This window comes from Microbacterium sp. NPDC055910 (genome assembly GCF_042271185.1).
Classification (GTDB): domain Bacteria; phylum Actinomycetota; class Actinomycetes; order Actinomycetales; family Microbacteriaceae; genus Microbacterium.
Window position 1 is genome coordinate 57672 of the sequence record NZ_JBHJZS010000003.1, and the last position, 57671, is coordinate 115342.

Sequence of the window (57671 nt, forward strand, 5' to 3'; positions counted from 1 at the left end):
AGCGCGCCGTCGGCGAAGCCGATGTACCAGTCGGGCTGCGTTCCCGCGGAGACGGGAGACGGATCATACGGTCCGTAGGCCCAGATCGCGTTGATCGAGAACAGCGAGGCGATCAGCACGATGAAGCCGAAGACGACGAAGAAGAATCCGCCCATCTTGGACATGTACACGGGCATCATCGGGTAGCCCACGACGTTGCTGTTCGTGCGGCCGGGGCCGGCGAACTGCGTGTGCTTGTTGATGATCATGAGCATGAGGTGCAACGCGAGGAGCGCGACCAGAATCGCCGGCAGCAGCAGGATGTGCAGCGCGTAGAGGCGTCCGACGATCTCGGTTCCGGGGAACTCGCCGCCGAACAGCAGGAACGACGTCCACGTGCCGATCAGCGGGATGCCCTTGATCATGCCGTCGATGATGCGCAGACCGTTGCCGGAGAGCACGTCGTCGGGGAGCGAGTAGCCCGTGAAGCCCTCACCCATTGCCAGGACGAACAGCACGAAGCCGATGACCCAGTTGAGCTCACGGGGCTTGCGGAACGCGCCCGTGAAGAAGACGCGCAGCATGTGCACGCCGATGCCGGCCACGAAGACCAGCGCCGCCCAGTGGTGCATCTGACGGACGAGCAGACCACCGCGGATGTCGAAGGAGATCTCGAGGGTCGAGGCCATCGCCGCCGACATCTCGAGGCCGCGCATCGGCAGATAGGCGCCGTGGTAGTGGACGGGAGCCATCGACGCATCGAAGAAGAACGTCAGGAAGGTGCCCGAGAGGAGCACGACGACGAAGCTCCACAGCGCGATCTCGCCGAGCATGAACGACCAGTGGTCGGGGAAGACCTTGCGGCCGAGTTCCTTGACGATGCCCGACAGGCTCGTGCGCTCGTCGAGATAGTTCGCCGTGGCGCCGACGAAGCGGCCCCCGAGCGGCTTATCGCGCTCTTGGGTCTTCTCGGTGACGGTTGCGGTGCTCAATGACGCTCCCAGAAGCTCGGGCCGACGGGTTCGGTGAAGTCGCTGCGTGCGACGAGGTAGCCCTCGTCGTCGACCGTGATCGGCAGCTGGGGCAGAGCACGCGCGGCGGGGCCGAAGATGACCTTGGCCTCATCCGTCACGTCGAACTGCGACTGGTGGCAGGGGCACAGCAGGTGGTGCGTCTGCTGCTCGTACAGGGCGACGGGGCAGCCGACGTGCGTGCAGACCTTGGAGTACGCGACGATGCCGTCGTACGACCAGTCCTTGCGCTCCTCGGACTCGATGAGCTGCTCGGGGAGCAGGCGCATGAGCAGCACGATGGCCTTCGCCTTCTCTTCGAGGTAGCCGTCGTGGTGGGAGAGCTCGGCGAGCGGCTCCGGGATGACATGCACGGCCGAGCCGAGCGTCAGGTCGGCGGCGCGGATCGGTTCGCCCGAGGGGTCGTGGGCGAGGCGCATGCCCTCGGCCCACATCGTGTGCTCGAGAAGGTGCACCGGGTCGCCCGCGAACGGGTTGTCGGGCGTGTTGTGCGGTGCCAGCCCGCGGAACAGCACGATGCCGGGAGCCACCGAGGCGACGAGCGCCGCGATGAGCGAGTTGCGGATCATCGTGCGGCGTCCGAAGCCGGACTCCTCGTTCGCGTCGGCGAAGGCCTGGATGGCCGCCTCGCGTGTCGTGTCGCGCCCGCGTGTCGCGTGCCGGGGCTCGATGAACTCCTTGTCCGACATGATCGCCTTCGACCAGTGGATCGCGGCGACGCCGATCGCCAGCAGCGCGAGCGCGATGCCGAGGCCGATGAAGAGGTTGTTGTGGCGGATGTCGATGAACCGGCCACTCTCGATCGGGAAGATCATGTACGCCGCGACTGCCCAGATGCTGGCGGCCACGGACACGTAGAAGAGGGTGTAGACGGTCCTTACCGCGCGCTTCATCGCGGCCGGGTCCTTGTCGGTCACCCGCTCGCGGTGCGGCGGGAGCTCCGGGTTGCGCACCGGATCGGGGACCGCGACAGCGAGCCCGGGGGAGGGCTTCCAAGAGCCCCTCTCCAGCTCGAGCGGATCGTCCTCGTGTGCCATGCTGCTCCTCGTTAGTGCCTGAATGTCGTCGTCTGGTCGATCAGTTGGACTTCGCCGTGATCCACACGGTGATGGCGATCAGACCGCCGATGCCGAAGATCCAGATGAAGAGTCCCTCTGAGACGGGACCGAGTGAACCGAGGGTGAAGCCGCCGACCGACTCGCTCTCCTGCAGATACAGCAGGTACGAGATGATGTCGCGCTTCTCTTCGGCCGTGAGCGTGAGGTCGTTGAAGACCGGCATCGCCTGAGGGCCCGTGACCATGGCCGCGTACATGTTGAGCGGCGAGGTCTCGTGCAGCGCGGGCGCGTACTTGCCCTCGGTGAGGGCGCCGCCGGCGCCGGCGACGTTGTGGCACATCGCGCAGTTGATGCGGAACAGGTCACCGCCCTGGGACAGGTTGCCGCCGCCATCGAGCACGTCGTCGCTGGGGAAGCTCGGCCCGGGCGCGATCGACTGGATGTACGCGCCGATCGCCTCGATCTGCGCGTCGGTGAACTGCACGGGCTTCTGCGGCGCCTGCGGCCCCTGCATCTGCAGCGGCATGCGGCCGGTGCTCATCTGGAAGTGCACGGCGAGCTCGCCGACTCCGTAGAGCGACGGACCTTCCGGCGTGCCCTGCACGTCGAGGCCGTGGCATGTCGCGCAGTTGGCGTCGAACAGCTTCTTGCCGTCGTCGACCGTGAGCACGGTCGTGGTCCGCGTGTCGTCGGTGGCGGCCATCGCAGCGGATGCGCCCGCATACAGGCCACCGGTCAGCAACAGTCCGATTCCGACGACGGCGGCCGCAGCGAAGGGACTGCGACGACCGTTCGAGCGGCGCGTCTTGTCTCGTGCCATGGGGAAATTCAGCTCCGCTCTATTTCAGGAAGTAGATGACGAGGAACAGGGCGATCCAGACGACGTCGACGAAGTGCCAGTAGTACGACACGACGATCGAGGTGGTCATCTCCTTGCGCCCGAAAGTCTTGACGGCGTATGCGCGTCCGATGACGAGGAGGAACGCGATGAGTCCGCCGGTCACGTGCAGGGCGTGGAAGCCCGTCGTGAGGTAGAACGCCGAGGCGTACGCGTCGGAGTAGATCGGCATGCCTTCGTACACGAGCTGCGCGTACTCCCACACCTGACCGGACACGAAGATCGCGCCGAGGATGAAGGTCAGCCAGAACCACTCCACCATGCCCCAGCCGAGCCAGCCGCGCTTCTTGGTGGAGTAGGGCTGGAAGCGCTCGGCCGCGAACACCCCCATCTGACACGTGACCGAAGAGAGCACGAGGATGATCGTGTTCACGGTCGCGTAGGGGATGTTCAGCAGATCGGAGCGTTCGGCCCACAATTCGGGCGAAGTGCTGCGAAGGGTGAAGTAGATCGCGAACAGACCCGCGAAGAACATCACCTCGCTGCCGAGCCACACGATGGTGCCGACGGCGACCGGATCGGGTCGCTTAACGGACCTCATCGCCTGAGAGTACGTAGCTGGGGTGGTCGTCACGCTCCCCATTATTGCCGAAACCGCGCGGAGATTTTCCCACCCGCGGGGTTCTCGTCACCCGAGTGTGAACTTAGGACTACCTAAGAGAACGCCGGGAACGGGCTGTCAAGTGCATGAGGATGCGCGCGGTTACCGCGCGGACATGCGGCTGGCGCGGTGGGTAGGCTGTTTTCCCATGGTGGATCTGTACACGTGGCCCGGCATCCTGACCTCGCTTCTCGAGCGACGTGATCTCAGCGTGTCGGAATCGACCTGGGCGATGCGGCGCATCATGAACGGCGAGGCGACGCCGTCGCAGATCGCCGGATTCCTGCTCGCGCTGCGTGCGAAGGGCGAGACCGTCGACGAGATCGTCGGGTTCCGCGACGCGATCCTCGAGGCGGCGCTGCCGCTTCCCGTCGACCCGGGCGTCCTCGACATCGTCGGCACCGGCGGGGATCGTTTCGGCACCGTGAACGTCTCGACGATGGCAGCCGTCGTCGCCGCGGCATCCGGAATTCCCGTCGTCAAGCACGGCAATCGCGCCGCGAGCTCCTCGTCGGGGTCATCGGATGTGCTGGGCGCGCTCGGGATCGAGCTGACCCTCAGCCCCGACGCCGTCGCGCAGACCCTCGAGCGCGCCGGCATCGCGTTCGTGTACGCCTCGGCGTTTCATCCCGGCTTCGCCCACGCGGGCGCGACGCGGGCCGAGCTCGGCGTGCCGACCGTGTTCAACTTCCTGGGGCCCCTGTGCAACCCCGCTCGCGCCGAGGCCAACGCGGTCGGCGTCGCGCAGCTCGACCGGGTGCCGCTCATCACGGGCGTCTTCCGCACGCGCGGCGCGACGGCGCTCGTCTTCCGCGGCGACGACGGGCTCGACGAACTCACGACGACCGGCCACAGCCGCCTGTGGGAGGTCAGCCGCGGTGACATCCACGAGCACGACGTCGATCCCCGTGACCTCGGCATCCCGCTCGCCGACATCGGCGACCTGCTCGGCGGCGACCCCGCGCACAACGCCGCGGTCGTGCGCCGCGTGATCGGGGGCGAGGCGGGTCCGGTCCGCGACATCGTCCTGCTCAATGCCGCGGCGGGAATCGTCTCGTACCGGCTCTTCCGCGATCCGACCCAGGTGCAGCGCTCGATGCTCGAGCGCCTCGCCGAGGCGCGGGAGGAGGCCGCCGCCGCGATCGACAGCGGCGCTGCGGCGTCGAAGCTCGACCAGTGGGTCGAGGCTACGCGCGCCCTCGTGGGAGGCGCGAGTCCTCTTCCCCCGATCGGCCGACCGACGCTAGCGTGAAGCGGAAGTCCCCGATCTGAGGAGAACGCACATGAGCGATTCGGCAGCAGCCGTCGAACCCCCCGCCCGCAGCCTCGGCGGTGTCAAGGCGGTGGGAGTGCTCGGCATCCTGGGCGGAATCCTCCTCATCGTCGTGGGCCTCGTCGTGTGGATCATGGTGTCCTCGCAGCTGCGCGCCGAGAACATCACGATCCCCGACGATGCGGCCGCCTTCCAGGGGCAGACGGTGCAGGGACCGCTGACGGCCTACGTGCAGGCCGACATCATCCAGCACCACGCCATGGAGGCATCGGGCGGCAAGACGTACGCCGAGCTGCCGCAGGACGACCCCGTGCGCGCCACGATGATGAACGCCTCGTTCCTGCGCGCCTCGCTGTTCACCTCGGTCGTCTCGTTCGGCGTCGCAGCGTTCGCGATGGGGATGGGCGTGCTGTCGATCCTGTTCGGCTGGGCGCTGCGTCGCGTGGCCTCCGCCCCCGTCGTCGTCAAGACCTCGAGGTTCGCCGCCGGAGCGTGAGCGCATGAGGCCGTACGACGCCCTTGCCGAGATCGCGACGCTCCTCGAGCGGGAGCGGTCGTCGCGCTACAAGTCCCGGGCGTTCCGTGCTGCGGCCGACACGATCGCGACGCTCACCGACGACGAGCTGCGGGATGCCGCATCCCTGCGGCGCCGCAAAGGCATCGGCGAATCCACGTTCGCGGTCATCCAGCAGGCCCTCGCCGGCGACGTGCCGGCGTACCTGGCCGAACTGCGGGAGCGTGCCGGCGTCGAGCGCGCGTCGACCCTGCGGCCGCTGCTGCGCGGCGACCTGCACGCGCACAGCGACTGGTCGGACGGACTCACCTCGATCGACCTCGTGGCCGATGCGGCACGGCGCCTCGGCCACGAGTACCTTGCGCTGACCGACCACTCGCCGCGGCTGCGCGTCGCGAACGGGCTGTCGCCCGAGCGCCTGCGTGCCCAGCTCGAGGTCGTGGCGGGACTGAGCGGGGGCGGGTTCACGCTGCTGTCCGGCATCGAGGTCGACATCCTCGACGACGGTGCGCTCGACCAGGAACCCGATCTGCTCGACGAACTCGACGTGGTCGTGGCATCCGTGCATTCGAAGCTGCGGATGGAGCGCGCGCCGATGACGCGGCGCATCGTCGCGGCCGTCTCGGACCCGCACGTCGACGTGCTCGGCCACGTCACGGGCCGGCTCGTCGAGGGGGCGCGCGGCACGCGGCCGCCGTCGGATCTCGACCCGCGTGCCGTCTTCGCCGCGTGCGCCGAGCACTGTGTCGCGGTCGAGATCAACTCGCGACCCGAACGGCAGGACCCACCCGACGACCTGCTCGCGATCGCGCTCGACGAGGGGTGCCTGTTCTCGATCGACTCGGATGCGCACGCGCCCGGCCAGCTCTCGCTGCTGGACCACGGCGCCGAACGGGCCGAGCGCGCCGGCGTCCCCGCCGACCGCATCGTGACGACCTGGCCGCTCGATCGGCTGCGCGAATGGACGCGGCGCCGACGGTGACCGGGGATAGGCTCGCCGGATGAGCTCGTTCCCCGCCGCAGGACGAGCGAGGCGCGGCATCCCCTGGCTGATCGTCGCCGGTGTGCTCGTGGCCGCGCTGAGTCTGCGCGGACCCATCGTCGCGCCGACGCCCGTGCTGCGCCAGATCGAGCACGACTACGGCATCGGATCCGCCGCGGCGGGGCTGCTCACGACGCTGCCCGTGCTCATGTTCGCCGTGCTCACCCCGGTCGCGGCGATCATCATCCGGCGCACGGGCGCCGAGATCGCCCTCTTCACGTCGCTCGCGGGTGTGCTCGTCGGCACATTCGTGCGCGCGATCCCCGGATTCGGGTGGATGCTCGCGGGCATGGTCGTCATCGGGGCATCCATCACGATCGGCAACATCGTGATCCCCGTCATCATCCGCCGCGATGTTCCGCCCGAGCGGGTCGCCACCGTCACGGCGGCCTACGCGGCGGCGACGAACGTCGGATCGCTCGTGACCGCGCTGTTCACCGCGCCGCTGGCCGACGTCGTCGGGTGGTCGTGGGCGCTGCTCATGTGGTCGGCCATCACGCTCGCCGGGTTGGCCCTGTGGACCGTACATGCCCGCCGGCAGCGGCTGACCGGGGGAGTGGACCGGCTCTCGGGCGAACCCGCCGCCCACCGCACACCGCCCCGCTCGGCCGAAGAGCAGCGCACCGCCGAACTGGCCGAGACCATCACGGGACCGCTGCCCGTCGTCGGCAGTCGCCGCGACGAACGCGGCATCCTGCGGCGACCCATCGCGTGGCTGCTCGTGGGCGCGTTCGGCACGCAGTGCCTCATCTACTACGGATTGACGACCTGGCTCCCCGCCCTCACGGCGGACGAGCTCGGCCTCGGTGCGTCAGCGGCGGGGGCGCTCGCGTCGCTGTATCAGGGCGCCGGGATCGCCGGTGCGTTCATCGTGCCGCTGCTGGCCCGCTACGCGCCGCGCTACGTTCCCGCCCTGACGATCTGCGCCTCGTGGCTCGTCCTCACGATCGGCCTCGTTTTCGCTCCCGAGATGCTGTGGCTGTGGCTCGTGATCGGCGCGGTGGGGCACGCGGGCGGCTTCGTCGTCGTCTTCACGGCGCTCATCGGCGTCTCGCGGTCCGATCGCGAGGCGGCCGGCATGTCCGCCCTCGTGCAGGGCGGCGGCTACGCGCTCGGCGCTGCCGGCGGTCCGTTCGTGGGGTGGATGCACGACGTGTCGGGCGGGTGGAACACGCCCCTCGTCGTCTGCATGGCGCTGTCTGTCGTCTACTGCGTGCTGCTCCTGGCGGCGACGGCGCGGTCGGCGCCGCTGCGCTGACGCGGTTCAGACGCCGTCGAGCGCCGTCACGAGGCGGTGCATCGACGTGCCGAGCCCGCGGCGTTCGGCCAGAGCCGCGGCATCCGTCTTCTGCTGCTCGCCGAGCGGACGCAGACGCGCGTCGACATCGGGGAGGGGCAGGTCGCGCACGACGCCGACGACAGCGGGAGCGACGGCGAGGTAGGGCAGGGCCGCCTCGAGCTTGCCGCGGAGACCGGCGGACATGCCCTCGCCCGCGTCGGCCGCGGCGATGACGCCGGCGATGTCGCCGTGGGCCTGCAGCAGCTTCGCGGCCGTCTTGTCGCCGACACCCGCGACACCCGGCAGGCCGTCGGAGGCATCGCCGCGCAGCGTCGCGAAATCGGCGTACTGGTCGGGGCGTACGCCGTACTTCGTCAGGACGACGTCGTCGGTGACGACGTCGAGATTGCTCATGCCGCGCGCCGTGTAGATGACCCGGACGCCGCGCGCATCGTCGACGAGCTGAAACAGATCGCGGTCGCCCGTGACGACGTCGACGGGCATCGCGGCACGCGTCGCGAGGGTGCCGATGACGTCGTCGGCCTCGTGCTCGGCGGCTCCGACGACGACGATGCCGACCGCCGCGAGCGCCTCGCGGATGACCGGCACCTGCGCTTCGAGCGGGTCGGGCACCACTTCGACGTCGGGTGCACCCGCGACCACCTCGGCGACACGGTGCGTCTTGTACGAGGGGATGAGATCGACCCGCCACTGCGGCCGCCAGTCGTCGTCCCAGCACGCGACGACGTGCGTCGGCTCGTATGCCGTCACGAGCTTCGTGATGATGTCCAGGAACCCGCGCACGGCGTTGACGGGCTGTCCGTCGGGCGCGCGGACGGTGTCGGGCACGCCGAAGAACGCACGGAAGTACAACGATGCGGAGTCGAGCAGCATGAGTCGGTCGGACATGCCGTCATCCTGCCACGCACCACCGACGCGGCCGGTCAGCAGCCGGGGCCGGCCGCGCCCTCACGGCACGTGCGGTCGACGAGGGCCGTCGTGGCCTCGACGACGCGCACGCCGTATCCCGCGCTCGTCGCGGTGACGTACCCGGGCACGGGACGCCACGAGCCCGTGCCGAAGTCGACGGATGCCGCATAGCGGACGGTCGCCGTCACGGTGTGGGCGCCGCGCTCGCGGTACACGTGGCTCGTCGCCGTCGGCGCGAACTGCGGTGCACCGTTCGCGGCCCACGCGACACCGCCGGTGGTGGACGTGCGCGATGAGCCGTCTCCGTGGTCGAACTCGAATCCGGCGGGCACGAAGCGCACCGTGACGTCCCAGCCGAGCAGCTCACCCGCGATGCGCTGCTCGGATGCCGCCGCCACGAGGTTCGCCGGCAGACCGACGACGGCGAACCCGAGCGGTTCACCCGTCAGCGAGGGCGGCGCGGGACGGAACGAGGCGAGGTCGTCGATCGTGACGTCGGGGATCATGACGACGGAGTAGTTCGGGCGGCAGCCGAGGGGACCGCAGGTTTCGGGGGCCGAAGGCCTCGTGGGTTCGGGCGCGGGCTGGCTGCCGCCGGGTGTCGAGGGTCCGGGGGAGCTACCCGGCCGAGTGGTGGATGCACCGATCTCGACGGACGTGCCGGAGTTCGAGGCGGAGCAAGAGCCCCAAGCCGACGCCATGCCACAGCCGTCGGGGATGGCGGCGGTGAGGAGTGTGCTTAGGACGGAGATTGTGACGAGGGCTATCCGCATGACGCGTCCTCCTTTGCGACGCTTGAGGAGATCCACAGTCCCGTCGCTGTGGCGTCACTCTGATGAAACGTAACGACGGCAGGCTGAAGGTCTGGGCGAGACCCCGGCACCACCGAGGTCTGCGACTGGTCCAGAAGATCGACGTCCGAAACATCCATGCAGAGCTCTACGATCACGACGCCTTCAGAGGCTGCGAACGAGACCGGATTGAACGCGTCATAGCGACTGATTCCGGAAACAGTCAGGCCGGCAGCGTGCATTTCAGAAAATGATCTGCGTTCGTTCGCATTCGCTTCCCCCGTCGTCCACGCGTACACCGCCTCGAAGGTCGCGGGGTCGCTCAGGTCCACCTGGTTCAACGCGTCGACGTATGCGCGGTAGGTCTCTTCGGCGGCGGCGAACGCTTCGGCTTCGCTCGAGAAGGCGGGCGGAGGTTCTGCGGGATGGGGAGACGTGGCGCAGCCGCCGAGAGCGAGCGCGAGGGCGCACACAGCGATGACGGGGCGAAGGCGGGTGAACACGCGACCACCGTAATTCGCACCGGCAGTGCCCGGGGGTACTTATCCACAGGGGTGATTCATGAGTTCACCCTGGCGCCGAGGTATCCGCACTGCCAGGCTGACGGCATGAGAATCACTCGCATCGCCGCCGCCTGCGTGATCGCCGTCTCGGCTCTCGCATTCACCGCGTGTTCGGGCTCGATCGGAGGAGACGTCATCGCACCCGTCACGAAGGGTGCGGGCGAGCTCGAGGGTACGACCGTCGACCTCGTCGTCGGGCAGGTGCTCAACATCGACACGGGCGATCTCGCCGTCGACAGCTACACCGCGACGATCGGCGACCCCGCCGTCGCCGAGTTCGTCGAAGGGCACGAAGATGCCACGGCGACGTTCAATCCGGGGATCACGGCGCTCGCCGAGGGCGAGACCGAGGTCACGCTGTCGAACTCCGACGGCGGCATCCAGGACGTCATCTTCACGGTGCACGTCACGCAGTAGGTTCAGCGGGCTCACTCAGCGTCTCGTGGATGCGCCGAAGATCCTCCAGCAGTGAGCCGATCAGCATCCAATGGGTGGAGCTCGGCATCCGCACGGTGAGCGGTGCCGTGAGCGCCGGTTCACGGTCGTCGGCGGGCAGGTGCGCCGGGTCTCCCGAGATGAGCTGCACGTCATGGGCGGCGCGCCGCAGCTGCTGCGCGATGTCGTGCACGACGGGTTCCTCGTGCACGGATGCGTCGTGGTGATCGGCGAAGGCGCGCGTCATGCCGATCGTCTGCGTCACGATCGGCGAGAAGCGGTCCAGTTGCCCCTGTGCGTCGGCGAGCTCGTCGCGGTGCCGCGTGCGGCGCGGATTGAGCGTGAGCGATTCGGAGGCGTCGGCGAGCGCGGCGGCCGCCTTGTCGCGCATGGGGCGCAGGAGGCGGGCGGTCAGGAGCACCTCTTCGACCTGCTCCGGCGACTGCGGCTGCTCGAGAGCCGTCGCGAGGCGATCGAGCGATGCGGCGAGCTCGCCGGCGAGCGATTCGACGGCGTCGCGGGCGGGCGTGACGGCGAGCGGAGGCACGAGCGCGAGGTTCACGACGATCCCGATGACCGCTCCGAGCAGTGTCTCGATGATCCGCTCGACGGCATACCCCGGACTTGTCCCACCGAGTGCCAGCACGAGCAGTGCGCTGATCGCCACCTGGTTGGCCGTGCCCGCCGTCATCCGCAGTCCCCACGCCAGAAGCAGCGCGACGACGGTCGCCAGGAGGATCACCCACGTCGAGCCGCCGAGCAGGATTCCCAGAGCCGACGCGACCGTGACGCCCGCGATCACGCCGATCGAGCGCTCCAGCGCCTTGGTGAGCGATTGGTTGACGCTCGGCTGCACGACGAGCAGCGCCGCGATCGCGGCGAAAACGGGCGGCGGGCCATCGACGAGCCAGCCCGCGACGAGCCACGCGGCGATCGTCGCGAGAGCGGACTTGGCCACCTGCAGGGCAGGCGCGCGTCGCGGGGCACGGAACGCTGCGGTCATACGCATGGCCCGAGCGTAGGCCGCGGCACCTCGGCGCGGAACCGGGCGTAGCATCGAGCCCATGCGCGCCACTGTCATCCACGCGGCCCGAGACGTCCGCGTCGAGGAGGTACCCGACCCCGAGCTCTCGACCGGACGCGACGCGATCGTGCGGGTCGTCGCCTCATGCGTGTGCGGCTCGGACCTGTGGCCCTATCGCGGCGTCACGGCGGTCGATGCGCCGCGGCGGATCGGTCACGAATTCGTCGGAGTGGTCGAGGCGGTCGGCGCCGAGGTCGAGCTCGTGCGTCCCGGAGACTTCGTCATCGCGCCCTTCTACGTGTGCGACGGCACGTGCCTCAACTGCCGCAACGGCGTGAGCACGTCGTGCCTGGAGGGTGACTGGTGGGGGCGCGACGACCGCTTCGGCGGGTTCGCCGACGGAGGCCAGGGGGAGCGCGTGCGCGTTCCGCTCGCCGACGGCACGCTCGCCGTCGTGCCCGGCCCCGTCTCGGACGACGAGATCCCGGGCCTCCTCGCCCTCAGCGACGTCATGGGAACGGGCCACCACGCCGCGGTCTCGGCGGGCGTCGCACCCGGCGACACGGTCGCCGTCGTGGGCGACGGCGCCGTGGGCCTGTGCGCCGTCATCGCGGCCAAGCGGCTCGGCGCCACGACGATCATCGCGATGTCGCGGCACCCGCGCCGGCAGGAGCTCGCCCGCGAGTTCGGCGCGACGCACATCGTCGAGGAGCGCGGCGACGAGGGCGTCTCGGCCGTGCGTGCGCTCACCGAGGGCATCGGTGCCGATCGCGTCCTCGAGTGCGTCGGCACGAAGGAGTCGATGGACCAGGCGCTGCGCGCCACGCGGCCCGGCGGCATGGTCGGGTTCGTGGGCGTGCCCAACGGCGGTCCCGAGCTGCCGATCACGCACCTGTTCAGCCGCAACGTCGGCGTCAACGGGGGAGTCGCACCGGTACGCGGGTACATCGAGGAGCTGCTGCCCGACGTGCGCTCGGGCCGCATCCAGCCGGGGCGCGTCTTCGACCTCGTGCTGCCGCTCGCCGATGCTGCCGAGGCCTACGCGGCGATGGACGAACGCCGCGCCGTCAAGGTGCTGCTTCAGCCGTGACGACGGATGCCGCGGGGCAGGTGCAGCAGGCGCTCGAGACGCTGCGCGCCGAGCTCGACGACCGCATCCGCCGTTTCGACGACACGCTCGTCGAGCTGCGCGCCGACCGCGGTGCCGAGACCGCCGACGACGAGCACGATCCCGAGGGTGCGACCCTCTCGGCGGAGTGGTCGCGGCTCGCGGGGCTGCGCGCGGATGCGGCGCGGGAACGGGACGAGGTCGATGCCGCGCTCGCGCGGACCGGAACGGAAGGCTTCGGGATCTGCGCGGACTGCGGCGCCCCGATCCCGCTCGCCCGTCTCGTCGCCCGGCCGACGGCGACGCGCTGCGTGCCGTGCGCGACGCGTGCCGGAGCCTGACCTCGCGGGCGTCGGCGGCATTCTGATACCCTGGAATGTCACTTCTGTGGTTCTACAGCCACGTCCCGGTACGGGGCTGGTGACATCGCACGACAACAATCCGCTTCGCTTCGGCTGCTGTTTCGTTCGCGTCCGCGCGTTCGAGGTGCCGAGCCCGAGACCCCAAACCCACAAGGACAACCCACTACATGACTAGCGCAACGACCGCCCCGGCCACCAAGCAGGTCGCAATCAACGACATCGGCTCTGCTGAGGACTTCCTGGCCGCGGTCGAACTGACCATCAAGTCCTTCAACGACGGCGACCTCATCGAAGGCACCGTCGTGAAGGTCGACCGCGACGAGGTCCTCCTCGACGTCGGCTTCAAGACCGAGGGTGTCATCCCCTCGCGCGAGCTCTCGATCAAGCACGACGTCGACCCCAACGAGGTCGTCAAGGTCGGCGACGAGGTCGAGGCCCTCGTTCTCCAGAAGGAGGACAAGGAAGGCCGCCTCATCCTGTCGAAGAAGCGCGCGCAGTACGAGCGCGCGTGGGGCGACGTCGAGAAGATCAAGGAAGACGACGGCGTGGTCACCGGCTCCGTCATCGAGGTCGTCAAGGGCGGCCTCATCGTCGACATCGGTCTGCGCGGGTTCCTCCCCGCTTCGCTCATCGAGCTGCGCCGCGTCCGCGACCTCACGCCGTACCTCGGTCAGGAGATCGAGGCGAAGATCCTCGAGCTCGACAAGAACCGCAACAACGTCGTGCTCTCGCGCCGCGCTCTGCTCGAGCAGACGCAGTCCGAGTCGCGCTCGAACTTCCTCAACAACCTCCACAAGGGTCAGGTCCGCAAGGGCACGGTCTCGTCGATCGTCAACTTCGGTGCGTTCGTCGACCTCGGTGGCGTCGACGGTCTCGTCCACGTCTCGGAGCTGTCGTGGAAGCACATCGAGCACGCGTCCGAGGTCGTCGAGGTCGGCCAGGAGGTCACCGTCGAGATCCTCGAGGTCGACCTGGACCGCGAGCGCGTGTCGCTCTCGCTCAAGGCGACGCAGGAAGACCCGTGGCAGGTCTTCGCCCGCACGCACGCGATCGGTCAGGTCGCTCCGGGCAAGGTCACCAAGCTCGTTCCGTTCGGTGCGTTCGTCCGCGTCGCCGACGGCATCGAGGGCCTCGTGCACATCTCGGAGCTCTCCGGCAAGCACGTCGAACTCGCCGAGCAGGTCGTGTCGGTCGGCGAAGAGGTCTTCGTCAAGATCATCGACATCGACCTCGAGCGTCGTCGCATCTCGCTCTCGCTCAAGCAGGCGAACGAGTCGGTCGACCCCTTCGGCACCGAGTTCGACCCGGCCCTCTACGGCATGGTCACCGAGTACGACGAGAACGGGGAGTACAAGTACCCCGAGGGCTTCGACTCCGAGACCAACCAGTGGAAGGAAGGCTTCGACGAGCAGCGCGAGAAGTGGGAGCAGGAGTACGCCGCTGCCCACGCCCGCTGGGAGGCGCACAAGGCCGCCGTCACGAAGGCAGCCGAGGCCGAGGCCAACGCCCCCGCCGACACGGGTTCGTCGTCGAGCTTCACCTCCGAGGCCGGCGGCGGAACGCTCGCCGACGACGAGGCGCTCGCCGCTCTCCGCGAGAAGCTCTCGGGTCGCTGATCCGACACAGCTGATCGGGGAGTATCCTCCTCGACACCGCCAAGAGGCCAGGACCTTCGGGTCCTGGCCTCTTCGGCGTTTCACGAGACGGATGCCGCACCCGCGGCATCCGGAGCGGCGAGCAGCGCCGAGCGCACCCCGCGCGGTAGCGTCGCACCATGTCCTGGCCGCCCGCACTCCGCCGCCGCGTCGGTCGTGCGCAGTTCGAGGACCGGACGCGGGCCCGAACGACGGTGCTCAACCAGCTCCTGCTGGGCGCCGTCGTGCTCATCGTCACGCTGATCGCCGTCATCGGCGACTTTCCCGGTGACACGCCGATCTTCTTCGCCGCGGTCCTCGTCGTGTTCGTCGGAGGCGGTGTGGCGATCGCGGTGCCGTGGAACAGCCTCCCGCAGTGGGTGAGTATCGTGCTGCCGCTCGCGGACGTCGCGGCCATCGCGTTCATGCGCGAATCCAGCCCGACGGCGGGGTTCGGGCTGCTGTGGATCTTTCCCGCGATGTGGCTCGCATCGGGGTTCGGCCTCGTGGGTCTGTTCGTGTCGATCCTCAGCATCTGCACCATCTACGGATTCCAGACGTTCTTGCCCGATCGGCCACTGACGTTCTCGGCGCTGCTGCTGCCAATGGCTGTCATCGCCCTGTCGACGACGAGCTACCTCACGGCGCGGCGCTCGCGCGTGCAGCGGATTCTCCTCGACAGCCAGACGCGCATCCTCGGCAAGGCTCTCGAGAACGCCCGTCAGCAGGAGCAGACCGTGACGAGCGTGCTGGATGCCGTCGACTTCGGCATCATCCGGGTGGGCGAAGACGGCCGCATCGCGGTGCGCAACGACGCGCACGGACGCCTGCAGCGCGTCAAGGACACCCGAGCCGAACAGGAGGCGACGACCCTCGTGCCCGCCTATTCGCGCGACGGGATCACGCTCCTGCCCGCCGACGAGCAGCCCCTCGCCCGGGCGATGCGCGGTGAGACGTTCGACGACGAGGTCGTCTGGTTCGGCGAGCCGGGTGAGCAGCGCCGTGCGCTCACCGTGACGGCGCGGCACCTCAGCGACGACGACGGGCAGGTGACGGGAACCGTCATCGTCTCGCGCGACATCACGACCGAGCTCATCGCCGTGCGTGCCCGTGAGGACCTCGTGGCGTCGGTGTCGCACGAACTGCGTACGCCCCTCACCGCGATCGTCGGCTACCTCGACCTCGTGCTCGACGAAGATCTGTCGCCGTCCGCGCGCCGCGGGCTCGAAGTCGCCGAGCGCAACGCGCACCGGCTGCTTTCGATCGTGTCCGACATCCTCGCGGCATCCAGCTCTGATCGCACGACGGTCGAACTCAGCATCCGCCCGCAGCAGACCGACATCGCCGCGATCGCGATCGCCGCGATCGAGCTGCAGGATCCGCGCGCCGCGGAGCGCGGCATCCGGATCGATTCCTCCGGGGTCGAGAGCGCCGTCGCCTTCGTCGACGCATCGCGGATCCGTCAAGTGCTCGACAACCTGCTCTCCAATGCCGTCAAGTACAACAAGGACGGCGGATCGATCGAGGTCGGCACCACGACCGATGACGTACACGCGTGGATCGTCGTGCGGGATTCGGGCCGGGGGATCTCGGATGCCGAGATGCCGCGGCTGTTCCATCGGTTCTTCCGCTCCGACGCCGTGCGCATGACGTCGACGCACGGCAGCGGGCTGGGATTGGCGATCAGCCGGGACATCGTCCGCTCCCACGGCGGCGAGATCACGGTGCGAAGCGAACTGGGGTCGGGAACGACGTTCGTGGTGCGACTGCCCTTGGGGGCGCATCGCCTGGAAGCACCGGAAGGAACCGTATGACCCTCGACCTCTTCTCCGTCTCGGTGATGACGACCGTCGTCGTCGTCGCGAGCAGCGTCGTGTTCATCCTGGGATCGATCCTGCGGCGCGACGATGGTGCGGGTCGCATGTGGGGTCTGGCGTTCCTCGCCGCCGTGCTGACATCGGTCAGCTATCTCGTCTGGTCGGCGGCGCCGGAGGCCTGGTGGGCGATCGCGATCGGAAACGGGGCCTTCGTGGCGATCCCGGGCTGCATCTGGCTCGGATGCCGCGCCTACAACACACGACGCATGCTCGTGGCGGGCCTCGTCGTGGCGGCCACCGCGGTTGTGGCCATCGGCGCAGTCGTCGTCGCGGGACCCGAGGGCGGAGGGTGGGCGGGGGCGCCGGTCATGTTCGTCGGCATCCTCATCTTCGCCGCCCTGGGCGCCGTCGAGAGTCTGCGTGGCGACATGGGTCGCAACCGCAACGCGTGGAGTCTCGTCGCGGTGCTCGGATTCCAGTCCGTGTTCTACCTCGTGCGCACGGTCGTGTTCCTCGTCGCCGGCCCGGAGAGCGACGTTTTCCGCACGTGGCTGGACACGATCCCCACGAGCTTCATCACCACCCTGACGACGATCGTCGCGGTCGTCGTGACCTCGGTGCTGCTGTCGGACCGCGCCGGATCGGTGGGTGTCGTCGCGTCGCGCGACCTCGCCCTCACCGACGACGACGTGCTGCCCGAGTTGTCCTTCGCGTACGTGCTGCTGGGGATGAGCGGTCGCGCGCGACGCCGCGGCGAACTCGTCGGCGTCATCTCGGTGCGCATCGACGATCTGCCGGCGATCTCGACGGCCTTCGGGACGGAGGCGGCCGCGAGCGTCGCCGACGCGTTCCGCACGGTCGTGCGGCGCTTCGCACCGACGAGCGCGTTCGTCGGCCAGGACGGACCGACGGGCCTCTTCGTGGGCATCCAGCCGGGGTCGCCCGCCGAAGCGCGCCGCACGGCGGAACGCATCCGCCGGGGGCTCTTCGACGAGCTGTCGGGAGTCGTGGGGGCGGTGATCCCGGTCGTGGGCGTGGGCGTGACCCTCAGCGACACGACGGGCTACGAGCCCGCAGCGCTCATGCGCGGAGCGCGGCGGGCGGCGACGGACGCCGCGCACGCCGCCGAGGCGGCCGTCGTCGTGACGTCGTGATCACCGCGTGAGCCGGTAGCCCACACCGCGCACGGTCTCGATCCAGCGCGGCCGTGTCGGCGTCTCGCCGAGCTTGCGGCGCACATTCGCCATGTGCACCTCGATCGCGCGCGCATCGGCGTCGCTGACGAAGCCGTTCGTGCTGTAGTGGTCACCACGCAGCATGAGGGCGAGGTCGGTCTTGCTGACGACACGGCCGCGCGCGGTGAGGAGGTCGACGACGATGTCGAACTCGCTGCGCGTCAGATCGAGGTTCTGCCCGTCGCGCGTCGCGAGGCGCATGTCCGGGTGCACGCGCAGTCCGCGGTGCTCGAGCCAGCCGTCATCCGGATCCCGGACCGTCGTCGACGACGATTGCGGGGGATCGGCAGGCGCGTCGCCCGCGGCGGTGTGCACGCGGGGGCGACGCAGCATCGCATCGATGCGCGCGCGCAGCTCACGGGGCCGGAAGGGCTTCGTGACGTAATCGTCGGCACCGGATTCGAGCCCCTGCAGCGCATCGATCTCTTCGCTGCGCGCCGTGAGCATCACGATGTATGTGCTGCTGATGGCGCGGATCCGCTTGGCCGTCTCGAACCCGTCGATGCCCGGCATGCTGACATCCAGCGTCGTCACGACGGGTTGCTTCGTCCGGACGAGCTCGATGCCATCGAGTCCGGATCCGGCCGCATGCACCGTGAAGCCCGCGGCTTCGAGGACATCGCTCAGGAGCTGCCGGATGTCGGCTTCGTCTTCGATCACGACGGCGACGCGGCTGTCCTGCACGTGCACACCCCCGGCATCCGACTCATCGAACTCGGTCGCCGAGTCGACAACCGTGATGATATCCCAGAAGAGGCGACGGAACGCTCTGCCGGGCACGTCTGGACTCACCGGCACGTGACCGATCCCGCCGGCGTCGATGCGCGGTTGTCGACCATCGGCAGGTAGAACTGACCCGACCCGCCCCATCCGAGCGGCGTGCTCGCCGTCAGCAGCGGCAGGTCCGCGCACGCCGACGACGGTGCGAGGTGACCGCCGGTCGTCGCGGCGTTCTCCCACCTCCAGGTGCCGGTGCCCGTGTCCGAGCGCATCCGGGCGGAGGCCAGATCGATCGTGACGACGACGTACCCGTTGCCCGCGTTGCTGGTGACGGTGACGTAGTAGTTGCGGTGATGGCCGGCGTCCGTGCCCCACTGGTCGAAGACGACCGAGGTGACGGCGCAGTGCCCGTTGTTCTTGACACTGCCGTCGGCGTTCATCGCGATGCAGCCGAGCGTCGCCGGGGCCTCCCACTGGCCCGCGCTCACGGTCGCGACCGCCCGTACCGGATCGGTCCACGCACTGAGCGTCGACTGCGCCGCCGCAGCGCCCGCCCCGACCCCCAGGATCAGAGCGAGCGCCGCGAGCAGCGACAGGATGCCGGAGCGCGCACGGCCACGCGCGCGAACAGACCGACCGGCCGACGTCCCCACGTCGGCCGGTGTCGCGGCCCCCACCGCGACGCGGTCCGCGGCGGTCGCACGGCTCATCGCGCGACCTCCGGCAGGAGTGCTCCCGAGTCCCCGGCTTTTCGGGTTCCGCGGGACTCGGGAGCGGGGATCAGCCACGTCAGCCCGAGGAGAGCGACGAGACCGATCAGCAGGGGCACCGCGACAGCGGGGGTGGAGATGCGCGCGATGACGGCGCCCGCGCCGGGCACCTGCATCTGCGGCATCCACACCGCGCCGGCCACGCGGTAGTCGAGGGCGTCCTCGAACTCGTTCGCGTCGCCCTTCATCGTGATGACACTGCCGTCCCCCTCGGCCGTGATCTCCACGATGCGGTGCGTCACGAGTGTGCTCGTGAGCTCGCTGGGCAAGCTCACGACGTCACCGACCCCCAGATCGGCGACGGGCTTCTTGGTGGCGATGAGCAGGTCGCCCGTCGTGATCTCGGGCTCCATGGAACCCGAGATCACGATGAGCGGCTTGATCATGCCGGCAGCGGTGGCCCCCCAGACCACACCGCTCGCCACTCCGACGACGGCGAGCGCCCACAGGGCGACCATCGTGACGCGACGCAGTGCCTGCATGATGATCTCCTGTCGGTCTCGTGTCGTTCGGAAGAGGTGCGTCAGGCCGCGGCTTCGCCCGCGACGGTGACGATGATCGTTCCGGTCTTGCCCTTGTTCTCGGGCTTCCAGTCCGCCGGTGCGGTGACCGTGAGCGTGAAGGTGCTCGTGTCGCGGATGGTTCCGGCCGGGGCGAGCGTCGTAGCCAGGCCGGAGACCTGCGCCGTCGGTTCGGTGAGGAACGTGGATCCGGCCCACTCGACGCTCGGCACCACGGCCGCGCTGACGTTGCCGAAGTTCTTGACGTGCAGCGTGACGGTGCGCGTCTGGCCGGGCAGGAGCTTCGCGAACGTCGTCGCCGGGACGACGAGTTCGACGGCGTCCTTCTTGTCGGACTGCTGCCAGGTGACTCCGTCGAGCGAGGCCTGGAGGTCGAACGTCGCGGCATCGGCGGGTGCGGCGGCGAAGACGTTGTCGGTCCAGGCGGCGCTGGTGAGCGCTGCGCCCACGCCGCCGACCGCGAGGGTGGCCAGGGCGAAGGCGACGATCGGGCGACGCTTGTTCTTGCGGCGGGTCTCGGGCTGGGTGACGGATGCGGACATGATGGCCTTTCGTGAGGTTCGGGAGTCGCGACCGGATCCTCCGTTGTGGGTTGACCCGCGGTTTCTGCGACATCTCGAAGCTATGGCCGCATCCTCAGCCCCGGCTTGTGCGCACCTCAGGGGGATCCAAGGATCGTCGTCCTGAGCCGAAACTGAGATTTCATGCGCGTGAATATTGTTCGACTCGGATCGGGGATGCCGTCATGGCATGCTCGTCACATGCCGCTCATCGCCCTCACCGGCGGGATCGCGTCGGGGAAGTCCACGATCGCCGCCCGTCTCGCCGATCACGGTGCCGTCGTGGTCGACGCCGACCAGATCGTCCGCGACGTGCAGAGCGCGGGCTCACCTGTGCTCGCGGCGCTCGCCGCCGAGTTCGGCGAAGACGTCATCCTGCCCGACGGCGCCCTCGACCGCGCGGCCCTCGCGGCGAAGGCCTTCGGCGACCCCGCGGCGGTCGCGCGGCTCAACGCCATCGTGCATCCCGCCGTGGGCGTCGAGTCGCAGCGGCGCTTCGCCGCGGCCTTCGCGATCGACCCCGATGCCGTCATCGTCTACGACGTGCCGCTCCTGGTCGAAGCCCGCGTCGAAGACCCGTGGCAGCTCATCGTCGTCGCGCACGCGCCGGCCGACGTGCGGCGAACGAGGCTCGTCGAGCTGCGGGGGATGGCCGAAGCAGACGCCGACGCGCGTCTCGCGTCGCAGGTGACCGACGCCGCGCGCCTCGCGGTCGCCGATGTCGTGGTCGACACGACGGGCACGATCGAGGACACGATGCGGCAGGTCGACGCGCTGTGGGACGCGCTCCCGCAGCACATCGCGCAACGCGCCGCGCGCTGACTTCTCGAGCGGGCTGAGGTCCGACGCGCCCCGATGTCGGAGCCCGCGCCTACGCTGGAAAGGTGCAGACGACACGTTCCGTGCGGCCCTTCGAGGTCATCAGCGACTATTCCCCATCCGGAGATCAGCCTCAGGCGATCGCCGAACTCGCGGCGCGCATCAACGCGGGCGAGACCGATGTCGTGCTCCTCGGTGCGACCGGAACCGGAAAGTCGGCGACGACGGCGTGGCTCGTCGAGGCGGTGCAGCGCCCGACCCTCGTGCTCGCGCACAACAAGACGCTCGCGGCGCAGCTCGCGAACGAGTTCCGCGAGCTCATGCCGAACAACGCCGTCGAGTACTTCGTGTCGTACTACGACTATTACCAGCCCGAGGCGTACGTCCCGCAGACGGACACCTTCATCGAGAAGGACTCGTCGATCAACGCCGAGGTCGAGCGACTGCGCCACTCGACGACGAACTCGCTGCTCAGCCGTCGCGATGTCGTCGTGGTGTCGACCGTGTCGTGCATCTATGGTCTCGGCTCGCCCGAAGAGTATCTGCGGGCGATGGTCGCCCTGCAGCTGGGCGAGAGGTACGACCGCGACGCGCTGATCCGCAAGTTCATCGCGATGCAGTACAACCGCAACGACGTCGACTTCTCGCGCGGAAACTTCCGCGTGCGCGGCGACACGATCGAGATCATTCCGGTGTACGAGGAGTACGCCGTGCGCATCGAGATGTTCGGCGATGAGATCGAGGGTCTGTTCATGTTGCATCCCCTCACGGGCGATGTCGTGCAGAAGCTCGATTCGGTGCCGATCTTCCCCGCGACGCACTACGCGGCGGGCACCGACACGGTGCATCGCGCGATCGGCACGATCGAGCACGAGCTCGAAGAGCGGCTGAAAGAGCTCGAGTCGCAGAACAAGCTGCTCGAGGCGCAGCGCCTGCGCATGCGCACGACGTTCGATCTCGAGATGCTGCAGCAGCTGGGCTTCTGCTCGGGTATCGAGAACTACTCCCGTCACCTCGACGGTCGCGGGCCGGGCGAGCCGCCGCACACGCTGCTGGACTTCTTTCCCGACGACTTCCTGATGGTCATCGACGAATCGCACGTGACGGTGCCCCAGATCGGCGCCATGTACGAGGGCGACGCGTCGCGCAAGCGCACTCTCGTCGAGCACGGCTTCCGCCTGCCCAGCGCGATGGACAACCGACCGCTGCGCTGGGACGAGTTCAAGAACCGCGTGGGCCAGACCGTCTATCTCTCCGCGACCCCCGGGCGCTACGAGATGGGCATCGCCGACGGCGTCGTCGAGCAGATCATCCGCCCCACGGGTCTCGTCGACCCCCAGATCATCGTGAAGCCGTCGAAGGGCCAGATCGACGACCTCCTCGAGGAGATCCGGCTGCGTGCCGAACGTGACGAGCGCGTGCTCGTGACGACCCTCACGAAGAAGATGGCCGAAGAGCTCACCGACTTCCTCGGTGAGCACGGCGTGCGCGTGCGCTACCTGCACTCCGACGTCGACACGCTGCGCCGGGTCGAGCTGCTGAGCGAGCTGCGCGCGGGCGTCTACGACGTGCTCGTCGGCATCAACCTGCTGCGCGAGGGTCTCGACCTGCCCGAAGTATCGCTCGTGGCGATCCTCGACGCCGACAAAGAGGGGTTCCTGCGCAGCGGCACGTCGCTCATCCAGACGATCGGCCGTGCGGCGCGCAACGTCTCGGGCGAAGTGCACATGTACGCCGACCGGGTGACCGACTCCATGCGCAACGCGATCGAAGAGACCGATCGGCGTCGCGACAAGCAGCTCGCCTACAACAAAGAGCACGGAATCGATCCGCAGCCGCTGCGCAAGCGCATCGCCGACATCACCGACGCGCTCGCCCGCGAGGCATCCGACACCGATCGAATGCTGTCGCGCCGGGATTCGTCGCGCCTCGCGTCGGGCAAGGGCAAAGCGCCGACGCCGCGGTCGCTGAGTTCGAAGGGCGCGCGCGAGGGGATCGCGGCCGAGGGCGCCGAGCAGCTCGAGGCGACGATCGCCGACCTCAGCTCGCAGATGCTCGTCGCGGCCGAAGAGCTCAAGTTCGAGCTCGCGGCGCGCCTGCGCGACGAAGTGCAGGATCTCAAGCGCGACCTGCGCGCCATGGAGCGCGCGGGGCACGCCTGACCGCTCGGATGCACGCATCGCACAGAACCGCCGCCGTTTGCACGGCACCGGTGTGTGAGCACCCTCTCATTTCTCTGTTGCGCGGCGGCGCGGAGTCCTAGGCTCGGCATCGGCGCGTCACGTCGTGGTGATCACGCGCGGACGTGTCTGCCCGATTCCATTCAGAGGAAGCAGTCACATGCGAAACAGGTCACAACCCGGCCGCGCCGCGTCACGTCGACGCCTCGCCGTCGGAGCGGCGCTCACCGCCGCGGTACTCGGAGCAGGAGCCTTCGTCGCCGTTCCGGCCCAGGCCGCCGACCCCGTCACGGTCAATCTCGTGACGATGAACGACTTCCACGGGCGCATCGCGGCATCCGCGCCCGCCGGCGGCGCCGCCGCGCTCGCGACGGCGGTCACGTCGTTTCGCGAGGCGAACGACAACACGATCTTCGCGGCGGCCGGCGACCTCATCGGCGCATCGACGTTCGAGTCGTTCATCCAGCAGGATCTGCCGACGATCCAGGCGCTCAACGCGGCGGGCCTGGATGTCAGCGCGGCCGGCAACCACGAGTTCGACGGCGGCTGGGCCGACTTGCGCGACCGTGTGCAGAGTGCGGCGGATTGGGAGTACATCAGCGCGAACGTCTGGGACACCGAGACCGACGACCTCGCGCTCGCGCCGTACTGGGTGCGCGCGGTCGACGGGGTGTCGGTCGGCTTCATCGGAGCCGTGACCGAAGACCTGCCGTCGCTGGTCAATCCCGCGGGCATCGCGACGCTCGACGTGCTGCCGATCGTGTCGAGCGTCAACGCCGTCGCCGACGACCTCAGCGACGGTGACCCGTCGAACGGCGAGGCCGACGTCATCGTGCTGCTCGTGCACGAAGGGGCCGAGGACACGTCGTACGAGACGGCGACAGACCCGACGACGAATTTCGGCGCGATCGTCAACGGCGTGAACTCCGAGGTCAACGCGATCGTCTCCGGACACACTCACCTGGCGTACTCGCATCAGGTGCCTTACGCGGGCGACGCGGGGCTTCGTCCCGTCATCTCGTCGGGACAGTACGGCGAGAAGTTCAGCAACATGGTGATCACGATCGACCCCGACAGCAAGACGGTGCAGTCGATGGACAACACCGTATATTCCATGTACCTCGAGGGCGGCGTCGCCGCCTACGCGCCCGACCCGACCGTCCAGGCCATCGTCGATCAGGCGGTCATCGACGCGGGTCCGCTCGGAGCGGCGCCGCTCGGCACGCTGTCGGCGGACATCAACCGCGCCAAGCTCGCCAACGGCACGACCGAGAACCGGGGCGCTGAATCGACGCTCGGCAACTTCGTCGCCGACGCGCAGCTGTGGGCCGTGCAGCGCACGGACCCGACCGCGCAGATCGCGTTCATGAATCCCGGGGGTCTGCGCACCGACATGACGTATGCGCCGGACGGTGTGCTCACATACCGCGAGGCCGCGAGCGTCCAGCCCTTCGCCAACACGCTCGTCGCGCTCACGCTGACGGGCGCGCAGCTCACGACACTGCTCGAACAGCAGTGGCAGCCGGCGGGAGCGACTCGACCGTTCCTCAAGCTCGGCGTCTCGAAGGGACTCACCTACACGTTCGACTCGACGGCAGCGGCCGGCAGCCGCGTGGCGAACGCCCAGTTCGACGGCGCGCCGATCGATCCGGCGGGGGAGTACCGCGTCGTGGCGAACTCGTTCCTCGCCGCAGGTGGGGACAACTTCGCCGCGTTCACGCAGGGAACGGCGAAGGCCGACACGGGACAGGCCGACCTCGCGGCGATGGTCGACTACATGGCCTTCGTCGGCACGGCGTCGCCCGACTACGCGCAGCGTTCGATCGGGCTCGTGCTGTCGGCACCGCCGGCAGGCGGGTACACCGCCGGCTCGACGATCGACATCTCGCTCTCGTCGCTCGACTTCTCGACCACCGAGCCGAAGGCCGACACGGTGTCGGTGGCGATCGACGGCACGGTCGTCGGCACGGCGCCCGTGGATTCCACGGTGGGCAACGAGGTGCTCGATGTCACGGGAACCGCGAACCTGTCGGTCACGGTGCCGACCGGGGTGAGCGGCGCCGTAGCGCTGACGATCACGACGCTGGCAGGAACGGCGATCGAGGTGCCGATCACGATCGCCGAGCCGGTCGCCAAGAGCGCGACGATCACACTCGGCGTGCCGAGCAAGATCCTCGCCAAGCACGGCACGAAGATCCAGTACAACGTCGCCGTCATCGCCGCGAAAGGCACCCCGACGGGCGAGGTCGCGATCTTCGACGGCAACCGTCGCATCGCGACGGCGACCCTCACGGCGAAGGACCGCGGCGTCGTCTCGGTGACGCTGCCGACGCTGAGCCGCGGTCTGCACCTGCTCTCGGCGACGTACGCCGGCAGCGACGCGCACGACGGATCGAAGAGCTTCCGCTTCCCCGTCCTCGTGTGGTGATCAGCGGCGGCTGAACGAACGGATGCCGCGGGTCGGACCCGCGGCATCCGCTCGTCGTCCGCGCAGATTCGCGCGAGGCGAACACGCTTTCGATCCCGTGTCCGAGGCCGCACCTAAACTTGTCGGGTGCCCATCGTCCCCGTCACCACGCCTGATCACACGCCCGGAGGCTCCGGTCAGAGCCACGCCGTCACGCGCCCGTTCCCCGCATCCGGGCACGGGAGTGGCACGCTCAGCGTGCGCGGCGCTCGCGTGCACAATCTCAAGAACGTCGATCTCGACATCCCGCGCGATTCGCTCGTGGTGTTCACGGGGCTCTCGGGGTCGGGCAAGTCGAGTCTCGCGTTCGACACGATCTTCGCCGAGGGCCAGCGCCGCTACGTCGAGTCGCTGAGCGCCTATGCGCGTCAGTTCCTCGGTCAGGTCGACCGCCCCGACGTCGATTTCATCGAGGGGCTCAGCCCCGCCGTGTCGATCGACCAGAAGTCGACCAACCGCAACCCGCGCTCGACGGTCGGCACGATCACCGAGATCCACGACTACATGCGCCTGCTGTGGGCGCGCATCGGCGTGCCGCACTGTCCCGAGTGCGGCGAGCGGATCCAGCGCCAGACGGTGCAGCAGATCGCCGACCAGCTCATGGAGCTGCCCGAGCGCACGCGCTACCAGGTCGTCGCCCCGGTCGTCTCCCAGAAGAAGGGCGAATTCGTCGATCTCTTCGCCGAGCTCGGTGCGAAGGGATACGCCCGGGCGATCGTCGACGGCGAACTCATCCAGCTCGCCGAGCCGCCGAAGCTCAAGAAAAGCTACAAGCACGACATCGCCGTCGTCGTCGACCGGCTCGTCGCCGGCCCGAACACCCTCAGTCGCGTCACCGATTCGGTCGAGACGGCACTGGGCCTTGCCGGCGGCATCGTGCAGGTCAACTTCGTCGACGAAGAGGGCGACGACGCGTGGCAGTCCTTCTCAGAGAAGCTCGCGTGCCCGAACGGTCACGCGTTGCAGCTGACCGAGATCGAGCCGCGCACCTTCTCGTTCAACGCGCCGTTCGGCGCGTGTCCCGCGTGCTCGGGTCTGGGCACCCGCATGTCGGTCGATGTCGAGCTCATGCTCGGCGATGAGGAGCTCTCGATCAGCGAGGGCGTCCTGGTGCCGTGGACGACGCAGGGCAAGGGGCTCTATCAGTACTACGAGCGGCTGCTCGAAGGCCTCGCACGCGACCTCGAGTTCTCGCTCGAGACGCCGTGGAAGGACCTGCCCGAATCGGTGCGCGAAGCCGTGCTGCGCGGTGAGGATTACAAGGTCTCGGTCAAGTGGCGAAACCGCTACGGGCGCGAGATGCGCTACACGTCGGGGTTCGAGGGTGTCGTCCCGTACATCGAGCGGCAGTACCTGCAGGCCGAGTCCGACACGCAGCGGCAGCGGTGGTCCGAGTACCTGCGCGAAGTGCCGTGTCCCGTCTGCGACGGCGACCGACTCAAGCCCGAAGTCCTCGCCGTGCTCGTGCACGGGCATTCCATCGCCGACGCGTCGCGGCTGAGTCTCGCCGAATCGCAGGAGTTCTTCGCGACGCTCGAACTGACCGAGCGCGAAGCGCAGATCGCCGCGGCGGTGCTGCGCGAGATCCGCGCGCGCCTCGATTTCCTCCTCCAGGTGGGGCTGAACTATCTGAGTCTCGGCCGGGCGGCCGGCTCGCTGTCGGGCGGCGAAGCGCAGCGCATCCGTCTGGCGACGCAGATCGGCTCGGGGCTGACCGGCGTGCTGTACGTGCTCGACGAGCCCTCGATCGGCCTGCACCAACGCGACAACCGCCGTCTGATCGAGACGCTGCTCACCCTGCGCGACCTGGGCAACACGCTCATCGTCGTCGAGCACGATGAGGAGACGATCCACGCGGCCGACTGGATCGTCGACATCGGCCCGCGTGCCGGTGTCGACGGCGGTGAAGTGGTGCACTCGGGTCCGCTCGCGTCACTCCTCGACGACCCGGCGTCGATCACGGGCGACTACCTCGCGGGGCGCCGCGAGATCCCGACGCCGGCGAAACGGCGCAAGATCGACAAGAAGCGTCAGATCACGGTCGTGGGCGCGCGGGAGAACAACCTCAAGAACATCACGGTCGACTTCCCGCTCGGCGTGCTGACCGCCGTCACGGGCGTCAGCGGGTCGGGCAAGTCGACGCTGGTCAACGGCATCCTCTACGAAGTCCTCGCGAGCCGTCTCAACGGCGCACGCCGCGTCGCGGGCAAGCACACGCGAGTGACGGGGCTCGACAACCTCGACAAGGTCGTGCACGTCGACCAGGCGCCGATCGGCCGCACACCGCGATCCAACCCCGCGACCTACACGGGCGTGTTCGACCGCATCCGCTCGCTGTTCAGCGACACGCCCGAGGCCAAAGCGCGCGGCTACCAGCCGGGCCGGTTCAGCTTCAACGTCAAGGGCGGCCGCTGCGAGGCGTGCTCGGGCGACGGCACGATCAAGATCGAGATGAACTTCCTGCCTGACGTCTACGTCGACTGCGAGGTGTGCCACGGCAAGCGGTACAACCGCGACACGCTGTCGGTGCACTACAAGGGCAAGAACATCGCCGAAGTGCTCGAGATGCCGATCGCCGAGGCAGCCGAGTTCTTCGAGCCGATCCAGGCCATCCACCGCTACCTCAAGACGCTCGTCGACGTCGGCCTCGGGTACGTGCGACTCGGGCAGTCCGCCACGACGCTGTCCGGCGGCGAGGCGCAGCGCGTCAAGCTCGCCACCGAGCTGCAGCGCCGCTCGAACGGCCGCTCGATCTACGTGCTCGACGAGCCAACGACGGGTCTGCACTTCGAAGACGTGGCCCGACTGCTCGAAGTGCTGGGCGGCCTGGTCGACAAGGGCAACACGGTCATCGTGATCGAGCACAACCTCGACGTCATCAAGTCGTCGGACTGGGTCATCGATCTCGGCCCCGAGGGCGGTGCCGGCGGCGGCGAGGTCATCGCGACGGGCACCCCCGAGCGGGTCGCGCGCGTCGAGGGCAGCCACACCGGCACCTTCCTCGCCGAAGTGCTGGAAGGCCAAGGACCGGGTATCCAGCGCAAGGCGGGCTGACGTGGCCCGTTCCGCCCCCACCGTCGCCTACAAGCCGAAGCCGGGGGAGATCCCCACGAACCCGGGCGTGTATCGCTTCCGCGATCGGGACGGGCGCGTGCTGTATGTCGGAAAGGCGAAGAACCTCCGCGCGCGGCTGTCGAACTATTTCGCACCGTTGCACACGTTGCACGAGCGCACGCGACGGATGGTCACGACTGCGGCATCCGTCGAATGGACCGTCGTCGCAACCGACGTCGACTCGCTGCAGCTCGAATACCAGTGGATCAAGGAGTTCGATCCGCCCTTCAACGTGCGCTACCGCGACGACAAGTCCTACCCGTTCATGGCCGTCACCCTCGCCGACGAGGCACCGCGCGTCATCGTGACGCGCAACCGGCGCATCTCGGGGGCGAAGTACTTCGGCCCGTATCCGAAGGTCTGGGCCGTTCACGACACGATCGATCAGCTCATCAAGGTCTTCCCCATCCGCACGTGCAGCGACGCGTCCTACAAGAAGGCGATGGCGACGGGCCGCCCGTGCTTTCCGGGGCAGATCGGCCGTTGCGGCGGTCCGTGCTCGATGCGCGTCACGATCGACGAGCACCGCGCGGTCGTCGACGACTTCGTCGCCTTCATGGCCGGCGGCGACCAGAGGTTCGCGCGCGACCTGACCGCCCGCATGCGAGAAGCGGCCGCCGCGATGGACTACGAGGCGGCCGCCGTCTACCGTGACCGTCTTCAGGCGATCGACGCGGTGCTCAACAAGAGCGCGCTGGTGCTCTCCGAAGACACCGATGCCGACCTGTTCGGCATCGCCGAAGACGAGCTCGCCGCAGCCGTGCAGCACTTCGTCATCCGCGGCGGCCGCGTCCGTGGTGTGCGTGCGACGACCGTCGAGAAGGAGCTCGACATCTCGGGCGGCGACCTCGTCGACCAGATCGTGCAGCGAGCCTACGGCGACGCGGGCGAGGCGGACATCCCGCGTCAGGTGCTCGTGCCGGCGCTCCCCGACGACGCGACGGAGCTCGAGACCTGGCTGCGCGCGCGGCGCGGCAGGAACGTATCGATCCAGGTGGCCCGGCGCGGGCGCAAAGCCGAGCTGATGAAGACGGCGACGCTCAACGCGCAGCAGGCGCTCATGCTGCACAAGACGCGTCGCACGAGCGACTACGTGGCACGCACACAGGCGCTCACCGACCTGCAGGAGGCACTGGGCCTGGCCGAAGCGCCCCTGCGCATCGAGTGCTTCGACGTCTCGCACCTGGGCGGCACGAACGTCGTGGCGTCGATGGTGGTGTTCGAGGACGGGCTGCCGCGCAAGGACCAGTACCGGTCGTTCGGCGTGGCCGAGACGACGGACGACACCGATTCGTTGTACCAGGTGCTGACGCGGCGGCTGGCATATCTCGACCGGCCCGACCCTTCGGCAAGCTCAGGGGCCGGGGTTGCGGGCTCGGGGGGCGGGGTCGTGGGCTCGGGGGACGGGGGCGTCGATTCCGGGGACGCGGTTGTGGATTCTGCGACCGAGCCGCGCAGACGACCGCGGTTCGCGTACCGTCCGCAGCTGCTCGTCGTCGACGGCGGCAAGCCGCAGGTCGAGGCGGCCGCTCGCGCGCTGCGCGACGCGGGGCACGAGGAGATCGCGCTGTGCGGCATCGCCAAGCGGCTCGAAGAGGTGTGGCTGCCGGGCGAGGACTACCCGGTCATCCTGCCGCGCACGAGCGAGGCGCTCTACCTGCTGCAGCGGCTGCGTGACGAAGCGCACCGCTTCGCCATCTCGCACCAGCGCAAGCGCCGTCGTCGCGATATCCAGAGCGTCCTGGCCGAGGTGCCCGGGCTCGGTGAGGCGAGGATCAAGGCTCTCCTGCGCCATTTCGGGTCGGTCGCGGCGTTGAAGACGGCGAATCCCGACGAGATCTCGCAACTGCCCGGCATCGGCCCGAAGCTCGCCACGACGATCCACGCCCACCTCGCGACTCGATAGGGTGAACTCCGAGACGGGGGACTGCATGAGCGACGATTCCCGGCGGGACGCCGGTGAAGTGCTGATCGTGACGGGCATGTCCGGAGCCGGCCGGTCGACGGCCGCGAATGCGCTGGAAGACCTCGACTGGTACGTCGTCGACAACCTGCCGCCGCAGATGTTCAAACCGCTGCTGGATCTGACCGAGATCGCGGGTGAGGCGCTGCCGAAGGTGGCCGTCGTCGTCGACGCGCGTGGGCGCGACCTCTTCGTCGAGCTGCCCGAGGTGATGCGGACGCTGCGTGAGCGCCGGCCCGTCCGCTCGATCTTCCTCGACGCTTCCGATGATGTGCTCGTGCGGCGTTTCGAGGCCGTGCGTCGCCCGCATCCGCTGCAGGGGGACGGCACCATCATCGACGGCATCCGGCAGGAGCGCGAACGTCTCGCGGCAGTGCGCGAGCGTGCGGACATCATCGTCGACACGTCGCTGCTCAACGTCCACCAGCTGTCGACCCGCATCGTCGATCTCTTCTCGGAAGAGGGCGCCGCACGCCACACGCTCACGATCATGAGCTTCGGATTCAAGTACGGCCTCCCGCCCGACGCCGACATCGTGGCGGACATGCGATTCCTGCCGAACCCGTTCTGGGATGACGGCCTGCGCGCGCTGACGGGCGAGGACGCGCAGGTGCGCGATTACGTGCTCCGCCAGACGGGCGCCGAACCGTTCATCGATGCGTACGCCGAGGCCCTCGTGCCCGTACTCGAGGGATATCAGCGCGAGAACAAGCGGCATTCCGTCGTCGCGATCGGATGCACCGGAGGCAAGCACCGCTCGGTCGTGATGTCGCGCGAGCTCGCGCAGCGCCTGTCGAAGGTGTCCGGCGTCGCGGTGCGCATCAAGCACCGCGACCTCGGCCGAGAGTGAACGGCGGCAGAGGATGCCGCGCGGGAGTAAGCTGGACGATCGTCCCCGTTCCCAGCTGTGAGGAGAGACGTGTCGCTGACCGCCGACGTGAAGGCCGAACTGATCACCGTGCGGGATCCGCGCCCGTCGGCCCGGGTCGCCGAGCTCACGTCGCTCCTGCGGTTCTCCGGGGGGCTCCACTCGATCGCGAATCGCGTGGCGGTCGAAGCGGAGCTCGACTCCGATCGGCTCGCCCGCCGCGTCGCGCGCGAGCTGATGGAGATCTACGGCGTGCGCCCCGAGCTCGTGCACGTGCAGGGTTCGGGCGGACGCTCGGACAACAACTTCGCCGTGCGCGTCATCGAGGGCGGTGAGACCCTCGCTCGCCAGACGGGGCTGCTCGACCAGCGGCGCCGGCCGGTGCGCGGCCTGCCGAACAAGCTCACGACGGGCGCGCGTCCTGACCTCGCCGCGATCTGGCGGGGGGCCTTCCTCGCGACCGGCTCGCTGAGTGATCCGGGCCGCTCCGCGGCGCTGGAGATCACCTGTCCCGCGCCCGAAGCGGCCATGGCGCTCGTCGGAGCGGCGCACCGGCTCGGCATTCCCGCGAAGGCGCGCGAAGTCCGCGGCGTGCCGCGAGTGGTCGTCCGGGAAGGCGAGGCCATTCGTCTCGCGCTGGCCGAGATGGGCGCCGTGCGCGCCGCCGCAGACTGGGACCGGATGCGACAGCGCCGCGAGGTGCGTGCGGGGGTGAACCGCCTCGTCAACTTCGACGACGCGAATCTCCGACGCTCGGCGCAGGCGGCGGTCGCCGCGTGCGCGCGGGTGGAGCGAGCGCTCGAGATCCTCGGCGATGAGGTGCCCGATCATCTGCGGCAGGCGGGCGAACTGCGCCTCGCGCACCGGGATGCCAGTCTCGACGAACTCGGCCACCACGCCGAGCCGCCGCTTACGAAAGACGCCGTCGCCGGGCGCATCCGCCGCCTGCTCGCGATGGCCGACAAGAAGGCCGAGCAGGACCAGATCCCCGGCACCGAGTCGGCCGTCCCTGCCGGCGTCGAGGACTGACGTCCGTTCGCTTCACCATTGCGGAGCGTGCCGCAAGCCCCTGCCGGGTGCCGCGCGGCTCAGTAGGATGAACTCGTCACCCTCGCCGCAGAACCTCCTTCCCGTTCGCGGCGCCGACAGGAAGAAGAGAACATGGCGACCTACACGCTTCCCGACCTCCCGTACGACTACGCAGCGCTCGAGCCGCACATCAGTGCGACGATCATGCAGCTGCACCACGACAAGCACCATCAGGCCTATGTGACCGGAGCGAACACGGCTCTCGAGCAGCTCGCCGAAGCGCGCGACAAGGGCGACTTCGCGAACGTGAACAAGCTCGAGAAGGACCTCGCGTTCAACCTCGGCGGACACACGAACCACTCGATCTTCTGGACCAACCTGTCGCCCGAGGGCGGGGACAAGCCCACGGGCGACCTCGAGGCTGCGATCGATGACCACTTCGGGTCGTTCGACAAATTCCAGGCCCACTTCGGAGCCGCCGCGCTCGGAGTGCAGGGCTCGGGATGGGCGGGGCTGTTCTGGGACTCGATCGGCCAGAACCTCATCATCCAGCAGTTCTTCGACCAGCAGTCGCAGTTCGCGGCGGGCACGGTTCCGCTCCTGCTGCTCGATGTCTGGGAGCACGCGTACTACCTCGACTACAAGAACGTGCGCGCCGACTACGTCAAGGCGTTCTGGAACATCGCGAACTGGGCCGATGTGCAGAGGCGCTTCTCGACGGCGCGCGAGAAGACGGCCGGTCTGCTCGTCTGAACGCAGTGCGACACACGCCCGGCGTGCACCTCGCGGTGCCGCCGGGCGTCGTCTTTCCTCTTCGGCTCGCGGCCTTCATCCCGGCTGAGCGCTGCGCTAGTGTCGTAGTCGGCGAGGATGCCCCGGCGGCCCCGTCGTTCGGGTTGACGGGACCATCTTCGCGTTCAAGGGAGATCGCGTGACAGGGACGCCGATCAGGGTCCCGGCGCGACGAGAAAAAACGGGAGATACCGTGACCGTCAAGATCGGCATCAACGGCTTCGGCCGCATCGGACGCAACTACCTCCGCGCTGCGCTCGCGCAGGGCGCGGACCTGGACATCGTCGCGGTGAACGACCTCACCGACAACAAGACGCTCGCCCACCTGCTCAAGTACGACTCGATCCTCGGCCGTCTCGACGCCGACGTGTCCTACAGTGCCGATTCGATCACGGTCGGTGACAAGACGATCAAGGTCTTCGAAGAGCGCGATCCCGCGAACCTGCCGTGGGGCGAACTCGGCGTCGACATCGTGATCGAGTCCACCGGTCGCTTCACGAACGCCGACGACGCGCGCAAGCACATCGAGGGCGGCGCGAAGAAGGTGCTCATCTCGGCACCCGCGAAGGGTGAGGACGGCACGTTCGTCATGGGCGTCAACGAGCAGGATTACGATCCCGCCACGATGCACATCATCTCCAACGCGTCGTGCACGACGAACTGCCTCGCGCCGATGGCGAAGGTCTTCAACGACGAGTTCGGCATCGAGAGCGGTCTGATGACGACGGTGCACGCGTACACGGCGGATCAGAACCTGCAGGACGGCCCGCACAAGGATCTGCGTCGTGCGCGCGCTGCCGCGCTCAACATCGTCCCCACCTCGACGGGCGCAGCCAAGGCGATCGGGCTCGTGCTTCCCGAGCTCAAGGGCAAGCTCGACGGCTTCGCACTGCGCGTGCCGGTCCCCACGGGCTCGGCCACAGACCTGACGATCGAGACGCGCGAGGGCATCACGGTCGACGAGATCAAGGCGGCGTACAAGGCGGCCGCCGAAGGTCCCCTGAAGGGCATCCTGAAGTACACCGAAGACGAGATCGTCTCGAGCGACATCGTCACCGACCCGCACTCGTGCATCTTCGACGCCGGGCTCATCCGGGTCATGGGCAACCAGGTGAAGATCGTCGGCTGGTACGACAACGAGTGGGGCTACTCGAACCGTCTGGTCGACCTCACCGAGTACGTCGCCGAGCGTCTCTAAGATCGTCGTATGACCCTGCGCACCATCGATTCGCTCGGGCCGCTCGCCGGCAAGCGCGTCATCGTCCGCTGTGATCTGAACGTCCCCCTCAAGGACGGCGAGATCACCGACGACGGCCGCATCCGCGCTTCACTGCCCACTCTCAACGCGCTCATCAATCAGGGCGCCGTGGTGGTCGTCTGCTCGCATCTCGGACGCCCCACGGGGCCGGACGACGTGTCGCTCAGCCTCGAACCTGTCGCGCAGCGGCTTGCCGAGCTGCTCGGCAAGCCCGTCGCCTTCGCGCGCGACACCGTCGGCGACTCCGCCCGTGAGGCCGTCGCCGGTCTCGAGCCCGGCGAGGTCGCGGTACTCGAGAACCTGCGTTTCGAGCACGGTGAGACATCCAAGGATGCCGCCGAGCGCGGCGCCTTCGCCGAGCAGCTGGCCATCCTCGGAGACGCGCTCGTCTCGGACGGGTTCGGCGTCGTGCACCGCAAGCAGGCCTCGGTCTACGAACTGGCCGAACTGCTGCCCAGCGCGGCCGGTCTGCTGATCGAGACCGAAGTGGGCGTGCTCGATCGCCTCACCGAGAACCCGCAGCGCCCGTACACCGTCGTCCTCGGCGGGTCGAAGGTGAGCGACAAGCTCGGCGTGATCGAGCATCTGCTGCCGCGTGTGGACCGGCTGCTCATCGGCGGAGGGATGATGTTCACCTTCCTCGCCGCCGAGGGTCACGCCGTCGGGGCGAGCCTGCTCGAGAAGGACCTGCTCGAGAAGGTCAAGGGCTACATCGCCACGGCGAAGGAGCGGGGCGTGCAGCTCGTCCTGCCCGTCGACGCCGTCATGGCGCAATCCTTCGACGCCGAGGCCGCGCATGTCGTCGCCGACGCGACCCACCTCGAGGACACCGCCTTCGGCGCCTCGGGGATGGGGCTCGACATCGGCCCGCGCACCGCCGCGACGTTCGCGGCGGTCGTGCGCGATTCGGCGACGGTGTTCTGGAACGGTCCCATGGGCGTCTTCGAGATGCCGGCGTTCGCAGCGGGCACGAAGGCGCTCGCCAAGGCGCTCACCGACGTCGACGGTCTGTCGGTCGTCGGCGGCGGTGACTCCGCGGCCGCCGTGCGCCAGTTGGGGTTCACCGACGACGAGTTCGGACACATCTCGACGGGAGGCGGGGCGAGCCTCGAATTCCTCGAGGGCAAGACACTTCCCGGACTGGAGGTCCTCGGATGGCAATGACGGCACGCACCCCGCTCATCGCGGGCAACTGGAAGATGAATCTCGACCACCTGCAGGCGGTCGCGTTCGTCCAGAAGCTGCACTGGGCGCTCAAGGATGCCAAGCACGAAGACGGCTCGGTCGAGGTGGCGCTGTTCCCGCCGTTCACCGACATCCGCACGGTGCAGACGCTCCTCGACGCGGACAAGATCCCGTTCGCCCTCGGTGCACAGGATGTGTCCGCGCACGATTCGGGGGCGTACACGGGCGAGATCTCGGGGGCGTTCCTCGCGAAGCTCGACAACGCGTACGTCATCATCGGCCACTCCGAACGGCGTCAGTACCACAACGAGACCGACGAGATCGTGGCGGGCAAGGTCCAGGCCGCCCTGCGCCACGGCATCGCCCCCGTCATCTGCGTCGGCGAGACCTCGGAGGATCTCGAGAAGTTCGGCGCGAGCGCCGTGCCCGTCGGTCAGCTCGAAGTGGCGCTCGAGGGCGTGAAGCCCGAGGCGGACATCGTCGTCGCGTACGAGCCCGTCTGGGCGATCGGCTCCGGTCAGGCGGCGACGCCCGAGCAGGCGCAAGAGGTCTGCGCGAAGCTGCGCGAGGTCGTGGCCGCGAAGCTCGGTGACGAGGCCGCGGCCCGTACCCGTGTCCTCTACGGCGGCTCGGTCAAGGCCGCCAACATCGCGAGCTTCATGCGCGAGCCCGATGTGGACGGCGCGCTCGTCGGAGGTGCGAGCCTCGTCGTCGACGAGTTCGCCGCGATCATCCGGTTCCAGAAGCACGTCGGCGTCTGAATCGTGCGACGGGCTCGTCGACGATCCGACATCGCCGACGAGCCTGTCGAGACTTGTGCGCCCGGCCCGTATACTTGACCCTTGTGCGATCGCTGGGAGATCGCGGCGAAAGGCTTCAACGACTGTGCAGATCCTCGAGTTCGTCCTCCAGGTGCTCCTCGGCATCACGAGCCTCCTGTTGACCCTCCTCATCCTGCTCCACAAGGGGCGCGGCGGTGGCCTCTCCGACATGTTCGGCGGTGGCATGACCTCATCGATGGGCTCGTCCGGCCTCGCCGAACGAAACCTCAACCGGTTCACGGTCGTCCTCGCCTTCGCGTGGTTCCTGTCGATCGTGGCGCTGGGCCTGGTCACCAAGTTCCAGGGTCTGCTCTAATGGCTTCCGGGGGAAACGCGATCCGCGGCACGCGCGTCGGTGCCGGTCCCATGGGCGAGCAGGACCACGGCTTCCACGCCGATCGCGTCGCCGTGTCCTACTGGGATGCCGTCGGCAACGAGACCGTCCGCTATTTCGCGGCGGGCATCCCCGACGAGGAGATCCCCGAGACGATCGACTCGCCGCACTCCGGTCTTCCGGCCGGACGCGACAAGACCAATCCGCCGGCGGTCGCCAAGACCGAGCCGTACAAGACCCACCTCGCGTACGTGAAAGAGCGTCGCACCGAAGAAGAGGCCGACGCGCTCCTCGACGACGCGCTCACGCAGCTGCGCGAGCGCCGCGGTCAGTAGTCGCGGTCGATGAGCTCGGGGGGAACCTGCCCCGCCGCCGCGTCATCGACGAAGAACACCGTGCGTTTGCGGCCCTTCGCGCCGCCCGCGGGCACGCTCTCATAGCTCGCACCGGCGAGCGCGAGTCCGAGCGCCGCCGCCTTGTCGGCGCCGGCGAGGACGAGCCAGACGCGCTGTGAGGCGTTGATCACGGGCCGCGTCATCGTGACGCGCTCGGGCGGAGGCTTGGGGGAGTCGCGCACGTCGAGGACCGCACGATCGGTCACCTGGATCTCGGGGCGATCGGGGAACAACGACGCGATGTGCGCGTCGGGGCCCACTCCGAGCAGGCACACGTCGAACGATGGCCACGGCTGGTCGGGCGTGCCGAAACGTGCGAGCTCGGCGGCATAGCGTTCGGCCGCCGCATCGAGGTCGATGCCCTCGTCGCTGCCGGCGGCCGCGTGGATGTTCTCGGCCGGGATGTCGAGCGAGTCCAGCAGCGCGCGCCGGGACTGCACGTCGTTGCGGTCGTCGTGGCCGTTCGGCACGAAGCGCTCGTCGCTCCACCAGAAGTGCACGAGTGACCAGTCGATGTCGGCCATGCGTGCGTCCCGGCCCGCCGTGGACAGCACGCGCCCGCCCATCGAGCCACCCGTCAGCGACACGTGCACCGTCTTGCCGCGCTCGGTCCGCTTGAGGATCCGTGTGATCAACCTCGTCGCGACCGCGGTCGCGAGTGCCTCGGGGTCGGCCGCGATCACGACCCGCTTCTCGCCATCGAGCTCAGCCATGAGTCTCCTGCATCGCACCGGTGTCCAAGAGCGCCCAGCCCTCGGTGATCACTCGACCATACAGGAGGTCCGGACCGAGCCTGCGGAGCTCTTCCGCGAGGCATTCGCGCAGTGTGCGGCGGGGGAGCACGAGGTCGTGCAGCGGCTGGCCGGGCTGCGTCAGGCACGCCACGGCGGGACTGGACCGCTCCAGCAGGATGTCACCGTCCGCCCGCACGAGTCGCACCGACTTGATGCCCTCGGCCCACTCGTCTTCGGGCAGGTACTGCCAGTCCACGGGCACATCCAGAGCGAGGCGCAGCCACGCCGCGAGCAGTGCCGTGGACGGCGACGTTCCCGCGCCGCGCACCTCGACCGCCGTGACGGGCTGGTACGGCGGCTGGTCCAGGACGGCGGCGAGCTGTTCCCGCCAGTGCGTCAGACGCGTCCAGGCGAGGTCGGTGTCGCCGGGCGCGTGCGTGCGCCCGAGGTGGGCGACGAAGCTCGACGGGTCGGGCTTGGTCGCGGCATCCGTGATGCGGCGCTGCGCGATGCGCCCGATCGAGGTCGTCGACGGCGAATCCGGCGTCGTGTTGGGCCACCACGCCACGACGGGCGCGTCGGGCAGCAGGAGCCCCGTCACGAGGCTCTCCTGGTTCGACCTCGCGGCCTCGCCGAGCGCGTGGAGCGTGACGACCTCGCTGGCTCCGGCGTCACCGCCGACGCGGATCTGGGCATCGAGCCGCGCTTCGGGGGCATCCTCGTCGAGCATGAGCACGATGACGCGCATCGGGTGCTCGCGCGAGGCGTCGTTGGCGGCCTCGATGGCCTCTTCCATCGCGCGCTCGTTCGTGAGGATGATGAGGGTCAGCACGCGCCCGAGGGCGACGACACCGCCCTCTTCGCGCACGTTGACCAGAGCGCGCGAGATCTTGCTGACGGTCGTGTCGGGCAGATCGACGATCACGGGCGCCTCCAGGCTCGTCCGTCGCGGGCAAGCATGTCGTCCGCGGATGGGGGGCCCCAGGACCCGGGCGAGTACTGCTCGAGCGGACCGCCCTGCTGTTCCCAGAACTCCTCGATGGGATCGAGGATCTTCCACGAGAGCTCGACCTCTTCGTGGCGGGGGAACAGCGGCGGGTCGCCCAGGAGCACATCGAGGATCAGTCGCTCGTAGGCTTCGGGGCTCGCCTCGGTGAAGGCGTGGCCGTAGCCGAAGTCCATCGTGACGTCGCGCACCTGCACTCCGGCACCGGGCACCTTCGAACCGAAACGGATCGTCACGCCCTCGTCGGGCTGCACACGGATGACGAGGGCGTTCTGCCCCTGACCCGATGTCTGGCTCGATGGGAAGAGCAGCTCGGGAGCGCGTTTGAATACGACGGCGATCTCGGTGACGCGCCTGCCCAAGCGCTTGCCCGTGCGCAGGTAGAACGGCACGCCCGCCCAGCGGCGCGTGTTGATCTCGAGCGTGATGGCGGCGTAGGTCTCGGTCGTGGACTGCGGGTTCATGCCTTCCTCTTCGAGGAAGCCGAGCACCTTCTCGCCGCCCTGCCAGCCGCCGGCGTACTGCCCGCGCGCCGTCGAGCGCGCGAGGTCGTTCGGCAGCGTCACGGCGCCGAGCACCTTCTCCTTCTCGGCGCGCAGATCGCGGGCCTCGAACGAATTCGGCTCCTCCATCGCCGTGAGCGCGAGCAGCTGCAGCAGGTGGTTCTGGATGACGTCGCGTGCCGCGCCGATACCGTCGTAGTAGCCGGCCCGGCCGCCCACACCGATGTCCTCGGCCATGGTGATCTGCACGTGGTCGACGTAGTTGCGGTTCCAGATGGGCTCGTACAGCTCATTCGCGAACCGCAGCGCGAGGATGTTCTGCACCGTCTCCTTGCCGAGATAGTGGTCGATCCGGAAGATGGAGTCGGTCGGGAACGCCGCACGCAGCGCGTCGTTCAGAGAGCGCGCCGACTCGAGGTCGTGCCCGAACGGCTTCTCGATGACGACGCGTCGCCAGCGCTCCGGCTGGTCGGCGGTGTCATCGACGAGCCCGGATGCTTTGAGCTGCTCGGCGACGACGGGGAAGTCCTTCGGCGGGATCGACAGGTAGAAGGCGTGGTTTCCCATCGTGCCGCGCTCGACGTCGAGCCGATCGACCGTCTCACGCAGGCGGTGGAAGGCCTGCGGGTCGTCGAACTCGCCCTGCACGAAGCGAATGCCCTGCATGAGCTGCTGCCACGTCTCTTCACGGAACTCCGTGCGAGCGTGCTCGCGCACCGCCTGGTAGACGACCTCGGCGAAATCCTGGTCGGCCCAGTCGCGGCGGGCGAAGCCGACGAGCGCGAAGCCGGGCGGCAGGAGCCCGCGATTGGCGAGGTCGTACACGGCGGGCATGAGCTTCTTGCGCGACAGGTCACCGGTCACCCCGAAGATCACGAGGGCGCTGGGCCCCGCGATGCGGTTCAAGCGGTGGTCATCGGGGTCGCGGAGCGGATTGTGTCCGCGCGAGACTTCCACGGTCATGTGGGAGCGGCTCCTACTGGGCTGCTTCGAAGAGCGTGAGCACTTCGGCCTGCGGATCGGTCAGGGTGAGCGTCACGACGGGACGACCGTGCCCGTCCGCGAGCACGCTCGCGTCGCCCGCCGCCTGCGCCTGGATGAGCTGCCCGAAAGTGAACGGCCGCCCCGGGATCTCGAGATCGACGTCGGTCTGCTCGAGGATCTGCAGGAACACGCCCGTCGCGGGGCCGCCCTTGTGGTACTGCCCGGTCGAGTGCAGGAAGCGCGGACCCCAGCCGAACGTCGTCGGACGCCCGGAATCAGCCGCCACGAGCTCGCGCAGACCCTGCAGCTGCGGCAGTCGCAGGCGGTCGACGTAAGCCTGCACCGCGACGTAGCCGTCGGCGGGGATGCGCGCCCACAGGGCGTCGAGGACGCCGGCGAGCGTTCCGGATGCCGCGAGCTCGGGGTCCGAGACGCGCACCTCGACGCCGTCGGCGGTGAAGGCCGCGGCCGTCGGCTCGGGCCGGGCGTCGAGCAGGCCACGCGTGGCGATCTTCGCCGATTCGACATCGGGCTGATCGAAGGGATTGATCCCCAGCATCCGCCCCGCGATGACCGTCGCGTATTCCCACACGATGAACTGCGCGCCGAGCGAGCCGCTCACGAGAACTTCGCCGTCATGGTGCTCGAAGAGGTGGAACTCCTTCGCCTCGTCGACCAGGCGCACGATCTGCATGTCGGCGGGCTTTCTCTCGACCTCGGGGGAGACGGGGAGCAGCACGACGGGAAGGATGCCGGTGCCTTCCTTGCCCGTCGATTCGGCGACGAGCTGCTCGATCCAGTCGGGCAGTCCCACGATGTGCGTGCCGTCGGTGACGAGGCCGAGCTTGTCGCGGCGCGGGTCGGCGCCCGCGATGGCAGCGGCCAGGACGAGTGCCGGATTCTCCGGACTGTCGATCGCCACCTCGAGAAGGGTCGCCTCGGCTTCGTCGAGGATCCCGGAGATGTCGGCACCGGCGAGTCCGGACGGCACGAGGCCGAACGCCGTGAGCGCCGAGTAGCGTCCGCCGACCGTCGGGTCGGCGTTGAAGACGCGATAGCCGTCGGCGCGCGCCGCCTTGTCCATCGGCGATCCGGGGTCGGTCACGATGACGATCCGCTCGACGGGGTCGACCCCGATGTCGCGGAACGCGGCCTCGAAGGCTCGCTTGGCGGAATCGGTCTCCACCGTCGAACCGGACTTCGACGACACGACGAGCACCGTCTTGTCGAGTCCGCCGGCCTCGGGGTCGCCGTCGATCGCGGCGAGGACCTGCCCGGGTGCCGTGGAGTCGAGGATCACGAGCGGCACTCCGGCCGTCTGGGTGATCACTTCGGGCGCGAGCGAGGAACCGCCCATGCCCGCGAGCACGACGCGGGTGACGCCCTTCGCCACGAGATCGGCGCGCAGTGCCTCGATCTCGGGCACGAGCGGACGCGAAGTGCTGACCGCCTGCACCCAGCCGAGACGCTGAGCCGCCTCGGCTTCGGCTGCGGGGCCCCACAGGGTCGGATCGCCGGCGGTGATGGCCGAGGCGACGAGGCTCTCGGCCAGACCGGGAAGGGTGGCCTCGACGACGGACTTGGCGTGGCCGCTGAGGTGGATGTCGAAGCTCATCGGTCTTCCTTCGCGTTCGTCAGGGCATCGGTCACGGTCTGCTGCAGGTCGTGCCACGACGCGATGAACTTGTCGACGCCTTCGTCTTCGAGCACCTGCGTGACATCGGCGAAGTCGATGCCGACGGCAGCGAGATCGGCGAAGACCTGGTGCGCGGCCTCGTAGGTGCCCGTCATGGCGTCGCCGGCGATCTCCCCGTGGTCGAACGTCGCCTCGAGCGTCTTCTCGGGCATCGTGTTGACGGTGCCGGGAGCGACGAGCTCGGTCACGTAGAGCGTGTCGGGAAGCGACGGGTCCTTGACACCGGTCGACGCCCACAGCGGGCGCTGCACGTTCGCGCCGAGTTCGATGAGCTTGCGGGCCCGCGCCTCGGCGAACTTCTGCTCGTACAGCTCGTAGGCGAGGCGCGCATTGGCCACGCCCGCGAGGGACTTCAGCGCCTCCGCGTCGTCGGAGCCGATCGCCACGAGACGCTTGTCGACCTCGGTGTCCACGCGTGAGACGAAGAACGACGCGACCGAGTGGATCGAACCGAGGGAGAAGTCCGCCGCGAGTGCGCGCTCGAGCCCCTCGAGGTAGGCATCGATGACCTCGGCGTAGCGCTCGAGGCTGAAGATGAGCGTCACGTTCACGCTGATGCCGGCCGCGATGGTCTCGGTGATCGCGGGCAGCCCCGCTTTGGTCGCCGGGATCTTGATGAGCACGTTGTCGCGACCCACCCGCTTGTACAGCTCCTTCGCCTGAGCCACCGTCGCTGCCGTGTCGTGAGCGAGATCGGGGGAGACCTCGATCGACACACGACCGTCGACGCCGTTCGTGGCCTCGTACACGGGCAGGAAGATGTCGGCGGCGTCGCGCACGTCATCGGTCGTCGCCGCGAAGATCGCGGCATCCGCATCTGCTCCGGATGCCGCGAGCTCGGCGATCTGCGCCGCATACGCGTCGCCTCCGCCGCCGATGGCGCCCTGGAAGATCGTCGGGTTCGTCGTGACGCCCGTGATGTTGCGGGAGTCGATGAGCTCGGCGAGGTTGCCTGAGGTGATGCGGGTGCGCGAGAGGTCGTCGAGCCAGATACTCACGCCCGCCTCGGACAGCTGCTGAGTGGGAGTGCTCATGCGTTCTCCTTGAGGGTTTCGCGGGCCGCGTGCACGACCGCTTCGGCGGTGATGCCGAACTTCTGGAAAAGGGTCTTGTAGTCCGCGGACGCGCCGAAGTGCTCGATCGACACGGAGCGGCCCGTGTCGCCGACGATGTCGCGCCACGTGAGGGCCAGACCCGCCTCGACCGAGACGCGCGCCTTGACGGCAGAGGGGAGGACCGATTCGCGGTACGCCTCGTCTTGCTCGGCGAACCATTCGAGTGACGGCACCGACACGACGCGCGCCTGCACGCCTTCGGCGGCGAGCGTCTCCCGTGCCTCGACGGCGAGCTGGACTTCGGACCCCGTCGCGATGAGGAGGACGTCCGGTTCGCCGTTCGGTGCGTCGATGAGCACGTACGCGCCCTTCGCCACGGCGTCGGTCGACGCGAAGCCGTCTTCGCCGCGCGGGAAGACCGGGATGTTCTGGCGCGTCAGCGCGATGCCGGCGGGGCCTTCGTTGCGGCGCAGGATCTCGAGCCACGCGGCTGCGGTCTCGTTGGCGTCGGCGGGGCGCACGATCGCGAGGTTCGGGATCGCGCGCAGCGTCGCGAGTTGCTCGATGGGCTGATGCGTCGGGCCGTCCTCACCGAGCGCGACGGAGTCGTGCGTCCACACGAACACCGAGGGCACGTTCATGAGCGCCGCGAGACGCACGGCGGGGCGCATGTAGTCGCTGAAGATGAGGAACGTGCCGCCGTACGCCCGGGTCGGTCCGTGCAGCACGATGCCGTTCACGATCGCGGCCATCGCGTGCTCGCGGATGCCGAAGTGCAGCACCCGCCCGTAGCGGTCGCCGGACCATTCGCTCGTGGACCACTCGGCCGGGATGAACGACTTCGCCGACTTGATCGTCGTGAGGTTGGACTCGGCGAGGTCGGCCGATCCGCCCCACAGCTCGGGCAGCTGCTCGGCGAGGGCATTGAGGACCAGGCCCGATGCGGCGCGCGTCGAGACGTCCTTGCCTGCTTCGAAGCTCGGGAGCACATCGGCGATGCCGTCGGGCAGAGTCGCCGCCTCGAGCCGGTCCAGCAGAGCCTTGCGCTTGGGGTTCGCGGCAGCCCAGGCATCGAACGATTCCTGCCACGCGGCGCGGTCCGCCCGCGCGCGGTCGGCCAGCTGGCGCGTGTGCGCGATGACGTCGTCGGCGACGACGAAGGACTGCTCGGGATCGAAGCCGAGCACCTTCTTCGTCGCGGCGAGCTCGTCGGCGCCGAGGGCGGAGCCGTGGATCTTGCCCGTGTTCTGCTTGCCCGGCGACGGCCATCCGATGATCGTGCGCAGGATGATGAGCGACGGCCGCTCGGTCTCCGCCTTGGCGGCCTCGATCGCGGCATACAGCTCGGCGACGTCTTCGACGTAGTCGCCCGTCTTCTTCCAATCGACGGTCCGCACGTCCCAGCCGTATGCCTCGTAGCGCGCGGCGACGTCCTCGGAGTAGGCGACGTTGGTGTCGTCTTCGATCGAGATCTGGTTCGAGTCGTAGATCGCGATGAGGTTGCCGAGCTGCTGGTGTCCCGCGAGTGAGGATGCCTCGCTCGTGACGCCTTCCTGCAGGTCACCGTCGCCGGCGATGACGTAGACGAAGTGGTCGAAGGGGCTCGTTCCCGCCGCGGCATCCGGATCGAACAGACCTCGCTCGTAGCGGGCCGCGTACGCGAAGCCGACGGCCGAGGCCAGGCCCTGGCCGAGCGGTCCGGTCGTGATCTCGACGCCGTCGGTGTGGCCGTACTCGGGGTGTCCGGGGGTCTTCGAACCCCACGTGCGCAGGCTCTCGAGGTCTTCGAGCTCGAGACCGAAGCCGCCGAGGTACAGCTGCACGTACTGCGTGAGCGAGGAGTGACCGACCGAGAGGATGAAGCGGTCGCGGCCGAGCCAGTCGGTGTCGGTCGGATCGTGGCGCATCACCCGCTGATACAGCAGGTACGCCGCCGGAGCGAGGCTCATCGCCGTGCCCGGGTGGCCGTTGCCCACCTTCTCGACGGCGTCCGCCGCGAGGATTCGCGCGGTGTCCACCGCGCGCCGATCGATTTCGTCCCACTGCAGATCCGACACCCGGCCGCCTTCCAGAAAGAGGGGTGCGCCCGTCGAAGCCGGTCAGCAGACCGCGTCCTGGGAAGGGGCAGCCGGCCCGGGGGCGCGCGTGTGATTTCAGCATAGCGAAGGCGCATGCCGCGACGACGATGCGAACGCATCGACGGTGGCTCGGCGAACGCATCGACCGCGGGTCGCCCGCGGCGCCGGGAGAGGCGCGAGACGCCGGATGGCCTAGACTTGAGGGGATTCTGTGGCGGGCGAAGAGCGGGAGCAATGGACACGACGACACTGCGGACGACTGCGACATCCGCCACCCGTCGCCCGCTCGGACGGAAGATCCGCGCTTACGTCCAGCTGACCAAGCCGCGCGTGCTCGAGCTGCTGCTCGTGACGACCGTGCCCGTCATGGTTCTCGCCCAGAACGGCCTGCCCGATCTGTGGCTCGTGCTCGCGACCGTGATCGGCGGTTCGCTGAGCGCCGGCTCAGCCGCCTCGTTCAACATGTACCTCGATCGCGACATCGACGCGCACATGGCGCGCACGGTCAACCGTCCGATCGTGACGGGAGAGGTGTCGCCGCGCGGCGCCCTCGTCTTCTCCTGGGTGCTCGCCGTGGTCTCGACCGCGTGGCTGCTGTTCACGACGAACTGGGTCGCCGCGGCACTGTCGGCGGGCGCGATCTTCTTCTACGTCGTGATCTACACGATGATCCTCAAGCGCCGCACCGAGCAGAACATCGTGTGGGGCGGCATCGCCGGCTGTTTCCCCGTGCTGATCGGCTGGACGGCCGTGACGGGCTCGCTCGCGTGGCCCCCCATCATCCTGTTCGTCGTCGTCTTCCTCTGGACGCCGCCGCACTACTGGCCGCTGTCGATGAAGTACAAGGTCGACTACGAGGACGTCGACGTGCCCATGCTGGGTGCGACGCGCAACGGCTCGCAGGTCGGCCTGCAGGTGATCCTCTACGCGTGGGCGACCGTCGCCTGCTCGCTCCTGCTCATTCCCGTCGCGCACATGGGGCTCGTCTACTCGGTCTCGGCGATCGTCTTCGGCGGATGGTTCATCTACGAGTCGCACCGCATGTACAGCCGGGCCGTGCGCGGCACCGAGGCGCGCCCCATGCGCGTCTTCCACGCGTCGATCACCTATCTGACGCTCCTCTTCGTCGCGATCGCCGTCGACCCGCTGCTGCCGTTCTGAGCCCCGCTCGGCGCGCCCGTGGTCTCGACTCGGGCGACAGCTCACGGCCGGGCTGGGGTCGAGGACCACTGCGGCCCGCGCTACCGAAACCCGCAGTCGCTACCCGAACTTCGGGCGCGCGTGCGTGTTTCGGTAGCGCGACGGTGGTGGCCGGGCGCGTATGCAGGTTTCGGTAGCGCGAGGGTGTCGGCCCGGCGCGCGTGCAGGTTCTGGTAGCGCGAGGGTGGTGGCCGGGCGCGCGTGCGGGTTTCAGCAGCCGCTACCGAAACCTGCAGCTGCTACCCGAACTTCGCGCGCGCGTGCGGGTCTTGGTAGCGCGAGCGTGGTGCTCGGGCGCGCGTGCGGGTTTCGGTAGCGCGACGGTGGTGGCCGGCGGGTTTCGGTAGCGCGAGCGTGGTGGCCGGGCGCGCGTGCAGGTCTTGGTAGCGCGAGGGTGGTGGCCGGGCGCGCGTGCAGGTTCTGGTAGCGCGAGGGTGGAGCACCGCGCCGCAGCGCAGCGTGCGCGCGCGGATCCGCCGGTGCTGCGAGGCCGATCAGAGCGGACGAGCGGCCTCGGGGGCGCGTGTCGCGCGTTCGGCGTCGATCGCGGCCTGGGGCAGCCTGAGGTGCAGGATGACGACGGTCATCGTCGCGGCCGTGAGGGCGGCGAGCACCATGTGCACGCCGACGGCGAGCACGGGCAGTCCGTTGCGGGCCTGGTAGAGACCGACGGCGATCTGCACGAGCTCGGCGGCGAGCAGCAGCGCGGTCCACAGCGCGAGACTCGGCACGACCGAGCGGCGCGCCCACGAGCCCACGAGCAGGACGAGCGTGAGCGCGAACAGGATGTAGCCCGGCCACGCGTGAACGTGCTCGAGCACTTCGGCGTTGAACCCGCTGCGGCCCGCGTCGGCGTCGCCCGAGTGGGGGCCGGCGCCGGTCGTGAGCACGCCGAACACGATCGTGAGGACGAGCGCGACAGTCGTGACGTGGGCGACGACGGCGTACCACCGCGGCATGGCGAGTACGCGGGGCCCCGGCTCCTGCCGCATCCGCACGAGGAACGCCGTCGTGACGCACACGAGCACGACCGAGGCGATGTAGTGGAAGCCGACGATGAAGGGGTTCAGCCCCGTCCAGACCGTGATCCCGCCGACGATCGCCTGCGCGACGACGCCGCCGACCACGATCAGGGCCAGCACGAAGAGGTCGCGGCGTGAACGGCGCATGCGCCACACGAGCACGACGACGATGAGCGCGAGGATGCCGACGAGCCCCGTCAGGGTGCGGTTGCCGAATTCGATGACCCCGTGGATGCCCATCTCGGGCGTCGGCACGAGCGAATCCGCCGTGCAGGTGGGCCACGTGGGGCAGCCGAGGCCCGAGCCGGTCAGTCGTACGGCGCCTCCCGTGCCGATGATGAGCACCTCTGCCAGGAACGACAGCCACGCGAACACACGGATGCGCCGATCGACGTGGTCCGGAAGCCAGCGCGGCGTCGGGGTGATGAGCGTCTGCGCGGACATGGGTTCTCCTGCGGGTCTACTGCGGTGCGGCGGCGGAGCAGGGTGTCTCGCCCGCGGGACGGGCGGACCCTGTAGAATCAAGAGGTCGGATGCGGCTGCCCGAGGCACCGTGATCCAGAGACAGTCTAGGCGCGAAGCACAGCGCCACTTGAGAGGGCCCACCAGCGGCATCCATTCCTTCGAATACATCAGGTGAACGGAATGCCGGGGCGGATGAAACCGTTGAGGCCCAGAGGAGAGTGTGACGATGTCAGATGTGCTGATCGACCGCCCGGAGCTGGATGGGCTGGGCGTCTACGAGTTCGGATGGCACGATGCGGATCCCGCGGGTGCCATCGCCAAGCGAGGGATCGACGAGAGCGTCGTGCGCGGTATCTCGGCCCTCAAAGACGAACCCGAATGGATGCTGAAGACCAGGCTCAAGGGCTATCAGCTCTTCGGCCGCAAGCCGATGCCCACGTGGGGTGCTGATCTCAGTGAGATCGACTTCGACAACATCAAGTACTTCGTGCGCTCGACCGAGAAGCAGGCGCAGTCGTGGGAGGACCTCCCCGAGGAGATCCGTGACACGTACGAGAAGCTCGGCATCCCCGAGGCCGAGCGCCAGCGCCTGGTCGCGGGCGTCGCGGCGCAGTACGAGTCCGAGGTCGTCTACCACCAGATCCGCGAGGATCTGGAGGAGCAGGGCGTCATCTTCATGGACACCGACACGGCGCTGCGCGAGCACCCCGAGTTCTTCCAGGAGTACTTCGGCACGGTCATCCCCGCCGGAGACAACAAGTTCGCGGCCCTGAACACGGCGGTCTGGTCGGGCGGCTCGTTCGTCTACGTGCCGCCGGGCGTGCACGTCGAGATCCCGCTGCAGGCCTACTTCCGGATCAACACCGAGAACATGGGCCAGTTCGAGCGGACGCTCATCATCGCCGACGAGGGCTCGTACGTGCACTACATCGAGGGCTGCACGGCCCCGATCTACAAGAGCGACTCGCTGCACTCCGCCGTGGTCGAGATCATCGTCAAGAAGAACGCCCGCGTGCGCTACACGACGATCCAGAACTGGTCGAACAACGTCTACAACCTCGTCACGAAGCGTGCGGTCGCGCACGAGGGCGCGACGATGGAGTGGGTCGACGGCAACATCGGCTCGAAGGTCACGATGAAGTACCCGTCGATCTTCCTGGTGGGCGAGCACGCGAAGGGCGAGACCCTGTCGGTCGCGTTCGCCGGTCCCGGACAGCACCAGGACGCCGGCGCCAAGATGGTGCACATGGCGCCCTACACGCAATCCTCGATCGTCTCGAAGTCGATCGCCCGCGGCGGCGGTCGTACGGGCTACCGCGGTGAGATCCGCGTCGAGCCCGGAGCGCACCATTCCGCGAACTCGGTCGTGTGCGACGCCCTCCTGGTCGACACCATCTCGCGCTCGGACACCTATCCCGCGATCGACATCCGCGTCGACGACGTGCAGCTCGGTCATGAGGCGACGGTGTCCAAGGTCAGCGAGGAACAGCTGTTCTACCTCCAGTCGCGCGGCCTTCCCGAGGCCGAGGCCATGGCGATGATCGTGCGCGGCTTCATCGAGCCGATCGCACGCGAGCTTCCCATGGAGTATGCGATGGAACTCAACAAGCTCATCGAGATGGGCATGGAAGGATCGGTCGGCTAGATGACGGCCATGACACAGGCACCCACGACGGTGCCGGGTTCTCGAGCGCACTCCGACGGGGCCGGGGCATTCGTCCCGGTGCAGACGCGGTCCGAACGACCCTGGTCGTTCGACCCCGCTGATTTCTCCGTCCCCACCTCACGCGACGTCGGGTTCAAGTACGCGCCCCTCGACCGGCTCGCGCCGCTGTTCGTCGACGAGGCCGGCCCGCACGGCGTCGTCGAGGTCGCGGTCGACGCGCCCGCCGCCGTCGAGCAGCTGACCCTCCGGGTCGGACAGTCGCCGCGCGGCGACGTGTTCACTCCCGAAGACCTGCCCTCGGCGATCGCGTGGAGCCAAGAGACCGACGCGCCGCTCCTGCGGATTCCCGCCGGCGTCGAGCTCGACGAGCCGATCGTCGTCGACCTGCGCGGCACGGGCGGCCTCGCGCACGCGCATGTCGTCGTCGAGGCGATGCCCAACTCGCGCGCCATCGTGCTGTTTCGCCACGTCGGATCGGCGCACCACGCGCAGAACGTCGAGATCATCGTGCGTGACGGTGCCCGACTCGACGTCATCACGGTGCAGCAGTGGGACGACGACGCCGTGCACGCGGCATCCCACCAGGCGCGCGTCGACAAGGACGCCTTCCTGCGTCACTTCGTCGTGAGCTTCGGCGGCGGCGTCGTACGCGTCAACCCCTCGGTGGAGCTCGCGGGCCCCGGCGCGCAGGGCGAGCTGTACGGACTGTCGTACTCCGACGCCGGTCAGCACCTCGAGAGCCAGGTGTACCTGCACCACAAGGGTCCGCACACGCGCGGCGACGTGCTCTACAAGGGCGCGCTGCAGGGCGAATCGGCTCGCAGTGCCTGGGTCGGCGACGTGCTCATCGGGGCGGATGCCGTCGGCACCGACTCGTACGAGGCCAACCGCAACCTCATCCTGACCGACGGCGCGCGCGCCGATTCGGTGCCGAACCTCGAGATCGAGACGGGCGACATCCAGGGCGCCGGTCACGCGAGCGCGACGGGCCGATTCGATGACGAGCAGCTGTTCTACCTGCAGGCCCGCGGCATCCCCGAGGCCGAGGCCCGCCGCCTCGTCGTGATCGGATTCCTCACCGAGATCGTGCAGAAGATCGGCATCGCCGATCTCGAAGAAGAGCTGTCCGCCGCCATCGAGCGTGAACTCGAGGGCGGGACGGCTTCGTGAGCGCGACCCGCGTGTGCGCGCTCAGCGACCTCGTGCAGGACGAAGCCCGTCGTGTCGAGGTCGACGGTGTGCCGATCGCACTCGTGCTCGATTCCAGTGGCGAGGTGCACGCGATCGGCGACACGTGCACGCACGGTGACATCTCGCTGTCCGAGGGCTTCGTCGACGGCGAGACGCTCGAATGCTGGGCCCACGGCTCGGCCTTCTCGCTGCGCACCGGCAAGCCCCTCAACCTCCCCGCGTATGAGCCCGTCCCCGTCTATGTCGTTCAGATCGACGGCGACGACGTGCTCATCGACCCCGCTTTGAAGAAGGAAGTCTGAATGTCTGTCCTCGAGATCCGCGACCTGTATGTGACGGTCCAGACGGATGCCGGCACCACGCCCATCCTCAACGGTGTGACCCTCACGATCCGCAAGGGTGAGACCCACGCCATCATGGGCCCCAACGGCTCGGGCAAGTCGACCCTCGCCTACACGATCGCCGGCCACCCCAAGTACGAGGTCGTGAGCGGCTCCATCACGCTCGACGGCGAAGACGTGCTCGAGATGTCCGTCGACGAGCGTGCCCGCGCGGGCCTGTTCCTCGCGATGCAGTACCCCGTCGAGATCCCGGGCGTGACGGTGACGAACTTCCTGCGCACCGCCAAGACGGCGATCGAAGGCGAAGCCCCCTCGATCCGCCACTGGACGAAGGACGTCAAGCAGTCGATGAAGAACCTGCGCATGGACGGCAAGTTCGCCCAGCGCAACGTCAACGAGGGGTTCTCGGGCGGCGAGAAGAAGCGCCACGAGATCCTGCAGCTCGAACTGCTGAAGCCGCAGATCGCCGTGCTCGACGAGACCGACTCGGGCCTCGATGTCGACGCGCTCAAGGTCGTTTCGGAAGGCGTCAACCGGGCGAAGGAGGAGACCGACCTCGGTGTCCTGCTGATCACGCACTACACGCGCATTCTGCGCTACATTCACCCCGACTTCGTCCACGTCATGATCGGCGGCCGTATCGTCGAAGAGGGCGGCCCCGAACTGGCCGACCGCCTCGAGAACGAGGGCTACGACCGGTTCCTCGACCCTTCGGACGGCGCCGTCGTCGAAGCCGGCGCGTAGGATCGCCGTATGTCCGCCACGCTCGCACCCGAGAAGTACGAAGAGGTCATCGAAGCGCTCAAGGACGTCATGGACCCCGAACTGGGGATCAACGTCGTCGACCTCGGACTCATCTACGACCTCGCATGGGATGACGAGAACGACGCCCTCATCATCCACATGACGCTGACGTCGGCGGGCTGCCCGCTCACCGACGTGCTCGAAGAGCAGACCGCGCAGTCCCTCGACGAGGTCGTGGATCGCTTCCGCATCAACTGGGTGTGGATGCCGCCGTGGGGTCCGGAGCGCATCACCGACGACGGCCGCGACATGATGCGGGCGCTCGGCTTCGCCATCTGACCTTCGGTAGGCTTGCGCGGTGAGCGTGACCCCCCTGCAGGCCCTTCCCGTCGAACGTCTCCGAGAGCGCACGAGCGTCAAGTGGCGTGCGTATCCCGACGACGTCCTGCCGCTGTTCGTCGCCGAGACCGACTTCGCACCGGCGCCCGCGATCACGGCCGCCCTGGCGCGCGCCGTCGAGCTCGGCGACACGGGGTACTCGGCGCCCGGCGCGGGCGTCGGGGCGGCCTATGCGGCCTTTGCGCTCCGTCGATTCGGCTGGAGTGTCGACCCCGCCCGCGCCCGCACGACATGCGACGTGATGATGGGCGTCGTCGAAGTTCTGCGACGGGTCACCAGCCCCGGAGACCGGGTCGTCGTGACGACCCCCGTGTATCCGCCGTTCTTCGACTGCATCCCCGAAGCGGGTGCCGTCGTCGAGACCGTGCCGCTGCGCGAATCGGATGCCGGGTGGCAGCTGGATCTGACAGGCATCGAGTCCGCTCTCGCCGCGGGCGCGCGGACCGTGCTGCTGTGCAATCCGCACAACCCGACGGGGACCGTGCACGCCAAGGCGGACCTCGCCGAACTCGCCGCCATCGCCGAAAGGCACGGGGCCGTCGTCCTGAGCGATGAGATCCATGCTCCGCTCACGCAGCCCGATGTCGTCTTCACACCGTTCCTGTCTGCCTCGCCCGCTGCCGAACGTGTCGGCTACGCCTTCGTGTCGGCGAGCAAGGCGTTCAACCTCGCGGGCCTGAAGTGCGCCCTCATGGTGACCGCTTCCGACGAGAACTCCGCCGTGCTGCGGGCGCTTCCCGACGAGATCGAATGGCGCACGGCGCACTTCGGAGCGATCGCGGCCATCGCGGCGTTCTCGGTCGAAAGCGACGCCTGGCTCGATGCGCAGCTGGCCGCGCTCGATGTCAACCGCCGACTGCTGGCCGAACTGCTCGATGAGTACCTGCCCGACGCCGTCTACCGGATCCCCGACGCGGGCTTCCTGGCGTGGGTCGACCTCTCGGCGTACGGCTGGGGCGATGACCCGGGGCGGCTCATCCTGCGCGACGCCAAGGTCGCCTTCCACTTCGGTCCTCAGTTCGGCGAGCAGGGCGCAGGACACGTGCGGATCAATTTCGGCTGCGCACCCGACATGCTGCGCGAAGCGATCCGGCGCGTCTCCGCGCTGGTGAGCACGTGACGGCGCCCGCGCATCGCGGTGCCGGTGTCTGGAGCGCTCGTTACGTCTGGGTGACGGTCGGCGCCGTCGCGCTGATCTTCCTCGCCGCGATGCAGTCCCTCGCCGTCACGACGGTCATGCCCGTCGTCAGCGCCGACCTGGCGGGTGAGTCGCTGTACGCCGTCGCCTTCGCGGGCACCCTGGCAACCAGCGTCATCGGCATGGTCGCCGTCGGCGCATGGTGCGACCGCGGGGGAGTGCTCGCACCGCTCACGACGGCGGTCGTGCTCTTCGTGATCGGGCTCATCATCGCCGGCGCCGCGCCCACGATGGAGCTGCTCGTCGCGGGGCGGCTCGTGCAGGGCCTCGGCACGGGCGGCCAGACGGTCGCCCTGTATGTCGCCGTCGCCCGTGTCTACCCGACCGACCTGCACGGCCGCGTGTTCGCGGCGTTCTCAGCCGCGTGGGTCGTGCCGTCCCTCATCGGCCCGTTCCTCGCCGGCGCCGTCACCGAGCTCCTGCATTGGCGCTGGGTGTTCCTCGGCGTCGCCGGTCTCACCGTCGTGGCGTTCGCGATGGTGGTGACGCGCCTGCACGGGCTTCCGCTGCACACCGATCAGCCGGCGACGGGCCGCATCGCCCCCCGCCTCGCGTGTGCCGTCGCGGTCGCCGTCGGCGCGCTCGCCCTGAGCCTGGCCGGCGAGCTCGGCGCGGGCGCATGGGTCGTGGTGGCGGCATCCGCTGTCGTCATCGCCCTCGCCGCGCGGCCGCTGCTGCCGCCGCGCACGCTCGTGGCGGGACGCGGACTGCCCAGTGTCGTGCTCATGCGGGGACTCATCGCGGGAGCGCTGTTCGGCGCCGAGATCTACATTCCGTACCTGCTGATCGACGAGTACGGGTTCTCGCCAACATGGGCGGGGCTCGGGCTCACCGCCGCCGCGCTCACCTGGGCACTCGCGGCGGACGTGCAGGGCCGATTCGGCGACCGCATCGGCAACGCGCGCATCACCCTCATCGGCACCGCCCAGCTGCTCGCCGCGATCGTGCTGGCGGGCATCACGGCGCTGTCGCACCTGCCGCCCGGATTGCTCATCGCCGGCTGGGCGCTCGCGGGCAGCGGCATGGGGCTCATGTACCCGCGGCTCACGGTTCTCACGCTCGCGTACTCGACGCCGCGGAACCAGGGATTCAATTCGTCGGCTCTGTCGATCTCGGACGCTGTCGGGTCGGCCACGACGATCGCCGTCATGGGGCTCGTGTTCACGGCGCTGAGCGCCTCGGGTGGGGGATTCACGGCTGTCTTCGCCCTCGCGGCCGTGCTCTCGGTGCTTGCGCTCGTCCCCGGGCTGCGGCTCGGTCACGCGCACGAGAAGACCCGGTAGACTGGGCGGCTGGCCGCTCGGCCGCCCACCCACCCGCCCTGAAGAACGGACGTCCGCTGTGCTCGCCGTGCACGACCTCGAGATCCGCGTGGGTGCACGCGTGCTCATGTCGGACGTGTCCTTCCGCGTCTCCGATGGAGACAAGATCGGCCTCGTGGGCCGCAACGGCGCCGGCAAGACGACGCTCACGAAGGTGCTCGCGGGTGACGTGATCCCCGCCGACGGCAAGGTCGAACGCTGGGGCGAGCTGGGCTACCTGCCGCAGGACCCCCGGTCGGGTGACCCCGAGATGCTCGCGCGGACCCGTGTGCTCGACGCGCGCGGGCTCGGCTCGCTCGCGATCGGCATGCAGGAGGCCTCGCTCGCGATGGGCGACGACGATCCCGCTGTCGCTGCTCGCGCGATGCGCAAGTACGGCACCCTCACCGAGAGGTTCGAGGCGCTCGGGGGGTATGCCGCCGAAGCGGAAGCGGCATCCATCGCTCACAACCTCTCGCTGCCGGACCGGATCCTGGATCAGCCGCTCAAGACGCTGTCGGGTGGTCAGCGCCGCCGCATCGAACTCGCTCGCATCCTGTTCTCGGATGCCCAGACGATGATCCTCGACGAGCCGACCAACCACCTCGACGCCGACAGCGTCGTGTGGCTGAGGGAGTTCCTCAAGGGATACAAGGGCGGGCTCATCGTGATCTCGCACGATGTCGAGCTCGTCGGCGAGACGGTCAACCGCGTCTTCTACCTGGATGCCAACCGCCAGGTCATCGACGTCTACAACATGAACTGGAAGAACTACCTGCGCCAGCGGGTGGCCGACGAGGAGCGCCGCAAGAAGGAGCGCACCAACGTCGAGAAGAAGGCCACCGTGCTGCAGCAGCAGGCGGCCAGGTTCGGGGCGAAGGCGTCGAAGGCGGCTGCCGCGCACCAGATGGTCGCGCGCGCGGAGAAGATGCTCGCGGGGCTCGACGAGGTGCGGCAGGAGGAGCGCGTCGCGAAGCTGCGGTTCCCCAAGCCCGCACCGTGCGGCAAGACGCCGCTCATGGCGTCGGGACTGTCGAAGTCGTACGGTTCGCTGGAGATCTTCACCGACGTCGACCTCGCGATCGACCGCGGTTCGCGCGTCGTGATCCTCGGCCTCAACGGCGCCGGCAAGACGACGCTGCTGCGGATCCTCGCCGGCGTCGACAAGCCCGACACGGGGCAGCTCGAACCGGGACACGGTCTCAAGATCGGCTACTACGCGCAGGAGCACGAGAACCTCGACGTCTCGCGGTCGGTGCTCGAGAACATGATGTCGGCGGCGCCGGACATCACGGCGACGGAGGCGCGCAAGGTGCTCGGGTCGTTCCTGTTCACGGGCGACGACGTGCTCAAGCCCGCCGGTGTGCTCTCGGGCGGCGAGAAGACGCGACTGTCGCTCGCGACGCTCGTGGTGTCCTCGGCGAACATGCTGCTGCTCGACGAGCCCACGAACAACCTGGACCCCGCCTCGCGCGAGGAGATCCTCGGTGCGCTCGCGCACTACGAGGGCGCCGTCGTGCTCGTCTCGCACGACGAGGGCGCCGTGGAGGCGCTCAATCCCGAGCGTGTGCTCATCCTTCCCGACGGCGTCGAGGACATCTGGGGTCGCGACTACGCCGACCTCGTCTCCCTCGCCTGACCGGCCCGCGGCATCCCCTCTGCCCGTTGACGGCGAGACTGCACGCGCGCGCCGAGACTGCGGGTGAACCCCGCGGTCTCGGCCGCCCCGTGCAGTCTCGCGGGTGAGGGGTGGGGTCAGCGGACGGCGTCGAGGAGGGCGTCCTCGGCGTCGGCGTCGCGGTCGCGACGACGAGCGGATGCCGCGGGGCGCGGCGGCCTCGGCGGGGAGTGCTCGTCGTCCTCGGCGTCCTCGCGGCGGGCGATGATCTCGGTGCGGATCATGTATCCGATGAAGATGAAGCCCATGACGGCGAACAGGATCCACTGGATCGCGTACGACAGGTACGGGCCGGGGTCCTCGGAGGGCGACGGGAGGGAACCGGGCATCGCCTCGACGGCGGGATCCTCGGACACGATGATGCCGTAGGCGCTCTGCACGAGCGCGTCGCCGATGTCGGGCGCGACCCGCTCGGCGACGAAGGGCAGGTTGATCGTCGGCACCTGACCCGCATCGGCCGTGCGGCCGGACGCGGGGAGCGGCTCACCCGGCCGGAGCCGGACGATGACCGTCACCTCGCCGGCCGGCGGTGCCGGCACGGCATCGGGCTCGGGCTGGTCGGCGCCGGGCGGAACCCAGCCGCGATCGACGACGAGCACGCGCCCGTCGTCGAGGCGGAACGGCACGAGAACCTCATACGCCGCCGTGCCGCCGTGCGGGCGGTTGCGCACGAGCAGCTGCTCATCGGCGAGGTACTCGCCCGTCAACACGACTGGATGCCACTCATCACCCGCGTCGAGCGTCTCGCCGTCGGGGATCAGCTCGGCGAAGGCGACCGGCGCGGCGTCGTAGTTCTGCTCGACGAGCGCGAGCTGCGCGGAGCGGTCGCCGTTGCGGGTGAACTGCCAGTCCGACAGGAACGCGCACGCGATCGCGAACACGGCGGCGACGAGCACATAGGTCGACCAGCGGACGGCGGCGGGGGCGTTCTTCATGACGGAACCTCGAGTTCACCCACGTCGAGCGGGAAGGAGCGCGCCGAGAGGAACTCGCGCAGGTACGCCACGTGGTCGTCGCACGCCACCCACGTCTTGCGGCGG

Annotated in this window: 53 protein-coding genes (2 of these 53 cut by a window edge); 32 read left to right on the plus strand and 21 right to left on the minus strand. The window is 68.9% G+C overall.

The annotated features are described in order from the left end of the window. The 4 genes in view from ACFC3F_RS02610 to ACFC3F_RS02625 are tightly spaced (at most 40 nt apart) and all read right to left on the minus strand, a layout consistent with a single transcriptional unit that may run on beyond the window. A protein-coding gene (locus tag ACFC3F_RS02610) for a cytochrome bc complex cytochrome b subunit (protein WP_376126264.1) crosses the window boundary here: on the minus strand, positions 1-971 show its 5' portion. It extends 823 nt beyond the left edge of the window; 971 of the gene's 1794 nt are visible here — the first part of the coding sequence; the start codon lies at positions 969-971; its stop codon lies off the left edge, out of view. Then, positions 968-2047 (minus strand): Rieske 2Fe-2S domain-containing protein, encoded by a 1080-nt coding sequence (locus tag ACFC3F_RS02615; protein ID WP_376126267.1) that lies wholly within the window; start codon positions 2045-2047, stop codon positions 968-970. The genes ACFC3F_RS02610 and ACFC3F_RS02615 overlap by 4 nt, the downstream gene beginning before the upstream one ends. A gap of 40 nt (positions 2048-2087) precedes the next feature. Continuing rightward, positions 2088-2888 carry a c-type cytochrome gene (locus tag ACFC3F_RS02620; protein ID WP_376126270.1) on the minus strand — a complete coding sequence of 267 codons (801 nt, stop codon included), beginning with the start codon at positions 2886-2888 and terminating at the stop codon, positions 2088-2090. 19 nt (positions 2889-2907) lie between these two features. Then, positions 2908-3549 (minus strand): heme-copper oxidase subunit III, encoded by a 642-nt coding sequence (locus tag ACFC3F_RS02625; RefSeq protein WP_376126272.1) that lies wholly within the window; start codon positions 3547-3549, stop codon positions 2908-2910. A gap of 166 nt (positions 3550-3715) precedes the next feature. Here ACFC3F_RS02625 and trpD point away from each other — a divergent pair, with 166 nt between their 5' ends. From trpD to ACFC3F_RS02645, 4 genes are read left to right on the plus strand one after another with little or no spacing between them, the layout of a single operon-like run. Continuing rightward, positions 3716-4819 carry an anthranilate phosphoribosyltransferase gene (gene trpD / locus ACFC3F_RS02630; protein WP_376126274.1) on the plus strand — a complete coding sequence of 368 codons (1104 nt, stop codon included), beginning with the start codon at positions 3716-3718 and terminating at the stop codon, positions 4817-4819. 31 nt (positions 4820-4850) lie between these two features. Further along, positions 4851-5336 carry an aromatic ring-opening dioxygenase LigA gene (locus tag ACFC3F_RS02635; RefSeq protein ID WP_376126277.1) on the plus strand — a complete coding sequence of 162 codons (486 nt, stop codon included), beginning with the start codon at positions 4851-4853 and terminating at the stop codon, positions 5334-5336. Positions 5337-5340: 4 nt separating this feature from the next. Beyond that, on the plus strand, positions 5341-6336 hold the full coding sequence (locus ACFC3F_RS02640) for a PHP domain-containing protein (protein WP_376126279.1): 996 nt from the start codon (positions 5341-5343) through the stop codon (positions 6334-6336). Between the two features lie 19 nt (positions 6337-6355). Next, positions 6356-7654 carry a CynX/NimT family MFS transporter gene (locus tag ACFC3F_RS02645; protein ID WP_376126282.1) on the plus strand — a complete coding sequence of 433 codons (1299 nt, stop codon included), beginning with the start codon at positions 6356-6358 and terminating at the stop codon, positions 7652-7654. A gap of 6 nt (positions 7655-7660) precedes the next feature. On the opposite strand, the gene ACFC3F_RS02650 is transcribed toward ACFC3F_RS02645, so the two are convergent. The 3 genes from ACFC3F_RS02650 to ACFC3F_RS02660 all read right to left on the minus strand — a co-directional run bounded on the left by ACFC3F_RS02650 (position 7661) and on the right by ACFC3F_RS02660 (position 9899). Further along, complete coding sequence (locus ACFC3F_RS02650; RefSeq protein ID WP_376126285.1) at positions 7661-8584, minus strand: 5'-3' exonuclease H3TH domain-containing protein; 924 nt, start codon at positions 8582-8584, stop codon at positions 7661-7663. Between the two features lie 35 nt (positions 8585-8619). Next, positions 8620-9111, minus strand: coding sequence for a hypothetical protein (locus tag ACFC3F_RS02655; RefSeq protein ID WP_376126288.1), 492 nt, complete (start codon positions 9109-9111; stop codon positions 8620-8622). Between the two features lie 257 nt (positions 9112-9368). Further along, positions 9369-9899, minus strand: a complete 531-nt coding sequence (locus tag ACFC3F_RS02660; RefSeq protein ID WP_376126290.1) for a hypothetical protein — start codon at positions 9897-9899, stop codon at positions 9369-9371. Positions 9900-10004: 105 nt separating this feature from the next. Here ACFC3F_RS02660 and ACFC3F_RS02665 point away from each other — a divergent pair, with 105 nt between their 5' ends. Next, positions 10005-10376, plus strand: coding sequence for a hypothetical protein (locus ACFC3F_RS02665; protein ID WP_376126293.1), 372 nt, complete (start codon positions 10005-10007; stop codon positions 10374-10376). Here the strand turns inward: ACFC3F_RS02665 and ACFC3F_RS02670 are convergent. Further along, positions 10366-11403 carry an aromatic acid exporter family protein gene (locus ACFC3F_RS02670; RefSeq protein WP_376126295.1) on the minus strand — a complete coding sequence of 346 codons (1038 nt, stop codon included), beginning with the start codon at positions 11401-11403 and terminating at the stop codon, positions 10366-10368. The genes ACFC3F_RS02665 and ACFC3F_RS02670 overlap by 11 nt on opposite strands. A gap of 55 nt (positions 11404-11458) precedes the next feature. Here ACFC3F_RS02670 and ACFC3F_RS02675 point away from each other — a divergent pair, with 55 nt between their 5' ends. The 5 genes from ACFC3F_RS02675 (at position 11459) to ACFC3F_RS02695 (ending at position 17493) form a co-directional block, all read left to right on the plus strand. Beyond that, positions 11459-12508 carry a zinc-dependent alcohol dehydrogenase family protein gene (locus ACFC3F_RS02675; protein WP_376126297.1) on the plus strand — a complete coding sequence of 350 codons (1050 nt, stop codon included), beginning with the start codon at positions 11459-11461 and terminating at the stop codon, positions 12506-12508. Continuing rightward, complete coding sequence (locus ACFC3F_RS02680; RefSeq protein ID WP_376126300.1) at positions 12505-12867, plus strand: TraR/DksA family transcriptional regulator; 363 nt, start codon at positions 12505-12507, stop codon at positions 12865-12867. The genes ACFC3F_RS02675 and ACFC3F_RS02680 overlap by 4 nt, the downstream gene beginning before the upstream one ends. Positions 12868-13055: 188 nt before the next feature. After that, positions 13056-14504: a 30S ribosomal protein S1 gene (gene rpsA / locus ACFC3F_RS02685; protein ID WP_376126303.1), complete on the plus strand. Its 1449-nt coding sequence runs from the start codon at positions 13056-13058 to the stop codon at positions 14502-14504. A 158-nt stretch (positions 14505-14662) separates the two neighbouring features. After that, positions 14663-16336, plus strand: a complete 1674-nt coding sequence (locus tag ACFC3F_RS02690; RefSeq protein ID WP_376126305.1) for a sensor histidine kinase — start codon at positions 14663-14665, stop codon at positions 16334-16336. Beyond that, positions 16333-17493, plus strand: a complete 1161-nt coding sequence (locus ACFC3F_RS02695; RefSeq protein WP_376126307.1) for a hypothetical protein — start codon at positions 16333-16335, stop codon at positions 17491-17493. The genes ACFC3F_RS02690 and ACFC3F_RS02695 overlap by 4 nt, the downstream gene beginning before the upstream one ends. Here ACFC3F_RS02695 and ACFC3F_RS02700 read toward each other — a convergent pair whose 3' ends face one another. Genes ACFC3F_RS02700 through ACFC3F_RS02715 form a run of 4 tightly spaced genes read right to left on the minus strand, consistent with a single transcriptional unit; the run spans position 17494 to position 20127 of the window. Beyond that, positions 17494-18354: a response regulator transcription factor gene (locus ACFC3F_RS02700; protein WP_376126310.1), complete on the minus strand. Its 861-nt coding sequence runs from the start codon at positions 18352-18354 to the stop codon at positions 17494-17496. Positions 18355-18362: 8 nt separating this feature from the next. Next, positions 18363-19004: a hypothetical protein gene (locus ACFC3F_RS02705; protein WP_376126313.1), complete on the minus strand. Its 642-nt coding sequence runs from the start codon at positions 19002-19004 to the stop codon at positions 18363-18365. Continuing rightward, on the minus strand, positions 19001-19546 hold the full coding sequence (locus ACFC3F_RS02710) for a signal peptidase I (protein ID WP_376126316.1): 546 nt from the start codon (positions 19544-19546) through the stop codon (positions 19001-19003). The genes ACFC3F_RS02705 and ACFC3F_RS02710 overlap by 4 nt, the downstream gene beginning before the upstream one ends. Positions 19547-19587: 41 nt before the next feature. After that, positions 19588-20127 (minus strand): hypothetical protein, encoded by a 540-nt coding sequence (locus ACFC3F_RS02715; RefSeq protein ID WP_376126318.1) that lies wholly within the window; start codon positions 20125-20127, stop codon positions 19588-19590. A gap of 219 nt (positions 20128-20346) precedes the next feature. On the opposite strand from ACFC3F_RS02715, the gene coaE reads away from it, so the two are divergent. From coaE to ACFC3F_RS02780, 13 genes are all read left to right on the plus strand, one after another. Then, the gene (gene coaE / locus ACFC3F_RS02720; RefSeq protein WP_376126321.1) at positions 20347-20967 is read left to right on the plus strand and encodes a dephospho-CoA kinase; all 621 of its coding nucleotides are present in this window, start codon (positions 20347-20349) and stop codon (positions 20965-20967) included. A gap of 62 nt (positions 20968-21029) precedes the next feature. After that, positions 21030-23126, plus strand: coding sequence for an excinuclease ABC subunit UvrB (gene uvrB, locus ACFC3F_RS02725; RefSeq protein ID WP_376126324.1), 2097 nt, complete (start codon positions 21030-21032; stop codon positions 23124-23126). A 178-nt stretch (positions 23127-23304) separates the two neighbouring features. After that, the gene (locus ACFC3F_RS02730; protein ID WP_376126327.1) at positions 23305-25572 is read left to right on the plus strand and encodes a bifunctional metallophosphatase/5'-nucleotidase; all 2268 of its coding nucleotides are present in this window, start codon (positions 23305-23307) and stop codon (positions 25570-25572) included. A gap of 237 nt (positions 25573-25809) precedes the next feature. After that, positions 25810-28665: an excinuclease ABC subunit UvrA gene (uvrA, locus tag ACFC3F_RS02735; protein ID WP_376126524.1), complete on the plus strand. Its 2856-nt coding sequence runs from the start codon at positions 25810-25812 to the stop codon at positions 28663-28665. Position 28666: 1 nt separating this feature from the next. Beyond that, positions 28667-30631 (plus strand): excinuclease ABC subunit UvrC, encoded by a 1965-nt coding sequence (uvrC, locus tag ACFC3F_RS02740; RefSeq protein WP_376126330.1) that lies wholly within the window; start codon positions 28667-28669, stop codon positions 30629-30631. Between the two features lie 25 nt (positions 30632-30656). Then, on the plus strand, positions 30657-31538 hold the full coding sequence (rapZ, locus tag ACFC3F_RS02745) for an RNase adapter RapZ (protein WP_376126331.1): 882 nt from the start codon (positions 30657-30659) through the stop codon (positions 31536-31538). Positions 31539-31607: 69 nt separating this feature from the next. Then, the gene (gene whiA, locus ACFC3F_RS02750; RefSeq protein WP_376126334.1) at positions 31608-32585 is read left to right on the plus strand and encodes a DNA-binding protein WhiA; all 978 of its coding nucleotides are present in this window, start codon (positions 31608-31610) and stop codon (positions 32583-32585) included. Between the two features lie 132 nt (positions 32586-32717). Next, the gene (locus ACFC3F_RS02755; RefSeq protein WP_376126337.1) at positions 32718-33338 is read left to right on the plus strand and encodes a superoxide dismutase; all 621 of its coding nucleotides are present in this window, start codon (positions 32718-32720) and stop codon (positions 33336-33338) included. Between the two features lie 232 nt (positions 33339-33570). After that, complete coding sequence (gene gap, locus ACFC3F_RS02760) at positions 33571-34575, plus strand: type I glyceraldehyde-3-phosphate dehydrogenase (protein ID WP_376126340.1); 1005 nt, start codon at positions 33571-33573, stop codon at positions 34573-34575. Positions 34576-34584: 9 nt separating this feature from the next. Then, a complete protein-coding gene (locus ACFC3F_RS02765; RefSeq protein WP_376126343.1) occupies positions 34585-35799 on the plus strand; it encodes a phosphoglycerate kinase in 1215 nt (404 codons plus the stop codon). Further along, positions 35790-36581: a triose-phosphate isomerase gene (gene tpiA, locus ACFC3F_RS02770; protein ID WP_376126345.1), complete on the plus strand. Its 792-nt coding sequence runs from the start codon at positions 35790-35792 to the stop codon at positions 36579-36581. Before ACFC3F_RS02765 ends, tpiA begins: the two co-directional genes overlap by 10 nt. 124 nt (positions 36582-36705) lie before the next feature. Then, a complete protein-coding gene (gene secG / locus ACFC3F_RS02775; protein WP_376126348.1) occupies positions 36706-36957 on the plus strand; it encodes a preprotein translocase subunit SecG in 252 nt (83 codons plus the stop codon). After that, positions 36957-37310, plus strand: coding sequence for an RNA polymerase-binding protein RbpA (locus ACFC3F_RS02780; RefSeq protein ID WP_376126351.1), 354 nt, complete (start codon positions 36957-36959; stop codon positions 37308-37310). The genes secG and ACFC3F_RS02780 overlap by 1 nt, the downstream gene beginning before the upstream one ends. Here ACFC3F_RS02780 and pgl read toward each other — a convergent pair. The 6 genes from pgl to tkt are packed head-to-tail and all read right to left on the minus strand — an operon-like array spanning position 37304 to position 45405. Beyond that, on the minus strand, positions 37304-38083 hold the full coding sequence (pgl, locus tag ACFC3F_RS02785; RefSeq protein WP_376126354.1) for a 6-phosphogluconolactonase: 780 nt from the start codon (positions 38081-38083) through the stop codon (positions 37304-37306). The genes ACFC3F_RS02780 and pgl overlap by 7 nt on opposite strands. Next, positions 38076-39029: a glucose-6-phosphate dehydrogenase assembly protein OpcA gene (locus ACFC3F_RS02790; protein ID WP_376126357.1), complete on the minus strand. Its 954-nt coding sequence runs from the start codon at positions 39027-39029 to the stop codon at positions 38076-38078. Before ACFC3F_RS02790 ends, pgl begins: the two co-directional genes overlap by 8 nt. Then, the gene (gene zwf / locus ACFC3F_RS02795) at positions 39026-40576 is read right to left on the minus strand and encodes a glucose-6-phosphate dehydrogenase (protein WP_376126360.1); all 1551 of its coding nucleotides are present in this window, start codon (positions 40574-40576) and stop codon (positions 39026-39028) included. Before zwf ends, ACFC3F_RS02790 begins: the two co-directional genes overlap by 4 nt. A gap of 13 nt (positions 40577-40589) precedes the next feature. Next, entirely contained in the window at positions 40590-42212 is a 1623-nt protein-coding gene (locus tag ACFC3F_RS02800) for a glucose-6-phosphate isomerase (RefSeq protein ID WP_376126363.1), read from the minus strand. Beyond that, positions 42209-43327, minus strand: coding sequence for a transaldolase (tal, locus tag ACFC3F_RS02805; protein WP_376126365.1), 1119 nt, complete (start codon positions 43325-43327; stop codon positions 42209-42211). The genes ACFC3F_RS02800 and tal overlap by 4 nt, the downstream gene beginning before the upstream one ends. Further along, the gene (tkt, locus tag ACFC3F_RS02810; RefSeq protein WP_376126368.1) at positions 43324-45405 is read right to left on the minus strand and encodes a transketolase; all 2082 of its coding nucleotides are present in this window, start codon (positions 45403-45405) and stop codon (positions 43324-43326) included. The genes tal and tkt overlap by 4 nt, the downstream gene beginning before the upstream one ends. Positions 45406-45660: 255 nt before the next feature. Here tkt and ACFC3F_RS02815 point away from each other — a divergent pair, with 255 nt between their 5' ends. Continuing rightward, positions 45661-46587 carry a heme o synthase gene (locus ACFC3F_RS02815; protein WP_376126370.1) on the plus strand — a complete coding sequence of 309 codons (927 nt, stop codon included), beginning with the start codon at positions 45661-45663 and terminating at the stop codon, positions 46585-46587. A 533-nt stretch (positions 46588-47120) separates the two neighbouring features. Here ACFC3F_RS02815 and ACFC3F_RS02820 read toward each other — a convergent pair. Then, entirely contained in the window at positions 47121-48092 is a 972-nt protein-coding gene (locus ACFC3F_RS02820) for a heme A synthase (RefSeq protein ID WP_376126373.1), read from the minus strand. A 247-nt stretch (positions 48093-48339) separates the two neighbouring features. On the opposite strand from ACFC3F_RS02820, the gene sufB reads away from it, so the two are divergent. From sufB to ACFC3F_RS02860, 8 genes are read left to right on the plus strand one after another with little or no spacing between them, the layout of a single operon-like run. Next, positions 48340-49758, plus strand: a complete 1419-nt coding sequence (gene sufB / locus ACFC3F_RS02825; RefSeq protein WP_376126376.1) for a Fe-S cluster assembly protein SufB — start codon at positions 48340-48342, stop codon at positions 49756-49758. Beyond that, a complete protein-coding gene (gene sufD, locus ACFC3F_RS02830; RefSeq protein WP_376126378.1) occupies positions 49759-50949 on the plus strand; it encodes a Fe-S cluster assembly protein SufD in 1191 nt (396 codons plus the stop codon). After that, positions 50946-51272 (plus strand): non-heme iron oxygenase ferredoxin subunit, encoded by a 327-nt coding sequence (locus ACFC3F_RS02835; RefSeq protein WP_376126380.1) that lies wholly within the window; start codon positions 50946-50948, stop codon positions 51270-51272. Before sufD ends, ACFC3F_RS02835 begins: the two co-directional genes overlap by 4 nt. After that, positions 51273-52055 (plus strand): Fe-S cluster assembly ATPase SufC, encoded by a 783-nt coding sequence (sufC, locus tag ACFC3F_RS02840; RefSeq protein WP_376126383.1) that lies wholly within the window; start codon positions 51273-51275, stop codon positions 52053-52055. A 9-nt stretch (positions 52056-52064) separates the two neighbouring features. Beyond that, positions 52065-52394: a metal-sulfur cluster assembly factor gene (locus ACFC3F_RS02845; protein ID WP_376126386.1), complete on the plus strand. Its 330-nt coding sequence runs from the start codon at positions 52065-52067 to the stop codon at positions 52392-52394. A 19-nt stretch (positions 52395-52413) separates the two neighbouring features. Further along, complete coding sequence (locus ACFC3F_RS02850) at positions 52414-53574, plus strand: MalY/PatB family protein (protein ID WP_376126389.1); 1161 nt, start codon at positions 52414-52416, stop codon at positions 53572-53574. Beyond that, a complete protein-coding gene (locus ACFC3F_RS02855) occupies positions 53571-54935 on the plus strand; it encodes an MFS transporter (protein WP_376126392.1) in 1365 nt (454 codons plus the stop codon). Before ACFC3F_RS02850 ends, ACFC3F_RS02855 begins: the two co-directional genes overlap by 4 nt. Positions 54936-54993: 58 nt before the next feature. Further along, the gene (locus ACFC3F_RS02860; protein ID WP_376126394.1) at positions 54994-56592 is read left to right on the plus strand and encodes an ABC-F family ATP-binding cassette domain-containing protein; all 1599 of its coding nucleotides are present in this window, start codon (positions 54994-54996) and stop codon (positions 56590-56592) included. A gap of 116 nt (positions 56593-56708) precedes the next feature. Here ACFC3F_RS02860 and ACFC3F_RS02865 read toward each other — a convergent pair whose 3' ends face one another. Together ACFC3F_RS02865 and ACFC3F_RS02870 are read right to left on the minus strand one after the other, a co-directional pair. Next, complete coding sequence (locus ACFC3F_RS02865; protein WP_376126397.1) at positions 56709-57566, minus strand: SURF1 family protein; 858 nt, start codon at positions 57564-57566, stop codon at positions 56709-56711. Next, positions 57563-57671 carry the 3' portion of a hypothetical protein gene (locus ACFC3F_RS02870; protein WP_376126400.1) on the minus strand. 98 nt of this gene lie beyond the right edge of the window, so the window shows 109 of its 207 coding nt (coding positions 99-207); the start codon falls outside the window, past its right edge; it ends in the stop codon at positions 57563-57565. Before ACFC3F_RS02870 ends, ACFC3F_RS02865 begins: the two co-directional genes overlap by 4 nt.

Excerpts from the sequence above, each read along its gene's own strand:
- ACFC3F_RS02615 (WP_376126267.1), bottom strand. The coding sequence starts at position 2,047 with ATGGCACACGAGGACGATCCGCTCGAGCTGGAGAGGGGCTCTTGGAAG.
- ACFC3F_RS02620 (WP_376126270.1), bottom strand. The coding sequence starts at position 2,888 with ATGGCACGAGACAAGACGCGCCGCTCGAACGGTCGTCGCAGTCCCTTC.
- ACFC3F_RS02625 (WP_376126272.1), bottom strand. The coding sequence starts at position 3,549 with ATGGGGAGCGTGACGACCACCCCAGCTACGTACTCTCAGGCGATGAGG.
- trpD (WP_376126274.1), top strand. The coding sequence starts at position 3,716 with ATGGTGGATCTGTACACGTGGCCCGGCATCCTGACCTCGCTTCTCGAG.
- ACFC3F_RS02635 (WP_376126277.1), top strand. The coding sequence starts at position 4,851 with ATGAGCGATTCGGCAGCAGCCGTCGAACCCCCCGCCCGCAGCCTCGGC.
- ACFC3F_RS02640 (WP_376126279.1), top strand. The coding sequence starts at position 5,341 with ATGAGGCCGTACGACGCCCTTGCCGAGATCGCGACGCTCCTCGAGCGG.
- ACFC3F_RS02645 (WP_376126282.1), top strand. The coding sequence starts at position 6,356 with ATGAGCTCGTTCCCCGCCGCAGGACGAGCGAGGCGCGGCATCCCCTGG.
- ACFC3F_RS02650 (WP_376126285.1), bottom strand. The coding sequence starts at position 8,584 with ATGTCCGACCGACTCATGCTGCTCGACTCCGCATCGTTGTACTTCCGT.
- ACFC3F_RS02655 (WP_376126288.1), bottom strand. The coding sequence starts at position 9,111 with ATGATCCCCGACGTCACGATCGACGACCTCGCCTCGTTCCGTCCCGCG.
- ACFC3F_RS02665 (WP_376126293.1), top strand. The coding sequence starts at position 10,005 with ATGAGAATCACTCGCATCGCCGCCGCCTGCGTGATCGCCGTCTCGGCT.
- ACFC3F_RS02670 (WP_376126295.1), bottom strand. The coding sequence starts at position 11,403 with ATGCGTATGACCGCAGCGTTCCGTGCCCCGCGACGCGCGCCTGCCCTG.
- ACFC3F_RS02675 (WP_376126297.1), top strand. The coding sequence starts at position 11,459 with ATGCGCGCCACTGTCATCCACGCGGCCCGAGACGTCCGCGTCGAGGAG.
- rpsA (WP_376126303.1), top strand. The coding sequence starts at position 13,056 with ATGACTAGCGCAACGACCGCCCCGGCCACCAAGCAGGTCGCAATCAAC.
- ACFC3F_RS02690 (WP_376126305.1), top strand. The coding sequence starts at position 14,663 with ATGTCCTGGCCGCCCGCACTCCGCCGCCGCGTCGGTCGTGCGCAGTTC.
- ACFC3F_RS02695 (WP_376126307.1), top strand. The coding sequence starts at position 16,333 with ATGACCCTCGACCTCTTCTCCGTCTCGGTGATGACGACCGTCGTCGTC.
- ACFC3F_RS02705 (WP_376126313.1), bottom strand. The coding sequence starts at position 19,004 with ATGAGCCGTGCGACCGCCGCGGACCGCGTCGCGGTGGGGGCCGCGACA.
- ACFC3F_RS02710 (WP_376126316.1), bottom strand. The coding sequence starts at position 19,546 with ATGCAGGCACTGCGTCGCGTCACGATGGTCGCCCTGTGGGCGCTCGCC.
- ACFC3F_RS02715 (WP_376126318.1), bottom strand. The coding sequence starts at position 20,127 with ATGTCCGCATCCGTCACCCAGCCCGAGACCCGCCGCAAGAACAAGCGT.
- coaE (WP_376126321.1), top strand. The coding sequence starts at position 20,347 with ATGCCGCTCATCGCCCTCACCGGCGGGATCGCGTCGGGGAAGTCCACG.
- ACFC3F_RS02730 (WP_376126327.1), top strand. The coding sequence starts at position 23,305 with ATGCGAAACAGGTCACAACCCGGCCGCGCCGCGTCACGTCGACGCCTC.
- rapZ (WP_376126331.1), top strand. The coding sequence starts at position 30,657 with ATGAGCGACGATTCCCGGCGGGACGCCGGTGAAGTGCTGATCGTGACG.
- ACFC3F_RS02755 (WP_376126337.1), top strand. The coding sequence starts at position 32,718 with ATGGCGACCTACACGCTTCCCGACCTCCCGTACGACTACGCAGCGCTC.
- ACFC3F_RS02765 (WP_376126343.1), top strand. The coding sequence starts at position 34,585 with ATGACCCTGCGCACCATCGATTCGCTCGGGCCGCTCGCCGGCAAGCGC.
- tpiA (WP_376126345.1), top strand. The coding sequence starts at position 35,790 with ATGGCAATGACGGCACGCACCCCGCTCATCGCGGGCAACTGGAAGATG.
- ACFC3F_RS02780 (WP_376126351.1), top strand. The coding sequence starts at position 36,957 with ATGGCTTCCGGGGGAAACGCGATCCGCGGCACGCGCGTCGGTGCCGGT.
- pgl (WP_376126354.1), bottom strand. The coding sequence starts at position 38,083 with ATGGCTGAGCTCGATGGCGAGAAGCGGGTCGTGATCGCGGCCGACCCC.
- zwf (WP_376126360.1), bottom strand. The coding sequence starts at position 40,576 with ATGACCGTGGAAGTCTCGCGCGGACACAATCCGCTCCGCGACCCCGAT.
- ACFC3F_RS02800 (WP_376126363.1), bottom strand. The coding sequence starts at position 42,212 with ATGAGCTTCGACATCCACCTCAGCGGCCACGCCAAGTCCGTCGTCGAG.
- tal (WP_376126365.1), bottom strand. The coding sequence starts at position 43,327 with ATGAGCACTCCCACTCAGCAGCTGTCCGAGGCGGGCGTGAGTATCTGG.
- ACFC3F_RS02815 (WP_376126370.1), top strand. The coding sequence starts at position 45,661 with ATGGACACGACGACACTGCGGACGACTGCGACATCCGCCACCCGTCGC.
- ACFC3F_RS02820 (WP_376126373.1), bottom strand. The coding sequence starts at position 48,092 with ATGTCCGCGCAGACGCTCATCACCCCGACGCCGCGCTGGCTTCCGGAC.
- sufB (WP_376126376.1), top strand. The coding sequence starts at position 48,340 with ATGTCAGATGTGCTGATCGACCGCCCGGAGCTGGATGGGCTGGGCGTC.
- sufD (WP_376126378.1), top strand. The coding sequence starts at position 49,759 with ATGACGGCCATGACACAGGCACCCACGACGGTGCCGGGTTCTCGAGCG.
- sufC (WP_376126383.1), top strand. The coding sequence starts at position 51,273 with ATGTCTGTCCTCGAGATCCGCGACCTGTATGTGACGGTCCAGACGGAT.
- ACFC3F_RS02845 (WP_376126386.1), top strand. The coding sequence starts at position 52,065 with ATGTCCGCCACGCTCGCACCCGAGAAGTACGAAGAGGTCATCGAAGCG.
- ACFC3F_RS02865 (WP_376126397.1), bottom strand. The coding sequence starts at position 57,566 with ATGAAGAACGCCCCCGCCGCCGTCCGCTGGTCGACCTATGTGCTCGTC.